Here is a 46,336-nt window from a genome sequence, read left to right as displayed (position 1 = left end):
AAATTACGGCAATTAGTGTTAGAAGGTAATTGGCATATGGACAGCCTAAAAGTGATAAGACGATTTGATCTAAAAAAAGCTGGAATTTGTTCCGCAGTGGCGCGGACTGCTAATATCATCGTTCATCATGCCTAATTTTTCCTATCTCCTAATTCGACAATGTGAGTGATATGGAGAACCGTATCATTGATAATGGCGAAAAAAGAATAATCCCTGTCAATTTTGGTTAATTTGACAGGGATTATTGTGGTGCGCCCGGCATGGGCGCAGTCTAACGGGTGAAAGTCCCGAGCGCGGGTTAATAGTGCCAAGCGTACAGCTTAAAGCAAGGGTGTCCATCGCGAGGTGGAATCTGAAGGAAGCCAGCGGCAAATCTCCGGTCCGACGAACAGAAATCACATACAAGGCAGGAAGAAGCCGGGTAAGGTTGCCTCACAAACTGAAGCCCTAAACTATTCGAGGCTAATCCTGTAGATGTAGCGGATAGATGGAGAGAAAGACTGCGTTCTTACCCGGGGAGGTCTCGCGGACATGCGGAAATAATTAAATTGAAGCATGGTTGAAACAAGATTTACCGTGAGAAGTCAGCCGAGGTCATAGTACCGGGGAAATTCCCGGGAAAGACCGAACAATAATCGAGTTTCTGAGCAAAGGAAGGTGAAGACATGTTAAGAGAGCAGAAAACCAGTAAAATGGGCTGCCCCTGTGAGGGTATGCTGGAAGCAAAGAGCAGCAAGGGAGCGCGGAGCATGGTGACACCGGAATCGGCAAGAAGGAACCGCGTAAACTTGTTAGAGCAAATTTTAAGCCGTGACAATCTGAATAAAGCCTATTTTCGAGTAATGCGTAAGAAAGGTGCTGCAGGAATAGACGGAATGCAGGTTGGTGAGATGAAAGCGTGGCTGAAAGAGCACAAAGGAGAATTTCTTGAAGCCCTGAAAAGCGAAAGATACAAGCCACAGCCGGTACGACGGGTAGAAATTCCGAAACCGGACGGCGGCAAAAGAAAGCTGGGAATACCAACGGTATTGGACAGGCTGATACAGCAGGCCATAGCGCAGGTACTCCAGCCAATCTTCGAAGAGACATTTTCCGATAGTAGCTATGGCTTCCGACCGGGAAGAAATGCGCATCAGGCCATAAAGCAGGCAGAAGCCTACTATGAAGAGGGATATACGAGAATAGTAGAGCTCGACCTGGCGCAGTACTTCGACACAGTGAACCATGACATTCTCATCAACATGCTCCGCGAGAAAATAAAAGATGAGCGGGTAATAGGGCTTATCCGGAAATATCTGAAAAGCGGAGTCATGGAAGGCGGTATAATGAGCCCGACCCTAGCGGGAACACCGCAGGGAGGGAATCTGTCACCGCTCCTATCCAATATTTATCTCACGAAATTCGACAAACTGCTGGAAAGCAGAGGACATAAATTTGTGAGATATGCAGACGACTGTAATGTCTACGTGAAAAGTCCCAGAGCTGCAAAACGCGTAATGGAAAGCTGTATAAGCTATCTTGAAGAGAAACTGAAACTAAAAGTAAACCGTAAGAAAAGTAAGGTAGGCAGTCCGTTACGCGAGAAGTTTCTTGGATTCTCACTGCATAAAGCAGTAGGAAAAGTAGGAATCCGGCCCCATGGCAAAGTATTAAAACGATACAAGCAAAAGGTCAAAGAAATAACCGGCCGCAACAGAGGCCGATCAATCGGTGCCATTTTGCTGGAACTAAGAAGATACACAACCGGATGGCTGGGCTATTTTTCCATCGCTGACATGCGGGGCAAAATGCAGGAAATGAATCAGTGGATAAGACGCAGGTTGAGAATGTATCTATGGAAACAATGGAAGAAAATCTCGGCACGGTTTGAAAATCTGAAAAGATTAGGACTGGATAAAAGGAAAGCATGGGAATACGCCAATACAAGATTGGGATATTGGCGTGTAGCAAATAGTCCAATACTGAAAAGAACGCTAACAGACAAATACCTCGAATCCCTAGGCTATATGAACATAACGAAGAAATACGAGGCATTTCATTTACGTTAAATTATTGAACCGCCGTGTACCGAACGGTACGCACTGTGGTGGGAGAGGTCGGCTACTCAATTAATGGGTAGCCTCCTACTCGATTTTTATCAAGATAAATAGGTAATTGATTACTTGCGAGTTTGGGGTCCTACATTTAGTTATTTACGGCTTGTTCAATTTGTTTAAGCGCTGTTTTCAACGTTGAACGGCTGCATGCGATATTCATGCGCATAAATCCTTCCCCTCCGGGGCCGAACAGATATCCATCGTCCATAGCGACTCTGGCTTTCTCAAGCATAAAATCTCTGAGAAATTGATTATTTAGATGAAGTTCCCGGCAATCCATCCATATGAGATAAGTACCTTCGGGCTGGATTACTTTAATTTTCCCGTTTTTTTCATTAACAAAATGTAGTAGATATTCTAAATTTCCCTGCAAATATTCTTTTACTTGCTCCAGCCATTCTTCCCCGTAATTGTAAGCAGCCTCTGCCGCCACTTGCCCGAAAACATTAGGTTTAAGCAAATTGAGTTTCTTCATATGGTTATCAAATATTTCGCCTAGTGCTGAATTAGGAATAATTATGTTGGATGTTTGCAAACCTGCTAAATTAAAGGTTTTACTTGGAGCTGTACATACAATCGCATTTTGGGAAAATTCTTCGGAAATAGTAGCAAAGGCGGTGGTCGTAAATCCCTTATACGTTAAATCAGCGTGAATTTCGTCGGAAATAATGAGCACATCATGCTTAATACATATCTTTCCTAAAGTAATCAACTCATCTTTTGTCCAAACCCTTCCCACTGGATTGTGGGGATTACACAAAATTAACATTTTTACGTTGCTGGCGGCAAGTTTTTCATCTAGGTCTTTATAGTCCATGGTATAACGATCATTTTCAAATTTAAGACAATTCAGAACTACCTGGCGATTATTATTGACAATGCAATTCGTAAAAGGGTAGTAGACCGGAGATTGAATCGCAATACAATCATTCTCTTTAGTAAACGCTTGTACAAGAAAATTCAGAGCTGAAACGACGCCGGGAGAGAAATGAATCCATTCCTGTTTGATCGGCCATTTATATCGCCGGTCCATCCAGCCTATAACAGCATCATAATATGAAGTAGTAAGTATGGGATATCCAAAAATACCATGTTCGACTCTGTTCTTTAAGGCCTCGATAACCTTTCGCGGAACTTGGAAATCCATATCGGCTACCCACATAGGAATGGCATCTTTGGCTTTTTCTCCCAGTAAGAGATGTGCACCGTCCCATTTGCTGGATGCAGTACTTCTCCGGTTAATCAACTGGTCAAAATTATATTTTATCATTGAAACTCCCCCTTAATAATTTGAAAGGCGTTGACGAAGCCACTCAGTCAATGCGCCAGCAGATATATTGCGTTTTTTAGTATTCAACGCAAACAAATCATAAATGGTACGGAATAGATATAAAGCATGGAACTTCAGGATCCAAGTTAATTATAATTAATTAAGTTATGAGAAACTACATAATTGTAAACGGTAAGAACGATGTTTCTATTAAACGCTGCTTCTGGACTATTACCGTAATAAGCACCACCTGGTATAAGACCGTGTGATTCATACAAACATTTCTCGGGAGAATAGCCCCAAAATTCATCGCTGTTTAGCCAAATTGAACCGTCTGGAATCCATTGATTATTGCTTTTGTAAAAGGAACATTTGAAAGTAAATGTCTGCTTTTCAAAAGCTAATTTATTATCAAAAGTTTGGGTTCTAATTTTATCTAAAGTAGCTTTGTCAGGTATGCAAATTAGGCTATATGTCATTTCATAGAGTGATTCAAGGTCTGTTTTAGGTACCACGGTTGCACTTAATGTTTCTGTTCGAAGGTACTTTGTAAATCCATTTTCGGTAACGACATAAATATCTTCGGCAAAGCATACGTTTGTTATTAATGTAAAAATAATTGCAAATAAAAGCTTTTTCATTTCGCATGCCCTCTTTTCGATTTTATAGGCTTGATTATCGGAGCCGAGGTACTAAAGAGTAAACAACGTTATAATAACGATTACGACAAGCGTTATTCCATTACCTTCATTTTTATGCCGTTTGTTATTGGATATATGACAATAAAATTTTTACGGTTTATATTGAATTGAGGGACATACATAGACTGGGCTCAAATAAGGTAAGCCATTTTAAGGTTAACAATTTTATTATTTCCATTCATTCTCCATAATTTCTATTCAAACCTCATTTTAGTCCATTCAGATAGATTGCATTTATTAATTAAAAAATTTACTGTATAGTTTAATTGTAATAAATTCTTAAAATTCAATAAATCTAAGGAGGTAAGAGTCTATGAATGGTATTTATCTTGTTATTATTGCGGCTTTGGTGCTGACCCTTTGCTATCGTTACTACGGCGCCTTCATTGCAGCAAAAGTGTTAGCGCTTGATCCCAACCGTCCGACTCCGGCCGTTGTCCACGAAGACGGCCACGATTATGTGCCCACGAATAAATGGGTAGTTTTCGGACATCATTTTGCCGCAATTGCGGGAGCCGGTCCACTTGTCGGTCCGGTACTTGCCGCACAGTTCGGTTATTTGCCGGGTGCAATCTGGCTGCTGGTGGGTGCCTGCATCGGCGGGGCTGTCCATGATATGATTATTCTTTTTGCATCCGTTCGGCATGATGGTTTGTCCATTGCCGAAATTGCCAAGGCTGAGATCGGTAAATCAGCTGGTCTGGCTGCTGCCATTGCTGTTATCTTCATTCTGATTATCACCATGGCTGGTATGGGGATTGCCGTGGCAAATGCATTATTTAACAGCCCTTGGGGTGCGTTTACCGTTGGCGCAACAATTCCAATAGCACTCTTTATCGGTATCTACATGCGCTATCTGCGACCCGGTCATATCGGCGAGGCATCCTTTGTCGGTGTTGTTATGATTATCGCGGCTGTGTTTGGCGGCGCGCTGATTCAGGATTCTTCCTGGGCGTCTTTCTTTACCCTTACCCGTACCCAACTGGATGTTATTCTTCCTGTATATGGTTTTATCGCAGCGGCACTGCCGGTTTGGCTGCTGCTGGCTCCCCGTGATTATTTGAGTACGTACATGAAAATTGGTACTATCGGTGCTTTGGCTTTGGGGATTATTATTGTTCAGCCGCAGATTCATATGCCGGCTATCACCCAGTTCATCAGCGGCGGCGGTCCGGTTGTTCCCGGTCCGGTTTGGCCTTTCGTTTGTATCACTGTTGCCTGCGGTGCGATTTCCGGTTTTCATTCCGTTATTGCAACCGGTACAACACCTAAAATGCTTGCCAATGAACGGGAGATTCTGCCAATTGGTTTTGGCGCTATGCTGGCTGAATCCTTTGTTGGTGTCATGGCGCTGATTGCAGCGACCAGCCTGATTCCTGCCGACTACTTTGCCATCAACAGCGCTCCGGCAGTATTTGCAAAACTTGGTTTGGATGTACAGGAACTTCCGGTCTTGTCACAAATGGTGGGTGAAAATGTTGCCGGCCGGCCAGGCGGTGCAGTATCCCTTGCCGTAGGCATGGCACATATCTTCGCACAAATTCCGGGACTGGAAAGCTTTATGTCCTTCCTGTATCATTTTGCCATTATGTTTGAAGCCTTGTTTATTCTGACGATTATTGATGCCGGTACTCGTGTTGGTCGTTATCTGCTGCAGGAAGTCGGCGGCATGATATACAAACCCCTTTCCGACGCTCATTGGACACCCGGTATCGTCTTCACCAGCGCTTTAATTTCTTTTGCCTGGGGCTACTTGCTGTTTGGTGGTTCCATCGCATCGATTTGGCCGCTGTTCGGCCTTTCCAACCAACTGCTTGCCAGCATGGCGTTAACTATTGGTACGACAATGCTGCTGCGCATGGGTAAAGGAAAGTATGTGTGGGTTACCCTGGCTCCGCTCTGCTTTATGATTGTAACTGCAATGACTGCAGGTTTCTACAACATCTTTCAATTCTATCTGCCGAAAGGTCAGATGTTATTGGCCGGTGCCAGTGCAGTCATGATGATTCTGATTGCTTTTGTTATCGTTGATGCCGTAAAAGTATGGCTCAGCATAGGAAATGGCAAGACTTTAAAAGAAACAGCATAAGAAAATGCAGAAAAACGGCACTTTGCGCAAAGCGTAAAGTGCCGTTTGAATTTTAAAGAGAGGGGGACGTTCTTTTTGCTTCCGCTGGTTGAATTGAAAGAAGGAATATTACATGGAGTCAATTATTAATTCGAACGCAGGAGTATTTTTTTTTGGTGTGGGCACTATATTTTATAAGTACTCAAGCAGGAGGAATGAGAATGGATTTGGATAAATTTATAAAGGAAGAATTTGTACCGTTTCGGGAAAGGGTAGTCGAAGGAGTCCAAGCAAGGCATCCTCACATGTTTACGGCGATCAATACGATGCTTTCTGGCAAAGAAAATAAAATGGGTCTGCAAGTTGTTGAAGCTGAAAAAGTTGCCGGTGAATATACATTTCACTTAAATGGTATTTATATCACAAGTGTTGACAGCGGGCAACTCCTGTCGGAAATTCATCACCCAATGCTGGGAGTCATTAGACCTTATGCAATTGTTGAACGAAAGCAGCTTGAACGGATGATTCAGGATAAAGGATTTTTTGATGACCTGGCGGCAACAATTCCGCAGTACTTACCAGGCGTAACAATCAAATTTATGCAATAAGGATAGAAGAGGAATTAAATTGGCCCCAAAATAAGAAAGTTAAAAGGAGTTGTCTGAGAATTGACAACTCCTTTTTCTGGTTGCGCCCGGCACGGGCGCTGTCTAACGGTGAAAGTTCTGAACATGCTCGGCGGGAAGTGTATAGCTAATGTTAGGGGTGTTCATCACGAGGTGGAGTGTAACGGAAGACTGTAAATTTCTGTATAATTCAACAGTTGAAACTATCTAAGGCAATTGAAGACGATTAAGCCGGAATTACCTGGGGGAAATGCCGCAGGCCCTTATAAAATCTGGATTACGGGCTGTTTTAGACAGGATTATCAAACGGAGTGTCGAACCTAATTATTATAAATTGCGATGAAAGGCGAAGAGAAATTAGTTACCATATTCCTATAACTTTCATCCATGGGACGCCAATTCCCAGCCATATTACCAAATGAAGGGCAGAGAGCATAAAACCAAGACGCCACCACTCGCTTTGGGTGATATAGCCTGAACCAAAGAAAATAGGCGAAACGCCGCAGGCGTAATGAGTCAAAGTCGAGCAGGTATTGGCAAGTACGCCTAACAAGATAGCGATTAAGAGTACCGGTGCGCCGGCAGCGATCGCCACAGTAGCAAATGCGCCAAAAAGGGCCATTACGTGAGCCGTATTGCTGGCAAATCCGTAATGCACAAAGGTATAAATAATGCAGAGAATAATCATCACGCTGAGCCAGGAAATTCCCGCCAGGTGAACTTCCACCAGTTTAGCAAACCAGGTAATCAAGCCGAGTTTAGCCAGATAGGCGGCCATATTTACTAAAACGCCCATCCAAATCAGTACATCCCAGGCTCCTTTTTGTCCCAGCACGTCCTCCCAAGTAAGAATTCCGGTAATAAGCATGAAGGATAAGCCCAATAAAGCGACAAAGGCTGAGTCAAGACCGGTAATACTGCTGGTAGCCCAAAGGATAAGGGCACCGAGAAAGATAATTAGCAATATTTTTTCCGACTTACTCATCTCGCCCATTTGGGCTAATTCTTTTCGGGCGAGTTTAGGAGCTTCCGGAGTCTTTTTCAGTTCCGGTGGATAAATTTTATACAAAATATACGGAATCAGGATCGTACAGATTATGCCTGGTACGATACAAGCCAAAAACCATTGAGACCAGCTAATCGGTTGGCCAAACAAATCCTGGGTTAATTTTACAACTACAACATTGTTTGATGCGCCCGTCAAAAATACCGATGCGGAAATGATTACGCTGTTATATGCGCTAAAAATTAAAAATTTTCCGACTCTGCCGGCTGTCGCTCCCGGTTCAGAGCCAAAAGCCGTGCATAAACTTCGAACAATCGGGTAGATAATTCCTCCGCCCCGGGCAGTATTCGACGGGGTAAAGGGTGCAACAATGAAATCCGTCGCCGCTATGGTATACGCCAGCTTTAGCGTGCTATCACCGAATTTGCTCATTAAAACAAAAGCAATCCGTCGGCCTAACCCGGTTTTAATGAAGCCCTCAGCAAACATAAACGCCGATACAATAAGCCAAATGACTGTATTGCTAAATCCTTCAAGCGCTTGTCCCGGACTAAGAATTCCGGCGATGACAACTGTCGTTAGTCCAACGATTGCTGCCGTACCAATGGCCACTGGCTGCAGAATAAACGCCGCTATTGTGGCTGCAAAAACAGCCAGCAGATGCCATGCTGCCGGTTTTATTCCCTGAGGGATAGGAATAAACCAAATGACGATACCAATGAGTATACAAACAAGACCTTTTCCCAACTTATTATTCAATGCTGCCGCCTCCTATAATTTGAATAATTGTTACAATTCAAATTTATCATGCAAACTATAGGATCCGACATAAAATTAGATTTTTTTTAAATAGGCTGAAAGCAGCTAAAGCTTCTGCTGTTATGTACAATGTATGCAAAGAAGAGATTGTTTGTATTTTTATAAAACAGACTGTATATGCCGCCTAAGCCTTATGTAAAGAAGTGTATAGCAATGAGAAAAAATCGGCTTGCCATTTTGTTAATGATTCTGATTATTCCTTTAGCCGGAGAACTTAAATTCTATCCTTTTACCGGTGAATTCGGCTCCTTTCGCGTTAGTTTCGGCTCTCCCATGTTTTTGTTTTTTTTATTGTGGCTGCGCAATATCCCGTTTGTTTTATCCGGCTTATTAGCTGGTTTTTCCGTTCTCGTATTTCGGATAGCATTGGACTGGCAGATAGGGACGGGCTCTTTTGCTGCTATTTTTGCACTCCGGTTTCCGGCTTTTTTTTATTACATCACATATGCCACGGTCTTCTATTTGTTAAAAGCTAAAACATTGTATAATCAGCCGCTGCGAATTGGTATAGTGGCTATCATTGCCGAACTGGCCGCTAGTATTGTGGAACTCATGCTTACACTGACTTATTCCAGTGTCGCTGTCTTGTTTGCTTTCCCCATTATTTGTAAAATTTTAATTATTGCCATCATCCGCAACTTTTTTATTTTGAGTTTCTTTTATATTACTAATTTACGTCATGCTGAAATCGCGATAGAACAACAAAGAGAAGAAAATCACCATCTTCTGCTGCTCATTTCCAGCCTGTATGAGGAAGGCGTTCATCTTGAAAATTCTTTGCAGCATGCGGAAAATATTACACGAAATTGTTATAATTTATATGAAAGATTACACAGCGGCCAAGAGTCCTTTGATAAGAATGAGTTGGCGCAAATCATACTGAGAATTGCAGGTCAAGTTCATGAAATAAAAAAAAATAATCAACGAATCTATGCCAGTCTTAGCCAATTAATAGCAGGCGGAAAATTTCGGGACTACATGCCTGCTGCAGAATTAGCGGATATTATCGTTCAATCCCATCAGAAATATGCCCGCTCCTTGAATAAAACGATTACTTTCGATGTACAGATTGCAGCGATGCTGCCCCTGCTGCATGTCTATACCGTTTTATCCCTTGTCAACAATCTAGTATCCAATGCAGTAGAATCCATCCAGGATTCCGGTTCAATTCAAATATCTTTTTATAGTATTGGCAATAATATTGCCTTTCGTGTAGCCGATAACGGTTCAGGTATCCCGCCTAAAAAAAGAAATTTGATTTTTAAGCCCGGCTATACAACTAAATTTGATGCGGCAGGTAATCCCTCCACTGGCATGGGGTTGTCTTATATCAAGAATCTAGCCAACAGTTTGCATGGCAGCATTGCAATAGAGGGTACTCCTCCTGAGAATAAAACAGTATTTATCATTCAACTGCCCTTGAAAAGTCTAGCGAAAGAAGGATAAACAGCATGCGCTTTTTTATTGTTGATGATGATGAAGCGATTTGTTCCATGTTAGCTGAAATAATCGAAGATAATGATCTGGGCGAAGTAGTCGGGGAAGCAGACAATGGCGCTGCCGTTAATGCCCGCCTATTAAATATAAAAGCGATTGATATCCTGATTATTGATTTATTAATGCCAATAAGGGATGGAATTCAAACTGTCCGCGAACTCACTCCCGCTTTTCATGGGAGAATTATTATGCTGTCGCAAGTGGAAGATAAAGAAATGATTGGCAATGCCTATTTATTAGGCGTACACCATTATATTACCAAACCGATCAACCGGATTGAAGTAATCAGCGTCATTCAAAAAGTGACGGAATATATCCGACTTCAAACAGTAATAAACAACATTGGGGAAAACCTGAATATGCTAAATTCCGGCAGACCTTCCGACTCAGACCCTGCTGCTATCAACGAAAATACTATTATTGCTTCAGGACAATTCCTCCTTGCCGAATTGGGGATGATTGGTGAAAGCGGCAGTAAAGATTTGCTGGATGTTTTGGATTATTTATCCACCCATGAAAAGGGACAATCTCTGGTGCATGAGTTTCCTTCATTAAAAGATGTTTTTACGAATGTGGCAATCAAACGGGCAGGACTGCTGCCTTCTAATTCGGATACTATAAGAAAAGAAGCCAAAGCTCTGGAACAACGAGTACGCCGAGCCATTTTTCAAGGCTTAAACTATTTAGCCGCTCTTGGCATTACAGATTATACCAATCCGAAATTTGAAGAATATGCGCCGAAATTCTTCGATTTTACCGAAATCAGAAAAATAATGCGTACCTTGCAAAGCAATACCGAACCCTCTATTTTTCACGCACACATTAATATTAAAAAGTTCGTAAAAATTTTTTTCCTCGAAGCAAAAAGAAGAAGCAGATCCAGGGACGGCTCAGGACTGGCATAACGTAAATGATATTGGCGGTTTCACGCTAAAGAACTAAGTCAGCTTCTTTCCGATGTTTATTATTTCACAGTCATAAACTTGGCAAAATGCACTTTTAATGATAAATTTATAGTATGGAAAATATATGAAGACGATGAAAGCTTATAAGGAAGGCAGATGGCTTATGAAAATAGTTGTATTAGATGGGTATACTCTAAATCCAGGGGATCTAAGCTGGGACGGTCTTAGGGCTTTGGGCGATACTGTTATTTATGATAGGACACTTCCTGACAAAACTATTGAAAGAATTGGGGATGCCGAGGTAGTTTTTACGAATAAAACCGTTCTTAATAAAGCGGTACTTGCCGCTTGTTCGCAAATAAAATTTATTGGGGTATTGGCAACCGGTTATAATATCGTTGACATCGATACGGCAAGCCAAAAAGGTATTCTTGTCACCAATATTCCGACGTATGGAACAGATGCCGTATCACAATTTGCCATAGCATTGCTGCTGGAAATATGTCATCATATTGGCGAACACAGTCAAAGTGTAGCAAAAGGGGACTGGACAAATTGTCCGGATTGGTGCTACTGGAATAATTCGCTGATCGAACTTGCCGGTAAAACAATAGGTATTATTGGATTTGGCAGAATCGGACAGCGCACAGGAGCCATTGCCCAGGCGTTAGGCATGAAAGTTGTAGCATATGACAGCTATCCAGATAAATCCCGGGAAAACAATGGTTTACAATATGTAACTCTGGAGGGCTTATTTGCAAACTCTGATATTATCTCATTGCATTGTCCATTATTTGAGAGTACCAAGGGTATCATTAACAAAGACAACATTGCTAAAATGAAAGACGGGGTTATCATTATAAATACTTCTCGCGGCCCGCTTGTAGTGGAAGAAGATTTAGCTGAAGCACTCAATAGCGGTAAGGTTTATGCGGCCGGACTTGATGTTGTTTCGACCGAGCCTATCAAAGCTGATAATCCGCTGCTAAGTGCTAAAAACTGTATTATAACACCACACATTGCCTGGGCGCCCCGGGAATCCAGGTCTCGTCTTATGAATATTGCCATTGATAACCTTAAAAAGTTTTTGGCAGGCACCCCGGTTCATGTTGTAAATAAACACGTGGGCTGATTAATCGGTTATACAATCAAGATAGAAGAGCAATTAAATTGGCTCCAAAACAAAGAAAGTGAAAAGGAGTTGTCTGAGAGAATTGACAACTCCTTTCTATAAAATGTTTACGGCCTGCCGGCCCCGCTATACATGTCATCCATGCCGGGGCCGGGCTGACTATCAGGACCGTGCATCCCCGGCCCAGGCATAAGGCTGTGATTTTTAGCCAGGCTTTGCCTGAAAGTCTCCTGATCTACCCCTAACGATTGCGCGACATCTGACCAGCTATTGTTGATTTTCTTCAGGGACAAAATGTCGGGTATTGGTTTTTGGGTGTTTTTAGCCAGTATAGCGGCTATTTCAATATCCGGCGGTATATAGCCCGATTTTAGTAAAGCGAGAACGGTTCCTTTGGGAACGGACAGATCGCCGGCCATTTTAGCTGCCAGCATCTCTTCGTGTAACGCGCGGATTTGCTGCGTTGTAATACCCAGTGACTGCTCGACATCGCCCCAGGTGTTGGCAAGGGTTTTCAGCGAAAGAATTTCCGGCAGCGATTTATTGGCGGCTTTTGCTACTAATGCCGCATGCATGAGGTCGTGGGGATTGACACCCTGCTGCAGATATTTTTCCAAAGCGGTTTTTTCCAGCCCCCAATCGTCGGCCATTCGCTGCAGCATCATGTTAGGCCCGCATGCCGCCGGCTCGCCAGTGGCCGGGGATGCTTGCGTAACAGGCAGAATTGCCAAACTGGCCAGAACGAAGCCGCTCAGCAAAACAGCGATAACTATTTTTTTCTTTATCATAATGGATCCCCCCTTCTTTTTTACAATTTTTATTATACGGTTCAATTTTTACGGTTTGTTGTTTGATTGATTACAATTCTGTTACAAATTTTTAAAGATAAGAAGCAGGCTTTGCCGGAGAATTTAGGAGTCAAGATGATTGACATGACAGATAATAGGTGATATCATAATCTCAATTATAATATGATAGTTACTTTGGCAAAGGCGCCGGGATTATTTCCTTGCGCTTTTTTATTTTGTTATAATTTAGCAGCAGGATATTTACTGAAGAATGCCTGAAAGAATAAGATTGTATAGCATTGGCAGACTATAACAGGAAAAGGGAATAGAGAAAATCGGTGGGAGTGTTTTTTATGGACACTGGGTTTGAAAAACACGCTGAGAATTTAATGCCGGAAGCTATGCCGTGCAGGTTAAAATGGCAGGCTGACGGCAGGCCGGAAAGGCGGAACTCATGGCTGGGACAGCAAATTATATCGCCATACCAGCTTAAAATTATGCTTCTGGGGATGACGAAGGACGAACTGGACGAAGTTCGCAAAAATCTTTCCGTAAGAAATGCCAGTTCTTTAAAAAAGCAGAAGCTTGTCGAAAGGTTGCTGGTTGCTATTCCGCTGCAGGCTTCTGAGGTATTCGCCTGTTTTGACGAAGAACGGTACCAGTTGGCGCAGAAGCTGGTCAAAAGCGGTGGAATTATTTATCAACCGCATATTTCCCCTGCTTTGGCCAATTATTTACGGAAACATGGATTGATTTTTTTCGGTAACCATAACGGCAGGAAAGCAATTATTATGCCGGAGGAAGTGGCGGTTGTATTCAGGCGAGCCGCAGGTCCGGAATTAGCCCGAAAAGTAAAGCGCAACAGTCAGTGGATTCGCTTGACCCAGGGCATGTTATTTTATTACGGGGTACTTGATTTTACCCAGGCGAAAGCTCAATTAGAACAACTGACAGGCGAGGGAATCAATATATTGGAATATGTAAATGTTATTTCAGGTGCAATCCGCTGTTATGATCAGATGGAAGACACTTTGTCAGGGGTTGCCGACAGCCGGGTTTTAAATCCCAATGCGATTAAAAGAAAACAGCAGGCGATAGCGGCGATTGATTATTATCCCTTTGATAAACAACAATTGCTTCAGGCCAGTCAGCCGGATTATAAGGAGCAAACCCCGGCATTGCATGACATTACTTCTTTTCTTTACAGAAAATGCAATATACCGCCGGAAGTCGTGGCTGAAATCATTAGGAACAGTCTGGATATAATCAGTGAAGATGGTACAATGGAAGAACTGCTGGAATATTTACAGGAATGTCTGGATGTCAACTCTGCTAAAATGATTAAGTCGTTAAACAATAAGCTGCTTGACCTGTTCAACCATACACGCCGCTGGACTTTAAAGGGTCATACGAAGGATGAAGTATTCCCGGGCGAAGCTAGATTTCCACAGGCGGAGCCTCTAGCTTCGAGTCAGCCGGAATCCTATGTATTTGACTTTTGTACCCGGCGCAAAATGCGGAGAAATGATCTGTCCCCGCAGCAGCGGCAAAAAGTTTAGCCGTGCTGCGGGAAGTGAAATTGATAGAGAAAGTGCGGAATAGCCGAAAAAAATAAATATAAATCCTAAAACAATAATCCTGCCAAAAATTGTAATGTTGGCAGGATTATTGTTTTTTTATGGTAAATATGATATACGGATGTCAAATCACTTATAAAAATAGAGCGGAAAGATGAACAAAAGTGGCCTCATCCCTTGTAAGATACGGGTTGAGGCCACTGTGTTATTTTAGGAAAATGCGATGCTTTTTTGCTCAAATCACCTGGCTGATGTGCATAACCTTGAATTTTCCGCCGCTGTTGGCGGCGGCTTTGTTCAGCTGGACGAGGCAGGTGGGACATTCCGTTACTACGATTTGGGCACCGGAATTTTCAATGTTGATCCGCTTTTTGTCGAGAATAGCGGCGGCTACTTCAGGATAATCCATATGAAAGGAACCGGCACCGCCGCAGCAGACATTGGCGTCTTTCATTTCGATATAGTCGCCGGCTGCTTTTAATAGCTCCCGGGGCTGCTTTTTTACGCCCTGGCCCCGGCCTAGATGGCAGGGTTCATGGAAGGTCAGTTTGGCAGCAACCCGGTGGCGGGGCGTGTAGCCGATATGGGTCAGGTATTCGCTGAAGTCCATTACTTTCTGGCTGAAGGCGGCCGCCCGGTCTTTCCATTCCGGGTCGTCGGCAAAATAAGCTCCGATGTGTTTCAGCGTGCCGCTGCAGCTGGCACAATCGCTGACAATTACGTCGGCTTTTTCAAATAAAGCGATATTCTTTTTTGCCATTGCCAAAAAATCGCCGCGCAGTCCGTGGGCCAGGTGAGGCAAACCGCAGCATACGTTGTCCACAAGCTGCAGGTCGGTTACGCTGCGCAAAATGGCAATGGATTCTTTTTCGGCATCGGGGAACATCATATGCATGCCGCAGCCCCGAAAATAGGCGGCTTTGGCTTTTTTCGCCAGTTGAACCGGCGACGACGGTACGGAGCCGCTTAGAGCGGCAGGCCCGGCAAAGGAGGCCAGATATTCTTTGCGGGTAAATTCGCCGGGAGCCATGCCGTGGGGAACCAGACTGTTTAAGCCGGTTTTGCGCAGCACTTTAAGCGCGCCGGCGGAGAATTTCACCAGTGTCCGGTTTTTCATTAAATTCCCCAGAGCTTTGTATTTGGCACCGGGGGTGCCGTTTTTTTCAGCAAAGTACTGCCGGAGTGCAATCATCGCTTCATCGGTTTGCACTTTGCTGGGACAGTTGTCCACACAGGTTCGGCAGAGAAGACAGAAATTGAGCACAGCCATTGCCGCGGGAGTCGGCTGGATGACTCCCTGCAGGATTCCCCGGGCTACGTTGTTTTTACCCCGGGCGCTGGAAAACTCGATATCCTTTGCACCAAACAGCGGACATACCGGCAGACAGGCGCCGCAGCGGTCGCATTGGCTGACAATTTCGCCTGCTTTTTTTAGATATTGTTCTTGCTTATCAGTGTTTTTCATCGTAAACTCCCTCGGTTACCAGATTTTCCCGGGGTTTAAAATCCCCTTAGGGTCAAGCGACTGCTTAATTAGTTTTAGTGTATTGACTCCGGCTTCACCCAGTGCTTTGGTGATATACGGCCGTTTGGTGATGCCGATGCCATGTTCGCCTGACAATGTGCCGCCAACGGATAAGGCGGCAGCAAAAATTTCATCCACGGCGTGATGGGCCCGTTCGGCCTCTTCCGGCTTGGCAAGGTCGCACAGTACGGAAGGATGAAGGTTGCCGTCGCCGGCATGACCGTAAACGGCAATGGTCAGTTTATATTTTTCCGATATCTTACGGATCAGACGCACCGTCTCCGGAAATGCGTCCCGTGGTACGGAGATATCTTCTCCCAGCCGGGTAGGCGCCATGGCGCCGATGGCGGAGCTTAGTCCCCGGCGGATGGCCCAGATTTCGTCCGATTCCTGCTGAGAAGCGGCAACCTGTACTTCCAGGACGCTGTTTTTATGGGCAATGGTTTCAATCCGATCCGCCTGTTTTTTTAAATCTTCTTTCGTGTCACCGTCAACTTCCATAATGACACAGGCATCCACCTTGGGGTCCACATCCAGCTTGCGGTATCGGGCCACGGCTTCCAGGCTGACCCGGTCCATTAATTCCGCCGTCGCCGGCACAACTCCCGTCAGCAGCATATCCCGGATGGTGTGGCAGGCGTCGTCCAATTGAGGGAACATCATCTGCAGGGTATTTCGCATTTTCGGCATAGGAATCAGACGGAGCAAAATCCTGGTAATGATTCCCAAAGTGCCTTCCGAACCGGTAAACAGCTGGGTCAAATTATAGCCGGTAACATTTTTGATTGCTTTGCCGCCGGTGTGAATAATCGTACCGTCGGCTAGGACAACTTCGAGGCCCATGACATAATTGCTGGTCACGCCATACTTAACGGCCCGCATGCCGCCGGCATTTTCCGCCACATTGCCGCCGATGGTGGAGTACTTCCAGCTGCCGGGGTCAGGGGGGTAGAAGAGTCCTTTTGCCGCCGCATAGTTATACACATCAATGGTGCGCATACCGGGTTCGACGGTAATCATCATGTTTTGTTCGTCAAATTCAATGACTTTTGTCATGCGATCCAGGGAAAGAGATATGCCGCCTTCCAGGGGAATGCTGCCGCCGGTACGGCCGCTGGCCGCTCCCCGGGGGGTCACCGGGATGCCCTGTTCGTTTGCAAGGACCATGACTTGGGATACTTCTTCGGCAGCAGCCGGACGTACCACCAGCTGGGGGATGTTTTTTGTCTCCATGGGAACGAAAGACGAGTCATAAGAGTAGCCAAAACATTCAATGGTTGAGTCAAGCGCGTTTTCCGCACCGACAATCGCACGGATTTTTGCTTTGATTTCATTGGTTATCATAATTGTGTACCCTCCTTAAAATATGGCGCAAGGATAAATCCGGTTAGTAATAATTAGCTAAAAAAAACATCATAAACCAGTATGACATTTAAAACAGCTACAATTATGCCTACTGTCCATAAAATGATCTGCTGGAATTTGCTGTTTGCGTATTTGCCCATTACTGTCTTCGAGGAAGTAAGACGAATCTGGAGGAAAATCGTCCAGGGCAGCTGAATGCTAAGGGCGATTTGGGAATACAGGAGTCCTTGAAAGGGATCATTAATGCACAAGATTGTAATGACTGCCAGCCCATAAGTCAGAAGAACGCCCCACCAGGAGTGGCGGTCTTTAATGTCATAAGGTTCTTTAAACAAGCCGGCGACGATGCTGCCGCCGGCCATTCCGGCTGTAGTGGTGGAGCAAATGCCGGAAAACAGCAGGGCGACGGCGAAAACAACGGCGGCACTGCTTCCCAGTACCGGTTTCAGCATTTCCTGAGCCTGCTGTAGTTCAGTGACATGAATATGATTGGTAAAAAATACGGCTGCTGCTACCAGGATCATGGCGCTGTTGATGGCCCAGCCCAGTAGCATGGAAAATAAAGTGTCCAGGAATTCAAAATCCAGCTGTTTTTTGATTGCCGACTCATTTTCTAAATGCCATTGTCGGCTTTGAATCACTTCCGAGTGTAAAAATAAATTATGGGGCATTACCATAGAACCCATAACGCCCATGATTACGCCGATGGAACCTTCCGGAACGGATGGCAATAACCAGCTTGTAAGCGCCTGGGGCCAATCAATATTCACAAGACTGATTTCATATAAGAAGGAGAGCCCGATCATCGAAACAAAGCCGATAATGATTTTCTCCATTTTTTTATAGGAATTGGACCATAACAGCCAGCCGCAAAAGAACCCGGTGATAGTGGCGCCGATTTTTACCGGAAGATGGAACAGCAACTGAAGGGCAATGGCACCGCCGATAATTTCCGCCATAGCAGTTGCCGCTGCGGCAGCTACCGCGGAAAATAGCAGAGAGCGGGAAAAAAGCGGCCGTAAATAAATGGTGGCTGCTTCCGATAAACAAAGTCCGGTTACGATGCCCAGATGGGCCGCGTTGTGCTGCAGCCAGATCAACATAACGGTTGACAGGGTAATCATCCACAGCAGTTTGTAACCGTAATCGGCGCCGGCCGCCATATTAGTCGCCCAGTTTCCCGGATCAATAAAACCAACGGTGACTAAAATTCCCGGCCCGATGTAGCGTAAAACCTGAAAGGCTTCTAAATTTTTCCGGTGGCCTTTGCTGTTAAAATAATTGGCGATAAAATGCAGCGTTTCGGTCACTTCCTCCTGTGTTTTAGCAACATAGCCAAGTGATTGCAGCCTGCCGGGCTCAATCTCTTTTGACATCCCGGCCTAAGTCAATAATATCTTTAATTTCTTTCGTCTGATGACCATCCGGATGCCATACGATAGGGGAGCGGTTGGTAAAATAGAATTTAAAGCTTAAAGACAATTGGCTGTTTTTAATTTTATCAATTAAATCGTCAGACAGATCGTATACGGCAAAAGATTGATTCCTTAACAGAGCCCGGTTGTATTTATTGATAAAATCCAGGTTGTTGTCAATTTTATAAACGATCCCATCGATAGTAATTTCCGCCTTATCATCAATATTCAGGGCTCTGTCCACGGTAATCGACAGCCAGTAGGACTCCGTGCCGTCCTTGTCAATATGCTTCACAAAAGCATATTGATCGACAGAGGACCATTTGGAAACTGTTTTCAAGCTTTGGTGGACGACGCTTTCATCATAGCTGTCAAAGCTGGTGGCGAGCGCAGCGGCGGAGCCGGTGCAACTGAAAAGGAAGAAGGCGGTGAGTACGAGAACCAATGGCAAATGACGTACGTTTTTTATCGTTTCCATCTTTCTCACTCCTTTTATAGTTTACAAGCGCGAAGCATCGATATGCAGTTCCATTAACGCTCTTTCTAAGGCATCATAGTAGGCGCTGTCGTTGACGGTGGTGGTACCGGTGAGAGTGCTGTCGCCACTCTCTTTGGTAATTTGGTCGGTAGTTATGTATTTCCCCGTTTGAATATGTAATAACCGGATGTCGCAGGTAATAGAAGTTTTATAAGTTGCTGAACTAAAATCAGTGCTTATACTGGGCAAACCTTTGTGCAAGGTAATAAAGAGGGCGTAATCGCACTTCAATTCTTTTGCCAGTGATTGAACGTCTTCACGGGTCAACGGCTGAGCAGAATAGAGACTTAGCGGACGGTTGGCGGGGCGATATGATTTTATCGCCGCACTCGTTGCTTCCAGGGGGAGAAGAACAAACTGCTTCGCCGGGAAAAGAGAATTTGCTTTTTTGACGACCAGATCCTGAATGGTTTCGTTATTAGCATAGGTGTCAGGCGTTTCCAGAAAAATGCCGATGGTTCTTTGATTTGAAACGGCGGCAGGATTGCCGGTGGAGTGAGAATTTGTCTCAGCCCAGCAGACACTGGAAATCGCAAAAATAGCACAGATTAGGAGAAATAACAGGTGGTTTTTTTTTATCATTGCGAGGCCTCCTTGTAATGAGCGGCTATCTTGAATATTACGATAAGTGAAGCCCAAAATCCTGCATTCAACCTTTCTGGCAGATAAGAAACGGAAGCTTTCGGCAAGGCTGTGAAAAAATGCTGATATTCTGCATTCCGAAGTATTGACTGAAAGAGAGATAAATAATAAGCAAGCTGGTTCCAAATATGGTATTCTAATAGGGAAGTTAAATAAAACCAAAGGAGGGAGAACAATGAATCAGGAAATCTTTGCTGACGGCATCAGCGCCATACACGTTACTGGAAATTTAGTACGTATCGATCTAATGTCTCTTCAGCCCCATCTCAAGAGCGATAACGGTCAGCCAGTGGTGGATGTAAGCAAGCGAATTATCATGCCGCTGGACGGGTTCGTTCAATCCTTGGGCACCCATCAAAATATTGTAAACCAGTTAATTGAAGCCGGAGTTTTGAAAAGAAACGATCAGCCGGTGAGTCCGGTGCCTGCAGTTGAAAATAATCCGGCTGAAGCAGCCGGAAAGTCATGAAAGAATATGCCAGTGAGGCAGGAAAGAGGTAAACAGATATAATGAAGAGCAAGAACAGAATATTTTTGGTGTTCCTGGCGATGGCTTTGCTGCTGGGGGCAATGGGGACAGCCCAGGCATCTCCGACGGCTTCGCCGGTAGGTTTTGTTGATTACCTTTACCTGATCAATCATCACCCGGATACGCCGAAGGCCAACGAGGCACTTAAAGCGGAGCAAGATCAAGATAAGCAGCAGTTCACCGAAAAATCAGCGAACCTTAGCGACCAGGACAAGCAGGCCCTTGACCGGCAGCTGGGGCAGCAGATTGAACAGAAACGTCTGGAATTGTTAAAGCCGATTACGGAAAACATTAATGCTGCGATCAAAGAAGTGGCTGACGCCAAAGGCTTGTCGGTCGTGGTGGGAAAGAATACCGTTATTTATGGCGGCACGGACATCACACAAGATGTTCTGCAGAAGATCGGCGGGAAATAACAAGCCGGCTCAAGCTGTGACTTTCAACCTTCTTTTTTGTCAGGATGGTGCGGGGCTGCGTCTTTACGCAGCCCCGTGAATTTTTTTTAACAGCCAGGCCATATTCTGCCCCAGATTTTTCATATTGGCCATGCCTTCCAGGTCTTGTTTCACTTCGTCGATATCATTCCCGTAACCCATATTCCAATACGTTGAACCTACGAGAAACATTTCCTTACTGTGCAGAAAATGGGTTAGGGTATCAAAGGCGCTAATGGCGCCGCCTCGCCGGGCGGCTGTCACTGCTGCGCCTACTTTGTGTTTTAACAGGCCTTTATTGGCAGCCAGTACGATACTGGCCCGATCGATGAATGCCTTAATCTGTGACGTTACACCGGCAGAATGTACGGGAGAGCCGAGGATGATTCCATCGGCGGTGATCATTTTTGCCAAGCAATCGTTAAAAAAATCGTCCGTTATGACACATTGCTTATTTTTATTTGTGATACAAGCCCGGCAGGCCGTACAGCCTTTGATGGTTTGCCCGGACAATTGAATCAGTTCCGTCTCAATTCCCTGTTGATTCAGTTCGTCAAATACCGCCTGCAGTAAGATGGCTGTATTGCCGCGTTTGCGGGGGCTTCCATTAATGCCTACGACTTTCATGAATTTATGTCTCCTTTATTATAGCTGACAGCGGTTTTTCTTTTTATTGAGCGTATTCTGCCTGAGCGGTTAATATCCTTCTAACTAAGTAATATTATGAACAACTATATAATTATTCATAATATTACAAAATAATAATTGCAGGCACAGGGGATATATGGTATAGTTAAATCAATAGCAGGGGCTGTTCGGAAGATGCCGGAAAGGTATCAAAACCCATAGGGGAAAGTTCGGATGGCTCCTCTGCAAGAGCTGTCACGGTCACACCTTTATTAGCGCAAAGGGCTAAGACGTTAGTGGCGACAGTTCAGCTCCGGCACATAGCGTACTGACTGGGACAGAAGAGAGGTATGCCTCTCGCGAAGTTAAGTGATTGTCTCCAGAAAAAGCTTAACAAAGAGTAGCCAGGTCAAAAAGGAAAGTGCCGGAGATAACCTGCAAGAGAATGCTCTTGCGGGTTATCTATTTTTTCGTGGCTCAAAATCCCACGGCGTTCTCTATGGCTAAAAATCTCTGAATTTTCATATCAAATGTCTCGGGCTTTTTTAATTAGACAGTACCGATAAGAATAAGTTCAAAAGGTAAATAAATCCCGGATTTCAGACTCGTTCATTTTGGTCAGGAAAGTTTCACCCGGTTGGATAAGGCTATTAATGAGTTCTTTCTTTTTTTGCTGCAAGCTGTAAATTTTTTCTTCAATGGTATTTTTGGTAATCAGCTTATATACTTGAACCGAATTTTTCTGACCGATCCGGTAGGCCCGGTCGGTTGCCTGATCTTCTACGGCCGGATTCCACCAGGGGTCATAGTGAATCACCATATCGGCGCCGGTAAGATTTAGGCCGGTTCCGCCGGCTTTCAGGGAGATCAGAAAAATGTTTTTTTCGCCGGCGTTGAAGGCGTGTACAAGTTTGACGCGGTCTTCGGCCTTAGTTGATCCGTCCAGGTAGTGATAGGTCATTTTCATGGCGGCCAGTTGCGGTTGAATCAAGGACAGCATACCGGTATACTGGGAAAATAAGAGAATCCGATGGCCGCCGCTGACGGCGTCCTTTAACAGTTCCAGCAGCATGTCCAGTTTGCCGCAGCCGCCATGATAGTTTTCGATAAATAAAGAGGGATGGCAGCAGATTTGCCGCAGCCGGGTGAGCAGGGACAGTATTTTTATCCGGCTTTTTTCAAAGCCATGGGCTTGTACTTCGGTTTCAAATTCCGTTCGGGCTTGCAACAGCCAGGCGGCATAGAGCTTGGATTGCTCAGCCGTCATCTCGTTAACCATTTTGCTTTCCACTTTTTCCGGCAGTTCCTTCAGAACTGCTTTTTTCATGCGCCGCAAAATAAAAGGGCTGATATGCCGCCCTAATTCCCGCAGGGCGGTCTGATCGCCATTTTTGATGATCGGCGCTTCAAAGCGGCTGATAAAGGCTTTATGGGTTCGTAAATAGCCGGGCATTAAAAAATCAAAGATCGACCATAGTTCGGTTAAGGTGTTTTCAATTGGGGTTCCGGTCAGGGCAAAGTAGTTTTTGGCTTTGATTTTCTTGACGGATTTGGCATTTAGTGTATTGGGGTTTTTGACATGCTGGGCTTCATCCAGGAAACAGGCGTGAAAACTTTTGGTTTCATAAAAGGCGATATCCCGTTTGAGCAGTCCGTAGGACGTTACCACCAGATCCGTTTGATCAATGTGCCGCAATTGTTCCAACCGGTCACTTTGTTGGCCGGTGATCACAGTTACGTTTAGTTCGGGAGTAAATTTCAGCACTTCTTCCTGCCAGTTATAGAGCAGAGAAGTCGGGGCAATCACCAGACAAGGGCGGGAAGATGTTGCCTTTTCCGACAAAATAAAGGTTAGGACCTGCAAGGTTTTCCCTAATCCCATGTCGTCGGCCAGAATGCCGCCCAAGCCATAACTGGCAAGTGTCTTTAGCCATTTGAAGCCTGTTTTCTGGTAATCGCGAAGCCTTCCCCGGATGCCAGGGGGAAGGGGATATTCAGCATCCTGTGGTTCATGAATGTCCTGCACCATCCGTTTAAAGGCACTGCTGCGCTCCATATGAAAATCGGCTGTTTCCCGGGCCAGACTATCCAGATACAGGGCTCGGTATTTAGGCAGTTCAATGACCTGTTTTTCAATATCGGAGGAGCGCAGGCCAAGCTGCTCCACAAGACCGGCAGCGGCTTGAAAGTCGGGGGAATCAAGGGGAATGAAACCGCCGTTCTGCAAGCGGTGATAGCGCTTTTTTAGCTTGCAGGCCGCCAATAATTCCCGCAGTTCCCGGGGAGAGAACTGGTCATAGTGCAGCGATAATTCCAGCATATCGGTTTCCGTATTCAGCCGTACGCCGGCCATCATTGTACTGGTAGATTTTATGCTGACGGGTTTGAAATCATCGGAGTAGAAAATTTCGGCTATGTCGTGAAGTTCCGGCAGGGATTGCTGGAGGAAGCAATAGGTTGCCTCCTCATCGGCTTGTACAAATTTTCCCGCTGATTCGGTAAAGCCATGCTGCCGGAAAAGCCGGAGTACCCGATTTTCTTCGGCTGTAGACCGGAGCAGCCATTTTCCCTGTAATGTGGACTCTGCCGGAGGTGAAGGTTCCGCCGGATTGATCGACAGAGCTCCGTAGCGAAACTCAATTCGGGCGCTCATGCCATCGCCGAGTTTATCAAAATACACGTATTTCTCCAGAGGCTCTTTGTAGAATCGGTCGTATACGGCATTGTCTACAGTTACTGAGGAAATAGTTTCCAGGGCCGGCAGTGTGGCCGAAAAAAAATCGGATACTGCTGCTGACGGAATAAAGGTTTCCGGTTTGCGATTTTCCCGAAAACACCGGAGCAGCGGTTTAATATAGCTGGCAAACTGGTCATCCACTTTGTAAATGCCGCGCTTATAGTACAGATAGCGAAAATCCGTATCCAAGCCGTAGAGTTCGGCGCTTTTTTCTTTCATGGCAAGCTTAAGGCCGCCGTCGGTTGCTTTTGCCGCCAGTTGCAGCGGCGGTCTTCCTTCCTGCAGTCTGACGTCGGTAATCTTTTCGCCATGCAATATAACGGTAAAAGGTTGTCCGCCGACGGCAGCAAAAAAACGGGCTAAATTGGAATTCGTCAGACGAAAGCGTTTGGGCTCGGCAAACGCCGAACCGGCGGAAGAATAATAAGAATAACTCCAGGCGACGCGCTGCTTTTCTTCGGCATAGGCCTGACGCAGCAGATTCAGCAGTGCCTTGGATAAGTCGTCAAACACCATGTTCCGAGGCGTTAGCGTAAAGCTTTTGCCGTAAGAAATTTCCTGGTTGCTGTCTAAAACCGCTAATAGCTGGGGAATATCTTTCAAAACATACATCCGCTCCCGGCCGATGAGAAACTCCAGCCAGTTGGTGGTAACGCCGGAACTGTTAGCGAAGGAATAAGTAGGGATGAGCTTAATTTTCCCTTTATTCACCGGTTCTGCTGCCGGGACTGTCTCGTTTTGAAAAAAGGCCAGCAATTCCTGAGTTGCCCGGGTAGGGGGCAAAGCCTTTCCCACGCCAAAGTAGGTGTCCCATTCTTTTTGAATCTTTTTTAATACGGCAATGATATGCTTGCAGGCTCCATTGTAGCTATAAAAAGCCGGACAGTCGCAATCATAGTAATCGATTGCCTGCCGACGGTTAATTTGGACGGTTACCGTATAGAGCTCGCGTCCCTGGACACGTGCTTCAAATATATTATTTTGCGAGAAATAGTGCAGCTCTCGCACCGCGTCGTTTTGGAAATATCGGCAGCCTTTCGTATAAGAAGTGCCTAAAGCAGCTTCGAATTTTATTGCTTTCTCGGTTAGCATGAACAGTCATTCCTTTTCTGTCGGACTTAGCTTATAGCATCAATCATAACATATTTTGCAAAATGTGCCACGATCAGCGGGGATTTCTCTGCTGCGCTTTCCTTTCACTTTATTCAGGTTTAATGATTTGTAAATTCCTGTATAAGTAAGAAAAATCGTGCCCTAATTGATAGTATGTGATTTTTAGTAGAATCGGGCAGCAGTCAGTTAAAAATAGCTTGACAAAGCGGATTACTCCATTTATAATTCACTCTATAACAGATGATTGTTACGGCAAAGAAGCCTCGGGGTTATTATCCCGGGGCTTTTTATGTTAAGGAGGCAAAGAAGCCTTTGCGGTTATTTTTGACGCAAAGGCTTCTTTACTTTTTATGAGCAGGGGAATGACAGTCAACTGGTATACCACATACCGTATGCTGAATGATGCGGCTAAAAAGGGTGAGAGCAATGGAAATCACACAAGTGGCAAAGGCAGTTTCTTATAAGGAAAAGATTTATGAAGAGATTAAAACGGCTATTATTAACCGAGTGCTGAAACCGGGCGAGCAATTAAACGAAAGAATTCTTGCCGACAAGCTGGGGATTAGCCGTACGCCGCTGAGAGAGGCATTCAAGCGGCTGGAAACGGAAGGCTGGGTCGTGACGGAGGCATGGAAGGGGACTTACGTGACTGAGATCACTGCGGAGGATATTGAAGAAGTGTCTCAGTTGCGGATGACCTTGGAGGTCATGGTCATAGAACTCATTATTCAAAAGATCACTCCCGGCCAATTGCTTAAAATTAAGGAGCTGCACCAGAATCAGGCCCAGCTGGGGGATGAATTTAAAGCCGGTGATTTCATTGAACTGGACCGGAATTTTCATATGTACCTGGCGGAGCTGACCGGGAATAAACGGTTGATTCAGATTTTGGCCAATCTCAGCGATATGATGCGGCGGCTGGGGATTACGGCGATTCAAACAGCAAAACGCTATCGGGAAACATTGCAGGAGCATGCCGGTATCATCACTGCGTTGGAAGCAAAAGATCTCGTCAAGGCAAAGCAGGCGGTTCTATTTCATGTGCTAAATACGCAAAAAAATATTTATAAACACTGGGAAAATCGGGAATCACAAACAGAGATTCAGAGTTGACCGGTGGGTTTTTGAGTAAAGCGGGGGAGGGATGAACGAAAAAATAAATTCTTTGGAGAATAAAAAGAAGGGTGGAGAATTTGCATGGAATTTGCTCAGATTATTATGGTTGTAACGCTAATCCTTATGATTAGCGGGCGGGTTCCGATTTATTTAACAGCCGTCATCGGTTCCAGTATTGCCGCAATGGTTGCAGGCTTTCCTTTCGGCGGCAAAGGGGAAATCACCATCGTGAAGCTGATCAATTCCGGCTTGCACCCGGTGATTGCGGATATGGTGGGCGTACTGGTCTTTATCGGGATCATGGAAAAGGCCGGGTTTCTCAATGCCATTATTGTGAAGATCATGGAGGCTGGCAGAAAGCTTGGCGGCGGCCCCGGTGTATGTACTGCCGGCGGTATTGCCGCCGGTATCATCGGTGCTTTGACCGGATTTACCCAACCGGCGATTACAGCGGTAATTACCGGTCCGGCAGCGGTTGAATTAGGCGTTGATCCCAGCAAGGCGGCCGGAGTGCAGGCTCACGCCGGTAATTTCGGCAACTTTGCCGGATTTACTCATCCGACGATGGTGGCGATTATTGCGACTGCCGGCATTGGCTTTGGCATGCTGAACGTGATTGGCGCTGTTTGTACCTTAGCAATTTTTGCTGTTAGTTTTTATCGGCTGCGGCAGGAAGATAAAAATCGGGTAATTCCGGCGGCTTCGTCTTTTGATGAATTGGCGGCCGCTTATAATGGCGAAAATCAAGTTTCGTTCAGCAAGGCGATATTTCCTTTTGTTATCCTGGTTATCGGTTTTGCTTTTGGTTATCCGATTTTACTTGTCGGCGTGTTATCTTCCCTGATAGTTGCTCTTTTAGCAGGAATGCCCCTGGCAAAAGGGGAAAATGCTATGATGGAAGGGGTTAATCGGATTGCCATTCCCCTGTTTGCTACCATTGCTTTTCTTTACATGTCATCGGTAATCAATAAAGTCGGTCTGGTCAGTCTTCTTGCCGATTGGTTTGCGCCATATTTGAAGCTGGCGCCCATCCAGATTATGCTGTTGGTTTCAGCGCTTACCGGCTTGGTCACTCAGTCCAATGCGGCTTCTGCCGCCATTGTAGTTCCTTTTTTGCAGATTGTTTTAAAAATAGGAGCCGATTCCTTTGCGGCTGCGGTAGCGGCTGTAGGCGGCTGTGCGATTATGCAGTATTTTCTCACCGGCGGTCCGGTTTCGGCTTTGGCTACTGTTATTCCGGTGATTCCTGATTCGGAACTGAAAGCTGCCAACCGGTTTCAGCGACCTTCTATTTTGGTTGGTTTATTGATTACTTTTATTTTCACATTTTTTATTTAGAAGGGGAATGGTATGAAAAAAGTTGTTGTCATTGCTACCGGCGGGACCATTGCCATGCGCTATGATCCCGTTCGGAATGGCGTTTTTCCGGCAGTTACCGGAGCCCAGCTTATTGAGGCCGTGCCGCCATTATCTGCGCTATGTCCAGTGGAGGTATTGGAGTTCTCCAATATACCCAGTCCCCATATGACTCCCCGGCAGATGTTCCGGCTGGCTCACTATGTGGATGATGTGCTGGAGCAGGAAGAAGTTGCCGGGGTTGTCGTGACTCACGGTACCGATACACTGGAAGAAACGGCGTATCTGCTGGATCTGACAGTGAAGTCCGGCAAGCCGGTCTGTCTTACGGCCGCCATGCGGGATTCGGCTCAGATCAGTCCCGACGGGCCGAAGAATATCCTCTGCGCCGTGAAAACTGCCTGGAGCGGCCAAGCTGCAGGGAAGGGGGTATTGGTAGTTATGAACGAAGAAATTCATGCTGCCCGGGAAGTGACGAAAACTCACTCGGCCAATCCAAAAACGTTTGCCTCTCCCTTTTGGGGACCCATCGGCTATGTGGATGAAGACAGAGTGATTTTTCGCCGTGAACCCCTTCAACTGCAAAAGATTCAACCGGTTATGCTGGTGGAAGAGGTGTATTTAATCAAACTGGCGGCAGGTGCCGATGACTTTTTAATCCGCTGCTTGGTGGAAAAGAAAGTGAAAGGCATTGTCGTCGAAGGCTTTGGACGGGGCAATGTGCCCCCTGCCGTCGTTCCCGGCATTCAAGCAGCGCTGGACAAGGGAATACCGGTCGTTTTGACGACACGGGTTTTAGGAGGGCGGGTTTTGGATATCTATGGCTACGAAGGTTCCGCCACAGCATTAAAATCAATGGGGGTTATTTTGGCCGGCGAGAGCAGTGGTCCTAAAGCTCGGATCAAATTGATGCTGGCTCTTGGTGTTACAGAAGACCGGGAAAAAATCGCCGCTTATTATGATGTACCATAATTGATTGTCATTTAGAAGGGAAGAGAAGCTATGGAACTAACGGTATGCACAGCCCAGAAAAAAGAAAAAACTGAATTTGCTGTCCGCCATGTATTTTGCGCCGGTTATGCCGGACGAAATCAGGCCAAAGTAAAAGAACATATTGATGAATTGGCAAAGATCGGCGTTCCGGCGCCTTTACGGACTCCTACCGTATATCCGGTTAGTCCTTATTTATTTACGAATGAAAGGACTGTCACGGTTCAGGGAAAGCAAACGTCAGGGGAAGTGGAATTTGTTTTGTTTCTCCAGGAAGATAAGATATGGGTTTCTATTGGCAGCGACCAGACCGACCGTGAGCTGGAAACTTCTAATATTGGGAAATCGAAGCAAATGTGTATCAAGCCGGTAGGAAATGTTGTCTGGAATTATGCAGAAGTCAAAGATCATTGGGATTCTTTAATTCTCCGTTCCTGGATAACCGATGAGAAAGGCAAGCGACTGTATCAGGAGGGAGCGGTTACCGCTTTGCTGCCGGTAGCGGAATTAATTGCGGTAATCCGCCGGGAAACCAAGGCTTCGCTGGATGGTGCTGTAATCTATTCCGGAACGGTGCCGATCCAGGAAGGGTTTGTCTATGCTAAAAAATGGGAGCTTGAATTGGAAGATCCCGTGTTGGATCGAAAGATCACCCATAGTTACGAAGTGGCTGTGCTGGCGGAGGAGATGGTTGATGCATGAAAGTCGCACTCATTCAAATGGATATCGCCTTGGGCGATGTGGAAGCCAACCGGCGTAAGGCGATGACACTGATCCAGGCAGGCTTGCAGCAGCAGGCGAAGCTGTTTGTGCTGCCGGAACTGTGGACGACCGGCTATATTCTCGATCAGTTAACAACGCTGGGTGAGCCGGATAACGGGCCGACGGTTCAAATGCTGCAAACAGTGGCCAAAGAGAATCATGTGGAGATTATTACTGGCTCTATTGCCGAAATTCGGGATGGGAAGATTTATAATACGGCTTATGCTATTAACGGCAAGGGAAATATTATAAATAAATACAGCAAGATCCATCTGGTGCCGATGATGGACGAAGACAAGTTTTTGACGCCGGGAGATCACCGAAGTTTATTTGATTTAAGCTTCGGTAAGGCGGGGGCTATCATCTGCTATGATCTCCGTTTTACCGAACTGTCCCGGGCTTTAGCTGTAGACGGCTGTCAAGCGTTGTTTATCCCGGCGGAATGGCCGGATATTCGCGGTAAGCATTGGCGGATATTGAATATGGCCCGGGCAATTGAAAACCAAATGTTCATCATTGCCGTCAACCGGGTGGGGAAAGATCCCAATAATACTTTTTTCGGTCACTCCCTGCTTATCGATCCCTGGGGTGACATTCTGGCGGAAGGTTCGGAAACGGAAGAACAAGTTATTGTAGCCGATGTGGATTTTAGCATTGTCGATACCATTCGGCAACAGATACCGGTCTTCGCCGACCGGCGTCCCCAATACTATTAAACCTTGTTAGAATTTACGAAAAACTCCAGCAGCGCCAATTAAATGGCACGCTGGAGTTTTTTGCTATGGACTATGAGCTAAGCACAAGCGACGATATATAGGGAATTATTGCGGGCCAAGCATAGCCTTTCTAGCGGGAATAGAGCTATGAATCCCTTCTCTGCGGTATCACAGCAATGAAGCCGAGAATTTCCCGGTCGGTGGTTGTGAAGGACAACAGGCGGCGGTTGACCAAGTCAATCAGGCACAGGTCGGCAAACATGTTGCTGGCGGCCACGGCGAACCGGCTGTCCGGTAAAAGATGCAGACTGGAAATGGAGCGGCCCACCGGGATATAGTCAATCGCGCTGCGAGTGTTCATATCTACAATGGAAACAGAGCCGCTGTCCTCGTTGACAACATAAGCGGTACAACCATCCGGCGAAAGCGCCACCTGACAGGGGTAGGCCCGCAGTCCCCTGGTACGCTGGGGACACTGAATGGTTACGGTTGTCGGCTGAGCCGCAGTTTCTTTAAGAATGTCAAAAATCATGATTCCTTCGCCGCTGGTTTCATTAGCGGTAAAGGGCACAATAACCTGGCTGCGATTGTCAAACAGGATATTGGTAGGGATGCCCGGCACCGGATATTCGGCTATCATTTTCCCTTGCAGGTTAAATACGCCCATTACGCCGCCGTCAGCCAGTTCCCAGGCCGTATAGAGACATTCGCCGCCAATAGCTAGGCCTACACAGGCCATACTTTCCGACTGTCCCCAGCAGGATAGGTTCAGGGTCACTGTATCCAGGCAATATAAACCGCCGCTGGGATCGGCCAGGTAGGCAGACCTACCATCTGCCTGCAGTGCAAACTGCAGGGGATGGGGCAGAATCAGGGGCAGGCGGTACAGGGAATGGCCGGCAAGGTTAGCGACATACAGCCGGCCGGAGCCATTATCGCCGACCACCGGCAGAAAGGCTTTGCTGCAGTCGGCAGTGAGTGCCAGGCCGGCAGGGGTGCAGCCAACCGGGTAGGCCAGTTCCAGCAGTATTTTCCCTTGAAGTCCGTCGGCTATGAGTAAAGAGTGAGTGGCGGCATCAAGCAGCAGAAGATGATAAGACGCCGATTCCATACGATCACCTCAATTTTGCAACTGTCCGTGTTTTTCCCTATATCTTATTCCCAGACGATAATTTGGCTATTGGGGATTGTTATTTATTTCTGGTATAATAAAAGGACAGCATGCTGCAGAAGTAATGGAGGCCGGAAGATGAGCAAAGTGTCAAGATTTTGGCTCAATAATAATGAAGCGGTATTATATATTACTTTAATTCTATTTTTAATTGGTGCGGTAAATGTCTTTAGCGCCAGTTTTGTACTAGCCGGACAACTTCTCCATGACAGTTATTTTTTTCTCAAACACCATTTGGTGGCTTTTGCTATTGGATTTATTGCGCTGCTGGTGGTCAGCCGCATGGATTATCATCATGTTCGGCGGCTGTTGCTGTTTTTGATCTTAGCGACAACCGGGCTGCTGATTGCAGTGCATTTAGGCGGTGTGGATGCCAATGGCGCCCGGCGCTGGCTCAATCTGGCAGGACTTAAGTTTCAGCCTTCGGAGATTGCCAAGCTGGTAACCATTATCATGAGTTCCAGTTATCTGGGCGGGCTGTTGGATCGGCGGCGTCTGGCCAGTCTTCACTCCGTTCCCTTTTATTTTAGCGGGATTTGCGCGGCCATTGTATTAAAACAGCCAGATATGGGAACGGCTCTTATTATTATCGGCGTGCCTATGGCGATGTATCTTGTTGTAGGGCTGCCGCGAATTCAACTGTTTCTGCTATGCGGCGGCGGGGCGGCTCTGATGGCTCTTGGCACCTATGGGGCGGCGTATCGGGCAGAACGGGTTGCCGCCTGGCTCAATCCCTGGGCGTATCAGCAGACTATCGGCTATCAGACGGTACAATCCTTGCTGGCGATTGGTTCAGGGGGATTTTTTGGTACCGGATTGGGAATGGGAGCCAGCAAATTTTATTATCTGCCGGAAGCCCATACCGATTTTGCTTTTGCCGTATTATGCCAGGAAATGGGATTCGCTGGAGCCGTCGTGGTGTTGCTGTTGTTTGCCATTTTGGGCTGTTATGGTGGAATCATTGCCCGCAAAGCACCAGATGGATTCGGTAAAATGCTGGCTTTAGGGTCAACCGGGTTAGTAGTCGGCCAGGCAATTGTCAATATTGCCATGGTGTCCGGGGTGATTCCTGTAATCGGGGTACCACTGCCCTTTATTAGCTTTGGCGGGACATCCCTGATTGTGAATCTGATCGCTATCGGCCTTCTCATCAGCGTCGGCCGGCGGGCGGTCAGCCGCGTTCCCGGTCAATCGGAAGAAATACCGGTAGAGACCAGGCCGCCCCGGAGGCGGCTCACCTTGCTCCACAACCGGGATTGATCATGGGGCTGTAAGCTATGAGCTATAGGCCAAGTGCTAGCTGCTAAAGCCAATCGCTAACCGCCAAGTGCCAAGTACCAAGTACCAATCACCATGCGCCAATCTCCAACCGTTCCAATGTTTAAATCGCCTTTTTTCTGGCAATAATGATAACAAAGGCGGCAGGGGGCGATTGTGTGCTGGGGATTATTCGCATCGGAGCCTATTTGATTAGCGGGTTAACCATATGGCAGTTTTTTCAGAGTGGCGGCAGCGGGATGGAGATACTCCCACTGGCAAAACATCTGGCCTTGGATCCGTCCCATGGCATGATTTTCGGCGTATGCGCCGGTGTGAGCAATTATACCGGGATCGATGTTTCCCTGATCCGCCTGCTATGGGCGCTTTCCGCTATCTATCGTGGTATCGGGGTGGGACTCTATATTTTGGCATTTCTTATTATGCCGGCCTATTGATGATATCTTTTAGTTTATGGTTAGCATTTCGTATCTGATTCCCAAGTTGATGAATCAGATTTTTTTTGTTGCCTAAGTAGCACCGACAGAAACATTGACATAAGATATAGTAAGATTCATTGAGAGGAGGCAGCTTTGGTGAAAAAGAAGCCCGATTACGAGTGGTGTGAGGAATGCGAATCCATGGATCAAATGATGGAAATGGATGAGATGCCGATGATGAAGAAAAATATGTGTATGGAAACCATGGAAGAATACTGTGAACCGAAAACGGGGATGGTGGACATGGTTTTAGCTCATGCCTATGTGCCATGGCAGTTTTACGATAAAGCCTTTTCTCCCCGGGAGGCGCTGAGAAAAGGTACATTATTCCCCGCGCTGTGGGGCGTTTATCCGATTCCGGAATAAAAGAGGCGGAGGTGGAAAAAATGGACCGGGATAAACAATGCGCCATGCTGAGAAAGGTTCAGCAGATGGAGTTCGTAGCTTTGGAACTCAATCTCTACTTAGATACACATCCCTGTGATAGGGAAGCCATTCACGATTATAATTGTGCAGCCGACCTGCTGAAGAAATATCAGGAAGAATATATCTGTCAGTTTGGCCCGCTGCTGAACTTCGGTGAACAACCCCTTACCGCCGATCAGTGGCAGTGGGTGGAAGGTCCGTGGCCGTGGGAAATGTAAGAATGCCGAAGGAAAGGAGTGTAGATTATGTGGCTTTATGAGAAAAAAATGGAACATCCGGTGAGGGTGACCTGTCCAGATGTGAGTTTTGCTAAGCTGGTCATTACTCAGTACGGCGGCCCGGACGGTGAACTGGGGGCATCTCTCCGCTACCTGAATCAACGGTACTCCATGCCGACAAATCAGGCCAAAGCGTTATGTACATACTGATATAAATCAGTGGGAAAATTGGCATGGTGAAGATGATCCGTGCCTCGGAAAATCTATCCATTAACAAAAGAAGATTCCGTCGTGGGAACGGAACCTTCTTTTGTTACGCTGCCTTCTTCAGTTTTCTCCTGCTACACGCGAAATTTGGCAACCGCCGCCTGGAGCTCCTGGGCTAACTTAGACAGTGCTTCGCTGGAAGACGCAATTTCTTCCATTGAGGCCAGTTGCTCCTCAGTAGCCGCCGAGACGGATTGGGCTTCACCCGCCGAGGTCTTGCTGAGAGAGTCGATCTCCCTCACCGATTCCACGATCTGTTTGCTGCCAGAGGCCATTTGCTGAATAGCCGTCGACGTTTCACTAACCTGGCTCGAAACTTGCGAAACCAGTTCCACGATTTCCCCGAATGCTGTTCCGATCGCATTTACCACTTCCGCTCCGGTTTTCACTTCACGGGTGCCATTATTCATGGCTATAACCGCCTTATCGGTGTCCTCCTGGATTTCACCAATCAGTTCGGCGATCTTCTTAGCCGCTTCCTGGGATTGCTCGGCCAGTTTCCGTACTTCCTCGGCAACCACCGCGAAGCCCCGCCCTTGTTCTCCCGCTCGTGCCGCCTCAATAGCCGCATTGAGGGCTAAAAGATTTGTCTGCCCGGCAATGCCAGAGATTGTATCGACAATTTGCCCGATTTCTTTGGAGCGCTCGCCCAACTTGGCCACGACATCAGCTGACGTATTGACAGTAGACTCAATGTGGCCCATTTGTTCTACCGCTTTTTCGACTGAGTTGCCGCCCTCTTTTGCTTTGTCGGCTGTTTGGATTGATTGTTCCGCCACCTGGCTGCTGTTGGCTGCCACATGCTGGATACCAGCGGACATCTGTTCTACCACAGCCGAAGCCTCATTCGCGGCTGCAAGCTGCTTGTTGGCGCCATTGGCAACATCGTTAATCGAAGTCGCGACTTGGTTCGACGCCTGGGCAGACTGCTCTGCGCTGGCAGTTAGTTCTTCCGACGAGGCGGAGAGCTGCTCGGTCGCCTGTGTGATATTGCGGATGACGTTGCGCATATTCTTTGTCAGCACATCAAATGCCTTGGCTACATCACCGATTTCGTCGTTGCGTTTCATTAACGACTGTTCGATGTCATGCGAGTAGTCGCCGTCGGCCATCGTCTTAATCCGACCAACCATCACAAGAAACGGCTTCGCCAAGCTGCTCCCCATCTTATAGGCGAGACCCGCCGCTAGTAGGAGGGCAACGAGACAGAAGAGAATTTCTAGCATGATCTGGGTTTTAAGCTGGGCAGAATGTTCCTGAGCCTTCTTTTCGACAAAAATGTCGATATCATCCGTCCAATTGCCTGTACCAATAACCCAGTTATACGGCTTAAACAGCATAGTGTAGGCCCGTTTCGGCAGTTGTTCGGTCTGATTGGGCTTGGCGAACCAGTAATCTGTATAGCCGCCTTCCGGGTTAATGCCGTTGGCGATAAAGCCGTCCTTCACGAAGGTAAAACCTTTCGCGTCCTTGGCATCATAACGGGTCTTTCCTTCCTGGTCCCGTCCCAGCAGGACCACGTTGATACCTTCCGCCGTATCGATCCAAAAATAATTGCCGTTATCGAAGCGCATGTTCCTGATAACGTCGGCGGCCTGTTTCTTGGCCTCCGCCTCGGGAATCAGCCCCTGCTGCTGCTTGTCGTAGATGGTTTGCACGATGCTTACAGCTGATTCGACCTGCAGTTTAATACTGCGGTCAAACTGTTCGTAGAGAATGGTGCGATATTGTGTTACCGCTTCGTCATTAGCTTTGACAGTGGCGTAGACATTGTACACGCCAACTATCAATGAACCTAATAATCCTGTCAACATCATAGCAATAATGATGTTGTGTTTAATTGACCTCGCTAACATTCCATAACCCTCCCGCAATTGTTTTAAAAGCTCATTTGCGGCCTATTCCTACTCCCCCTTTACGGGTGCTTTAAATCATTATGGCGCTCCTCATGGTTGGTGCACCATGACTATTTTTGCATCCCGGCGTCGCTGCGTTTCAGGGTGAGCCGCCCTGAATTCCTTTTGGTTATATTTTCTATTACTACATAAAATGGCAGTCCCCTTTAAGCGAATAGAAAAAATCTATATATTTTTAATAACTATTAGTTTTGTCATTGAAAATTGTCGAAGCGCATGCTATAATGACGTTGAAAAGAAGAGGTAGGACCAGGTAGATAAATGTCAGAAATATCTAATTTTTGTGTTGATGTAAAAATTATATCAACGCAAAAAAATTTTTACCCAACAGGTAGTACCGGTACTACCTAAAGCACGGCTTAGGAATTAGCGAGTATAGGAGATGCTCTCTATGTATACGTTGGAAGAGCGGGTATACCGACCGCCTTTGGAAGCGAATAGCGCATTGTTGGAGGTTTCCCTTGGCTGCAGCTATGGAAAGTGTACTTTTTGCCGGTACGCCAACGGAGAAACGCCGTTGCAGCTTCTTCCGGCAGAAATACTCGGAGATAATTTAGCGGAAATGGCTGATGAGGACATCAGAGGAAATCGAATGTATCTCCTCGGCGGCAATGTACTGGCATTTAAAGCCAAATATCTCATTGATGTTTTTCAATACGTGCAGAGTTACCTGCCGCAAATTACTCAGTTTTCCATGTATGGCCGGGCCGATGATGTGCTGCACAAGACGGATAGTCAGTTGGAATCCCTGCGCCAAGCCGGTCTCCATATGGTGTACATAGGTGTGGAATCGGGAAATCGGGAAATTTTAAAGAACAGCCGGAAGGGAGAAACACCGGATCAAATCGTAACGGCTCTTCATAAACTTGATAAGATGCAGATCCATTATGGACTCAGCTCGATATTGGGGCTGGGGGGACAGGAAATGTGGCGTCGGCATGCACTGGATACTGCCGATTTATACAATCGGGTAAGACCCGATTCAATCCGGGTTATGACGCTTACAGCTATGCCGGGGACTCCGTTGGAACGGAATGTTCAGAATGGTCGCTTTAAGCCAGCCTCACCGCATACGATTTTGCAAGAAGAAGCATTGCTTTTACAGAATATTCGCTATGCAGATCATGATTGCTGGTTTGCAGGAACACATGTTTCTAACTCTGTACCCATTGAAGGCAGCTTACTGACTGATAAACAAAAGATGCTTGTTATACTCAAAAAGGCCATCAAGGCAGAAAGTGATCAAAGTCTTCAGCAATCAGATTTGAAGGAATGGTAATCCATTATGAAACTGCAAGCGGAAGGAGGAAGGTATTATTTTCATAAAAGAAAGGAAGTGAGCGGGCTGGTGTCCGGCTGAAGATTCTATTACTGATATTAAATTGTGAAAAGGGGGAAGAACAATGGCAATAGCAATCAAATGTGGTAAATTGTTTGATGCGGTAGAGGGAAAGGTGACAAAAAATAAGGTTATTCGTGTAAAAGAAAATAAAATCCAGGAAATATTGGACTTAGCAGCTTACAAGCCTGCGCCGGGTGAAGAAGTTCTGGATATGTCCGATAAATTTGTTATGCCGGGTTTGATTGACGGACATGTGCATATCGCTTTTGGCGGCGGACCTTCGATCAGCGAAGTCAATGACCCGGCCGGGTTAGTTGCTATGAAAGCCTTACGGAATGTTCAGGCAGACCTGATGGCAGGTTTTACTACTGTTCGTGATCTCGGATATCCGACAGTAAGAGGCAGTCAATGCATCCGTGATGCCATCAACCAAGGTATTGTCTGGGGCCCTCGTATTTTTACAAGCGGCATGTATATTACACAGACGGGTGGCCATATGTCGATGGGCTATCCGCAGGAGACCTTTGGTCAGCAATGCTTTAAGCCGGTCAATTCGGCTGATAGTCCTTATGAAGTACGGACCGCCTGCCGTACGATGCTGAAATACGGCATCGACTTTCTGAAAATCATGGTAACGGGCGGCGTATATAGCAATAGCGGCGACGTGGGCGGACAAAATATGGATTATGATGAAATCAAAGCAGCCGTTGATGTTGCAAAGATGCATCATGTTAAAATTTCCTGCCATGCTCATGGCACTGCCGGTATCAAAGATGCAGCCAAGGCGGGTATTTCGTCGATTGAACATTGCACTCTTGCCGATGACGAATGCATCGATTATATGCTGAAGAATAACGTTTTGGCGGTTCCTACGCTCCTTACATTCCGCGGCGTGATGCTTCATGGCAAAGAAAGAGGCATTTCCGATTCTATCATAGCCAAGGCTTCGTTTTTGGTACCAAAACATGCAACCAATATTAAAAAGATATATGATCGCGGCGTACGTTGTTTGTTTGGTACCGATACGGGGACTCCGCTTATGGTTCATGGCCAGCAGCACGGTGAGTTCAAATGCATGTCTGATGCAGGGATTACACCGGAAGATACACTTTTAGGCGCAACTCGCTATTGTGCGGAATTCATGGATTGGAACGATCGTCTCGGCACTATCGAAGCCGGCAAGCTGGCCGATATTGTTGCTATTGATGGGGATCCCATTGCCGATATGAGCGTCATGGCACCGCAGAACATCAACTTTGTCATGAAAGACGGCACTATTTACAAGAAAGACGGTAAATCTTGCAAAGGCTAATTCAGCATATATTCCGGCCTACGGGCCGGGTTATAGCTGAAAATAAAAAAATTAAAAGAAAGGAAGGAGTTATGTATGAGCAAACGTCTCCAGATCGATTATATTCGCGTCCATGATGTTAAGTTTGGCGATCAGACCTCGTTGGTTAACGGCGTTTTGACTGTAAACAAGGAAGAACTGATCAAAGTTGCTGCCAGTGATCTGTTTGGCACGATCGACATTAAAATTGCAAGTCCCGGAGAAGATTGCCGTATTCTCGGCATCCATGATGTCATGCAGCCCCGCTGCAAGGCAGATCATCCGGAAGAATCTTATCCCGGCATCTGGGGGAAACTGGCCCCGGCAGGAGATGGCAGGACTGTAGCCTTGAAAGGCGTTGTCGTTTCCGATATTTACTACGCTAAATGCAATGTAAAATATTATCTGGACATGGGAGGCCCCTGCGCAAAATACAGCAATTTCTCCAGACATTATCATATCTGTCTGGATGCAACGCCAGGCGAAGGAGTATCCGCTCTAAGTTATGCCGAAGCATTGAAGCATTCCTCATTGTCCCTGAACGTATTTTTGGCTAAAATGGCCATTAATATGAAGCCGGATGAAACAGAAACGTTCGAGCTCGGTCCAGTAGGTCCCGGACCGGACGGTAAACCACTGCCGAAGGTGGCATATTTACTTACACAGATCGCTTCCCATGATACCTGGAATTTCCTGTATTACGGCCAGAGTGCCTTGAATTATCTGCCCATTGTTGTACAGCCGACGGAAATACTCGACGGCGCTATCGTCGAGCGGTATTGGGAGCCGAACTATTTTCTGCAAAATGAAGTTTATATCAAAGAATTGATGAAGCGGCACGGCAAAGATCTTGAATTTGTTGGCATCGTCTATGCCAACAATGTTATGAAGATCGATGGCAAAGATACAATGGGTATGATCGCCGCAACGTTATGCAAAGAAACATTGCATGCGGATTGCGTCATGTTAAATAAGTCCGGTATGGGCCACTGCCAGTTAGATTCGGCTTTAGCGTTCAATTGGTGCCAAAAAATGGGTATGCCGGCTGCTTTGAATTTTTCGGCAGTATCGAATGACGAACCCGGTGACATGCTGGTTATTGCCGACCCGAAGGTCGATGCTGTCATCAACAGCGGCAGAAACTGGACGCTTGACCATCCAAAAGTTTCTCGACTCATCGGTGAAAAGGCGAATGTACCGTGCTTGCTCGGCCTGAATCCGTGGGGACCGTTTACACATGAAACGAATTTCTGCTATCAAGGTATCTGGTCACAACTCGGTGATTTCTATGAAACGACTGATGCCGATATTCCAAGAAAGGAGTGCTGCTAAATATGGCTAAAAAGAAAGTTGTTCATTACATCAATCAGTTTTATGCCGGCATGGGCGGCGAAGATACGGCCAGTGTAGGCCTGTCCACTAAAACGGGTCCCGTAGGTCCCGGCGTAGGTCTTGCTCATGATTTGGGTGAAGGCTATGAAATTGTTGAGACCATCATATGCGGTGATAACACGATCGCCGAAAAAACTGCAGAAATTATTCCGCAAATTGTACAAATAGTAAAAAAGGCAAAGGCGGATCTATTTGTTGCCGGTCCTGGCTTTAACGCAGGTCGGTATGGGTTAGGGTGCGGCGCCACTACAGCTGCCATTACGGAGCAGCTTAAGATTCCTGCTGTGACGGCATTATTCGCCGAAAACCCTGGTACCGATCTCTATAAGAATCGCTGCTATATTCTTCAGAGTGATAACAACGCGAGAAATATGCGTAAAGTTCTGGGCGAAGTCGCAGTATTTGCAAAGCGTCTTATTGTCGGCGATAACATTGGCGATGGCAAGGCGGAACATTATCATGGCAGCGGCCCGGCGGTTCCCATTGATTATTCCATCCCGGGAGCGACCCGCGGCATCAATATGCTGCTTGATAAGTATTACGGCAAGCCATTCAAGACGGAAGTCATCATGCCGAACCATGAAGAAATACCGATTCCTGTTTTGAAAAAACCCTTGGCCGAATGTAAGATTGGTCTTGTTACCGACGGTGGTCTGGTTCCCTTTGGCAATCCGGATAATCAGGTCCCAACTAATTCTAAGGCTTTTAAACGGTATTCCATTGAAGGTATGGATGCGTTGAATCCGAAAGATTGGGAAGTTAGTCATCAAGGCTATAACAATGCATTTGTATTACAGGATCCGAACCGTCTCGTTCCGGTGGACGCCATGCGTAAGCTTGTTAAAGAAGGCGTTGTAGGAGCATTAGATGATGTCATCTATTCCACGGCGGGTGTTATGACGCCGATGGATAAATGTAAGAAATTTGGCGAGGGGATAGCACAGGCATTACTGTCCGATGAATGCGACGCGGCTATCGAAACATCCACGTGAGGCACCAGCAGTCGTGGAGGTTCCATGATTACAAAAGAAATTCAACGTGCCGGTATCCCGGTAATTCAAGTAACTAACTTAACGAAGATTGCGGAGGGCATCGGTTCCAACCGTATTTTAAGAGGTAATAGCGTACTGCATGTATTTGGTGATCCAACATTACCGCTTCCAAGCGAACAAGCCTATAGAGAACGCAGAGTCAAACAGGCTCTCAACATGCTCGAAAAAGTACCGCCGGAAGGTCAACAGGCTATAATCGAAGAATAATCTGGCTATCTGGCAGCATTGTATTAGAGGAGAGAACATGAGCAAGTTATATGATGTAATTATCTTGGGTTCTGGACCGGCAGGTCTTGCAGCTGGAATATATTCGGGCAGAAGCCGTCTGTCCACGTTGATCGTGGAAAAGGGACAGGACGGCGGTCAGATAGCAATCACTGATTTAATTGAGAACTATCCTGGACAACTGCTCGAGGGAGAATCAGGCCCAACACTGATTGCCCGGATGACACAACAAGCAAAAAAATTTGGCGTAGATCGGGTTTCCGATACGATCAAAGAAGTGCATCTGTTAGGCAATGAAAAGGAAGTCGTTGGCGCAAAAGGCACATATAAAGCAAAGTCTATTATTTTGGCAACCGGTGCTTCTCATAGACCTATCGGCTGCAAGGGTGAGCAGAAATTCCAAGGACGCGGCGTGTCCTATTGCGCGACCTGCGATGCATCATTCTTTGAAGATTTGGATGTATATGTCGTAGGCGGCGGTGACAGCGCTGTACAGGAAGCTCTGTATCTGACAAAGTTTGCGCGGAATGTTACGGTCATTCATCGAAGAGATGAACTGCGGGCAGCTAAATCGTTGCAGGAAAAGGCTTTTGCCAACCCGAAAATTCATTTTTTCTGGGATTCGCTTGTCGACGAGGTCGGCGGTGATGATATTGTACAATGGATGATCGTACGAAACAAAAAGACCGGCGAAACCCGCAAGGTTGAAGCGAGTGAAGAAGATGGCCTGTTTGGCGTATTCGGATTCATTGGCCTGGTTCCTACAACGGAGCTGTTTGAAGGACAAGTGGAAATGGAAAACGGCTACATTCTTACAGACGACGACATGCACACGAATATTGAAGGCGTGTTTGCAGCCGGCGATCTGCGTAAGAAGAGCCTTCGCCAGGTCATTACGGCAGCAGCCGACGGCGCTATTGCGGCTATGCAGGCTGAGAAGTATTTATCGGAAAAAAAATAAAGCTATGCTATTCCATGGAATAGTCGGAGGAGAGATAATATGCTGGAAGTTACAAAACAAACGTTTGAAAACGAAGTACTGAAAGCGGAAGGTACTGTATTCGTTGATTTCTACGGAGATGGATGTGTACCATGCCAGGCGCTCATGCCGACTGTCCATGGATATGCCGATCAGTACGGCGATAAAATTAAATTCTGCGCACTGAATACGACAAAAGCCCGCCGCCTGGCTATTGGCCAGAAGGTATTGGGACTTCCCGTTATGGCTATCTACCAGAACGGACAAAAGGTCGATGAATGCGTAAAAGATGACGCTACGCGGGAAAACATCGAAGCAATGATCAAAAAATACCTATAATTTATAGGCGCACAAAGGCTTTACGATAGCAATAGTTAGACATAAAGCAGAATTTAGCACAAGGAGGAATCTTTATGAGCATCCTAAAAGGGAAAAAAGCCGTTATCATCGGCGACCGTGATGGTATCCCTGGCCCTGCCATGGCCGAATGCGCAAAGACAGCAGGCGCGGAAATAGTATTTGCATCTACTGAATGCTTTGTTTGAACAAGTGCCGGGGCAATGGATCTGGAAAACCAAAAACGGGTAAAAGAGTTTGCTGAACAATATGGACCGGAAAATCTGGTCGTATTGCTGGGCGCAGCTGAAGGTGAAGCTGCCGGTTTGGCCGCTGAAACTGTAACAGCAGGTGATCCTACGTTTGCAGGTCCATTGTCGGGAGTCCAGTTGGGACTCACAGTATACCATCTATGTGAACCGGAGATTAAGGCAGAAATTGATCCGGACGTATATGAAGAGCAGATCAGCATGATGGAAATGGTACTTGATATTGACGATATTGTCAGCGAGATGTCCGCAATCCGTGATCAATATTGCAAATATCTGTAATGCCTTTTTTGGCTAACGGCTGAAAGAGATGGCTTGGCAGGGTGGTATGGTGGTGCATAATGCGCCGTAGTATCACCCTGTTGCTATATTTAAAAGGAAAAATAAATAGTACATATTTATCTGTATACTAGATGGAGGGTTCAACATGAATAGTGTAATCCAAGGGACCGGATATGTTTTGGTCCATACACCGGATATGGTTATGCAGAACGGCACGACCCAGACGACGGAAAAGATCGTCAATCCCGATTCGGAATATTTGAAAGCTCTGCCGGGACATTTGCGCACTTACGAAGAAGCGGTCTCGTACTGGCCCAATCAGGTGTATATCGGCAACGCTCATCCGGAAGAATTGCGCAATGTTTCTTTTCCCTATTTCAAGGGAAAAAAGGAAAACGCAAAGCGCTACGGAAAATTTGGCGAAATCATGCCGGAAAATGAATTTCTGCTGTTAGTACAGGCCTGTGATGTTTTTGATGTCGTCAAGCTGGATAAGGAATTTGTTGCTGCAACGAAGGATACTCTTACCGGCGATCCTATTATTACGGAAGAAATCGTAGGCCGTATTACCGAAGGCGTCGAGTTGCCGGAAATTGAAGGCTATGTAAAAGACGAAGCAGCGGAACCGCTCTATGTACAGGACAAACTCGTCGGCTGCGTAAAACGAGCTCATGCTATCGACGTAAATTTGTCAGCTCACATCATGCACGAAAATCTCATGAGCAAGGCTTCGAGCGTACTGGCTTTGCTTTATGCTGTCAAGGACGCTGGCGTTGACAAAAACGACATCGAATATGTTATTGATTGCGCCGAAGAAGCTTGTGGTGATATGAATCAGCGCGGCGGGGGTAACTTTGCTAAATCAGCAGCTGAAATCGCGGGACTTAAAGGTGCATCAGGTTCAGACGTACGTGGTTTTTGTGCCGCTCCGACCCATGCGATGATCACGGCGGCATCGCTGGTAAAGGCCGGCACCTTCAAAATGGTTGCTGTAACTGCCGGCGGATGCACGGCCAAACTGGGTATGAACGGTAAAGATCATGTGAAGAAGGGCTGCCCCATTCTGGAAGATTGTCTGGGCGGCTTTGCCATCATTATCGCTGCCAATGACGGCGTCAATCCGGAAATTAATCTGGATATTTTGGGACGCCATACGGTTGGCACGGGTTCCTCGCCGCAGGCGGTTATGACGAGCCTCGTCAGCGAGCCCTTGGAGCGGAACGGGCTTCATATATTGGATGTTGATAAATTTTCGCCGGAAATGCAGAATGCCGATATTACGAAGCCGGCCGGAGCCGGCGATGTGCCTCTGGCTAACTACAAGATGATTGGTGCCTTGGCGGCCAAGCATGGCGAAATAAAGCCTAAGGAATTGACGGATTTCGTAACGAAGCACGGCCTGATTGGCTGGGCTCCGACGCAGGGGCATATTCCGTCAGGCGTTCCAGCCGTTGGCTTTGCCCGTCAGGATATCCTTGACGGAAAAATAAAGAGAATTATGATTATCGGCAAAGGCAGCTTGTTCCTGGGACGTATGACCGATTTGTTTGACGGTGTATCTTTCGTGATCCAGCCTAACTGCGGCAGGGATGAAGAGGACTCTGTATCGGAAGAGCAGGTTCGCAGCCTGATTGCTAAAGCGATGAAGGACTTTGCCCATTCCCTGATGCCAGATGAATCGGCAGAATAGAGGTGCAACGATGAGGAAAAGTATAGAGAAAACGATTGCCAAGACATTCCTGATGATGGCGGAAGGACTGGAAACAGGATCCTTTGGACCAAAGCCGAAGATCGCGCTGACGGGCATGGGCAGCGAGCACGGTGAAGAAAACTCCATGGCCGGCGCCATTATGGCGGCAAGATCAGGCATAGATGTATACTATATCGGAACATTGGAGCACGACGGTATTACGACCATCCCTGTAGACGACGATGAAGCAGGCCATAAGAAAATGGAAGAAATGCTCGACGCTCATGAAATAGACGGGGCTGTCACCATGCATTTCCCATTCCCGATCGGTGTCTCCACTGTTGGCCGGGTCATTACCCCAGGCAAAGGCCGGGAAATGTTTATTGCCACGACGACGGGTACGTCCAGTACGGACCGCATCGAAGGGATGATCAAAAACGCCGTGTACGGCATGATTACGGCGAAAGCCTGCGGTATTGCTGAACCGACTATCGGCATTCTGAACGTAGACGGCGCCCGCCAGACGGAAAAGGCCTTGAAAGAGCTGGCCGCTCAAGGGTATCCTATTCACTTTGCCGAATCGTCCCGGGCTGATGGCGGTTGCGTTATGCGGGGTAACGACGTATTAGAAGGCACACCGGATGTCCTAGTTACCGATCCGCTTACGGGGAATATCCTCTTAAAAATGCTTTCCTCGTATACGACAGGCGGAAGCTATGAGTCTATGGGCTATGGCTATGGACCCGGCATTGGCAAGGATTATGAAAAGCTTGTTATGATTGTATCCCGTGCTTCCGGTGCACCTCTTATTGCAGGCGCTATACGCTATGCCGCCGAGCTCGTAAGAAATGGCATATTTGCAAAGGCCAAAGCAGAATTTGCTGCAGCCAGGCAGGCGGGTATTCAGGATATCCTGGCAGCCTATAAAGCATCAGCTAAACCGGCTGAAACAACAGCTAAAGTCAAAGCACCGGAAAAAGAAATTGTTACGGCGCAGATTTTCGGTATCGAAATCATGGACCTGGAAGACGGCGTAACGGCCTTATGGAAGAACGGCATCTATGCGGAAAGCGGCATGGGATGTACGGGACCGGTAATCCGCATAGCGGAAGCGAAATATGATAAGGCGGTTGCTATTTTGAAAAAAGAGGGGTATATCTGTTAAGTAGGGAGGTCATTATGTATAAAATTCTTGTAAAACAAGAGTTGGCGCCCAATGTCAAACTGTTTGAAATGGCTGCGCCCTTGATTGCTCATAAAGCTCAGCCGGGACAATTTGTCATTTTAAGGGTTGACGAAGCAGGGGAACGAATTCCTTTGACCATCGCCGATTT

42 protein-coding genes are annotated in these 46,336 nt (G+C 46.5%); 29 read left to right on the top strand and 13 right to left on the bottom strand.

What is annotated here, in order from left to right:
• The first annotated feature begins 665 nt into the window (after nt 1–665).
• Nucleotides 666–2,048, top strand: a complete 1,383-nt coding sequence (gene ltrA, locus ABFC84_01115; protein ID MEN6411344.1) for a group II intron reverse transcriptase/maturase — start codon at nt 666–668, stop codon at nt 2,046–2,048.
• A 136-nt stretch (nt 2,049–2,184) separates the two neighbouring features.
• On the opposite strand, the gene ABFC84_01110 is transcribed toward ltrA, so the two are convergent.
• Nucleotides 2,185–3,366: a MalY/PatB family protein gene (locus ABFC84_01110; protein ID MEN6411343.1), complete on the bottom strand. Its 1,182-nt coding sequence runs from the start codon at nt 3,364–3,366 to the stop codon at nt 2,185–2,187.
• A gap of 146 nt (nt 3,367–3,512) precedes the next feature.
• The gene (locus tag ABFC84_01105) at nt 3,513–4,007 is read right to left on the bottom strand and encodes a hypothetical protein (protein ID MEN6411342.1); all 495 of its coding nucleotides are present in this window, start codon (nt 4,005–4,007) and stop codon (nt 3,513–3,515) included.
• A 373-nt stretch (nt 4,008–4,380) separates the two neighbouring features.
• Between ABFC84_01105 and ABFC84_01100 the strand changes: the two genes are divergently transcribed.
• Nucleotides 4,381–6,156: a carbon starvation protein A gene (locus ABFC84_01100; GenBank protein MEN6411341.1), complete on the top strand. Its 1,776-nt coding sequence runs from the start codon at nt 4,381–4,383 to the stop codon at nt 6,154–6,156.
• A 200-nt stretch (nt 6,157–6,356) separates the two neighbouring features.
• Nucleotides 6,357–6,743 carry a hypothetical protein gene (locus ABFC84_01095; protein MEN6411340.1) on the top strand — a complete coding sequence of 129 codons (387 nt, stop codon included), beginning with the start codon at nt 6,357–6,359 and terminating at the stop codon, nt 6,741–6,743.
• 379 nt (nt 6,744–7,122) lie between these two features.
• Here ABFC84_01095 and ABFC84_01090 read toward each other — a convergent pair whose 3' ends face one another.
• Nucleotides 7,123–8,526 (bottom strand): DASS family sodium-coupled anion symporter, encoded by a 1,404-nt coding sequence (locus tag ABFC84_01090; protein ID MEN6411339.1) that lies wholly within the window; start codon nt 8,524–8,526, stop codon nt 7,123–7,125.
• A gap of 213 nt (nt 8,527–8,739) precedes the next feature.
• Between ABFC84_01090 and ABFC84_01085 the strand changes: the two genes are divergently transcribed.
• From ABFC84_01085 to ABFC84_01075, 3 genes are all read left to right on the top strand, one after another.
• Complete coding sequence (locus tag ABFC84_01085) at nt 8,740–10,032, top strand: ATP-binding protein (protein MEN6411338.1); 1,293 nt, start codon at nt 8,740–8,742, stop codon at nt 10,030–10,032.
• A gap of 5 nt (nt 10,033–10,037) precedes the next feature.
• Nucleotides 10,038–10,988 (top strand): response regulator, encoded by a 951-nt coding sequence (locus tag ABFC84_01080; GenBank protein ID MEN6411337.1) that lies wholly within the window; start codon nt 10,038–10,040, stop codon nt 10,986–10,988.
• A 163-nt stretch (nt 10,989–11,151) separates the two neighbouring features.
• On the top strand, nt 11,152–12,120 hold the full coding sequence (locus ABFC84_01075; GenBank protein MEN6411336.1) for a D-2-hydroxyacid dehydrogenase: 969 nt from the start codon (nt 11,152–11,154) through the stop codon (nt 12,118–12,120).
• Nucleotides 12,121–12,227: 107 nt separating this feature from the next.
• Here ABFC84_01075 and ABFC84_01070 read toward each other — a convergent pair whose 3' ends face one another.
• The gene (locus ABFC84_01070) at nt 12,228–12,908 is read right to left on the bottom strand and encodes a hypothetical protein (GenBank protein MEN6411335.1); all 681 of its coding nucleotides are present in this window, start codon (nt 12,906–12,908) and stop codon (nt 12,228–12,230) included.
• Between the two features lie 353 nt (nt 12,909–13,261).
• Between ABFC84_01070 and ABFC84_01065 the strand changes: the two genes are divergently transcribed.
• Nucleotides 13,262–14,467, top strand: a complete 1,206-nt coding sequence (locus ABFC84_01065; protein MEN6411334.1) for a hypothetical protein — start codon at nt 13,262–13,264, stop codon at nt 14,465–14,467.
• 253 nt (nt 14,468–14,720) lie between these two features.
• On the opposite strand, the gene ABFC84_01060 is transcribed toward ABFC84_01065, so the two are convergent.
• Genes ABFC84_01060 through ABFC84_01040 form a run of 5 tightly spaced genes read right to left on the bottom strand, consistent with a single transcriptional unit; the run spans nt 14,721 to nt 19,910 of the window.
• Nucleotides 14,721–15,950 (bottom strand): (Fe-S)-binding protein, encoded by a 1,230-nt coding sequence (locus ABFC84_01060; protein ID MEN6411333.1) that lies wholly within the window; start codon nt 15,948–15,950, stop codon nt 14,721–14,723.
• A 15-nt stretch (nt 15,951–15,965) separates the two neighbouring features.
• The gene (locus tag ABFC84_01055) at nt 15,966–17,354 is read right to left on the bottom strand and encodes an FAD-linked oxidase C-terminal domain-containing protein (GenBank protein MEN6411332.1); all 1,389 of its coding nucleotides are present in this window, start codon (nt 17,352–17,354) and stop codon (nt 15,966–15,968) included.
• A 53-nt stretch (nt 17,355–17,407) separates the two neighbouring features.
• The gene (locus ABFC84_01050; protein ID MEN6411331.1) at nt 17,408–18,751 is read right to left on the bottom strand and encodes an Nramp family divalent metal transporter; all 1,344 of its coding nucleotides are present in this window, start codon (nt 18,749–18,751) and stop codon (nt 17,408–17,410) included.
• Nucleotides 18,735–19,268 carry a hypothetical protein gene (locus ABFC84_01045; protein MEN6411330.1) on the bottom strand — a complete coding sequence of 178 codons (534 nt, stop codon included), beginning with the start codon at nt 19,266–19,268 and terminating at the stop codon, nt 18,735–18,737. Before ABFC84_01045 ends, ABFC84_01050 begins: the two co-directional genes overlap by 17 nt.
• A 21-nt stretch (nt 19,269–19,289) precedes the next feature.
• The gene (locus ABFC84_01040) at nt 19,290–19,910 is read right to left on the bottom strand and encodes a hypothetical protein (GenBank protein MEN6411329.1); all 621 of its coding nucleotides are present in this window, start codon (nt 19,908–19,910) and stop codon (nt 19,290–19,292) included.
• Between the two features lie 235 nt (nt 19,911–20,145).
• Here ABFC84_01040 and ABFC84_01035 point away from each other — a divergent pair, with 235 nt between their 5' ends.
• Nucleotides 20,146–20,439, top strand: coding sequence for a hypothetical protein (locus ABFC84_01035; protein ID MEN6411328.1), 294 nt, complete (start codon nt 20,146–20,148; stop codon nt 20,437–20,439).
• Between the two features lie 41 nt (nt 20,440–20,480).
• Nucleotides 20,481–20,915 carry an OmpH family outer membrane protein gene (locus ABFC84_01030; protein MEN6411327.1) on the top strand — a complete coding sequence of 145 codons (435 nt, stop codon included), beginning with the start codon at nt 20,481–20,483 and terminating at the stop codon, nt 20,913–20,915.
• A 63-nt stretch (nt 20,916–20,978) separates the two neighbouring features.
• On the opposite strand, the gene ABFC84_01025 is transcribed toward ABFC84_01030, so the two are convergent.
• Nucleotides 20,979–21,560, bottom strand: a complete 582-nt coding sequence (locus tag ABFC84_01025; protein ID MEN6411326.1) for a flavodoxin family protein — start codon at nt 21,558–21,560, stop codon at nt 20,979–20,981.
• Nucleotides 21,561–22,134: 574 nt separating this feature from the next.
• Nucleotides 22,135–25,389 carry a DEAD/DEAH box helicase gene (locus ABFC84_01020; protein MEN6411325.1) on the bottom strand — a complete coding sequence of 1,085 codons (3,255 nt, stop codon included), beginning with the start codon at nt 25,387–25,389 and terminating at the stop codon, nt 22,135–22,137.
• A gap of 447 nt (nt 25,390–25,836) precedes the next feature.
• Between ABFC84_01020 and ABFC84_01015 the strand changes: the two genes are divergently transcribed.
• The 5 genes from ABFC84_01015 to ABFC84_00995 all read left to right on the top strand — a co-directional run bounded on the left by ABFC84_01015 (nt 25,837) and on the right by ABFC84_00995 (nt 30,350).
• The gene (locus ABFC84_01015; protein ID MEN6411324.1) at nt 25,837–26,523 is read left to right on the top strand and encodes a GntR family transcriptional regulator; all 687 of its coding nucleotides are present in this window, start codon (nt 25,837–25,839) and stop codon (nt 26,521–26,523) included.
• Between the two features lie 84 nt (nt 26,524–26,607).
• Nucleotides 26,608–27,864, top strand: coding sequence for a hypothetical protein (locus ABFC84_01010; protein MEN6411323.1), 1,257 nt, complete (start codon nt 26,608–26,610; stop codon nt 27,862–27,864).
• A gap of 12 nt (nt 27,865–27,876) precedes the next feature.
• Nucleotides 27,877–28,854, top strand: coding sequence for an asparaginase (locus ABFC84_01005; protein MEN6411322.1), 978 nt, complete (start codon nt 27,877–27,879; stop codon nt 28,852–28,854).
• A 30-nt stretch (nt 28,855–28,884) separates the two neighbouring features.
• Entirely contained in the window at nt 28,885–29,574 is a 690-nt protein-coding gene (locus ABFC84_01000; GenBank protein ID MEN6411321.1) for a DUF2848 domain-containing protein, read from the top strand.
• On the top strand, nt 29,571–30,350 hold the full coding sequence (locus ABFC84_00995; protein MEN6411320.1) for a carbon-nitrogen family hydrolase: 780 nt from the start codon (nt 29,571–29,573) through the stop codon (nt 30,348–30,350). Before ABFC84_01000 ends, ABFC84_00995 begins: the two co-directional genes overlap by 4 nt.
• A gap of 145 nt (nt 30,351–30,495) precedes the next feature.
• Here ABFC84_00995 and ABFC84_00990 read toward each other — a convergent pair whose 3' ends face one another.
• A complete protein-coding gene (locus tag ABFC84_00990) occupies nt 30,496–31,461 on the bottom strand; it encodes a hypothetical protein (GenBank protein ID MEN6411319.1) in 966 nt (321 codons plus the stop codon).
• Between the two features lie 138 nt (nt 31,462–31,599).
• On the opposite strand from ABFC84_00990, the gene ABFC84_00985 reads away from it, so the two are divergent.
• From ABFC84_00985 to ABFC84_00965, 5 genes are all read left to right on the top strand, one after another.
• Nucleotides 31,600–32,781 carry a putative peptidoglycan glycosyltransferase FtsW gene (locus ABFC84_00985; GenBank protein MEN6411318.1) on the top strand — a complete coding sequence of 394 codons (1,182 nt, stop codon included), beginning with the start codon at nt 31,600–31,602 and terminating at the stop codon, nt 32,779–32,781.
• Nucleotides 32,782–32,957: 176 nt separating this feature from the next.
• A complete protein-coding gene (locus ABFC84_00980; GenBank protein MEN6411317.1) occupies nt 32,958–33,236 on the top strand; it encodes a PspC domain-containing protein in 279 nt (92 codons plus the stop codon).
• A 138-nt stretch (nt 33,237–33,374) separates the two neighbouring features.
• On the top strand, nt 33,375–33,644 hold the full coding sequence (locus ABFC84_00975; protein MEN6411316.1) for a spore coat associated protein CotJA: 270 nt from the start codon (nt 33,375–33,377) through the stop codon (nt 33,642–33,644).
• Between the two features lie 20 nt (nt 33,645–33,664).
• Nucleotides 33,665–33,922 carry a spore coat protein CotJB gene (locus tag ABFC84_00970; protein MEN6411315.1) on the top strand — a complete coding sequence of 86 codons (258 nt, stop codon included), beginning with the start codon at nt 33,665–33,667 and terminating at the stop codon, nt 33,920–33,922.
• 27 nt (nt 33,923–33,949) lie between these two features.
• On the top strand, nt 33,950–34,132 hold the full coding sequence (locus ABFC84_00965) for a manganese catalase family protein (protein MEN6411314.1): 183 nt from the start codon (nt 33,950–33,952) through the stop codon (nt 34,130–34,132).
• 131 nt (nt 34,133–34,263) lie between these two features.
• On the opposite strand, the gene ABFC84_00960 is transcribed toward ABFC84_00965, so the two are convergent.
• The gene (locus ABFC84_00960) at nt 34,264–36,045 is read right to left on the bottom strand and encodes a methyl-accepting chemotaxis protein (protein MEN6411313.1); all 1,782 of its coding nucleotides are present in this window, start codon (nt 36,043–36,045) and stop codon (nt 34,264–34,266) included.
• Nucleotides 36,046–36,496: 451 nt separating this feature from the next.
• Here ABFC84_00960 and ABFC84_00955 point away from each other — a divergent pair, with 451 nt between their 5' ends.
• The 10 genes from ABFC84_00955 (at nt 36,497) to grdD (ending at nt 46,167) form a co-directional block, all read left to right on the top strand.
• Nucleotides 36,497–37,384 carry a radical SAM protein gene (locus tag ABFC84_00955; GenBank protein ID MEN6411312.1) on the top strand — a complete coding sequence of 296 codons (888 nt, stop codon included), beginning with the start codon at nt 36,497–36,499 and terminating at the stop codon, nt 37,382–37,384.
• A gap of 124 nt (nt 37,385–37,508) precedes the next feature.
• Nucleotides 37,509–38,759, top strand: a complete 1,251-nt coding sequence (locus tag ABFC84_00950) for an amidohydrolase family protein (protein MEN6411311.1) — start codon at nt 37,509–37,511, stop codon at nt 38,757–38,759.
• Nucleotides 38,760–38,834: 75 nt separating this feature from the next.
• The gene (locus ABFC84_00945; protein ID MEN6411310.1) at nt 38,835–40,109 is read left to right on the top strand and encodes a glycine/sarcosine/betaine reductase component B subunit; all 1,275 of its coding nucleotides are present in this window, start codon (nt 38,835–38,837) and stop codon (nt 40,107–40,109) included.
• Between the two features lie 2 nt (nt 40,110–40,111).
• Nucleotides 40,112–41,161: a glycine/betaine/sarcosine/D-proline family reductase selenoprotein B gene (locus ABFC84_00940; protein MEN6411309.1), complete on the top strand. Its 1,050-nt coding sequence runs from the start codon at nt 40,112–40,114 to the stop codon at nt 41,159–41,161.
• Nucleotides 41,162–41,185: 24 nt separating this feature from the next.
• A complete protein-coding gene (locus ABFC84_00935) occupies nt 41,186–41,428 on the top strand; it encodes a hypothetical protein (GenBank protein ID MEN6411308.1) in 243 nt (80 codons plus the stop codon).
• A 37-nt stretch (nt 41,429–41,465) separates the two neighbouring features.
• Complete coding sequence (trxB, locus tag ABFC84_00930; GenBank protein ID MEN6411307.1) at nt 41,466–42,407, top strand: thioredoxin-disulfide reductase; 942 nt, start codon at nt 41,466–41,468, stop codon at nt 42,405–42,407.
• A gap of 39 nt (nt 42,408–42,446) precedes the next feature.
• Entirely contained in the window at nt 42,447–42,764 is a 318-nt protein-coding gene (locus tag ABFC84_00925; protein ID MEN6411306.1) for a thioredoxin domain-containing protein, read from the top strand.
• 74 nt (nt 42,765–42,838) lie between these two features.
• Complete coding sequence (gene grdA / locus ABFC84_00920) at nt 42,839–43,312, top strand: glycine/sarcosine/betaine reductase complex selenoprotein A (protein ID MEN6411305.1); 474 nt, start codon at nt 42,839–42,841, stop codon at nt 43,310–43,312.
• Between the two features lie 145 nt (nt 43,313–43,457).
• Nucleotides 43,458–45,002 (top strand): glycine/sarcosine/betaine reductase complex component C subunit beta, encoded by a 1,545-nt coding sequence (gene grdC, locus ABFC84_00915; protein MEN6411304.1) that lies wholly within the window; start codon nt 43,458–43,460, stop codon nt 45,000–45,002.
• Nucleotides 45,003–45,012: 10 nt separating this feature from the next.
• On the top strand, nt 45,013–46,167 hold the full coding sequence (gene grdD, locus ABFC84_00910) for a glycine/sarcosine/betaine reductase complex component C subunit alpha (GenBank protein MEN6411303.1): 1,155 nt from the start codon (nt 45,013–45,015) through the stop codon (nt 46,165–46,167).
• Nucleotides 46,168–46,336 lie beyond the last annotated feature (169 nt).

It is taken from the genome of Veillonellales bacterium, from assembly GCA_039680175.1.
Taxonomy (GTDB): domain Bacteria; phylum Bacillota; class Negativicutes; order JAAYSF01; family JAAYSF01; genus JBDKTO01.
This window is presented reverse-complemented; position numbering and strand designations above follow the sequence as displayed.

What these genes read in the sequence shown, in the direction of transcription:
- ltrA (MEN6411344.1), top strand. Translation starts at nt 666, where the DNA reads ATGTTAAGAGAGCAGAAAACCAGTAAAATGGGCTGCCCCTGTGAGGGT.
- ABFC84_01110 (MEN6411343.1), bottom strand. Translation starts at nt 3,366, where the DNA reads ATGATAAAATATAATTTTGACCAGTTGATTAACCGGAGAAGTACTGCA.
- ABFC84_01105 (MEN6411342.1), bottom strand. Translation starts at nt 4,007, where the DNA reads ATGAAAAAGCTTTTATTTGCAATTATTTTTACATTAATAACAAACGTA.
- ABFC84_01100 (MEN6411341.1), top strand. Translation starts at nt 4,381, where the DNA reads ATGAATGGTATTTATCTTGTTATTATTGCGGCTTTGGTGCTGACCCTT.
- ABFC84_01095 (MEN6411340.1), top strand. Translation starts at nt 6,357, where the DNA reads ATGGATTTGGATAAATTTATAAAGGAAGAATTTGTACCGTTTCGGGAA.
- ABFC84_01085 (MEN6411338.1), top strand. Translation starts at nt 8,740, where the DNA reads ATGAGAAAAAATCGGCTTGCCATTTTGTTAATGATTCTGATTATTCCT.
- ABFC84_01080 (MEN6411337.1), top strand. Translation starts at nt 10,038, where the DNA reads ATGCGCTTTTTTATTGTTGATGATGATGAAGCGATTTGTTCCATGTTA.
- ABFC84_01075 (MEN6411336.1), top strand. Translation starts at nt 11,152, where the DNA reads ATGAAAATAGTTGTATTAGATGGGTATACTCTAAATCCAGGGGATCTA.
- ABFC84_01070 (MEN6411335.1), bottom strand. Translation starts at nt 12,908, where the DNA reads ATGATAAAGAAAAAAATAGTTATCGCTGTTTTGCTGAGCGGCTTCGTT.
- ABFC84_01065 (MEN6411334.1), top strand. Translation starts at nt 13,262, where the DNA reads ATGGACACTGGGTTTGAAAAACACGCTGAGAATTTAATGCCGGAAGCT.
- ABFC84_01060 (MEN6411333.1), bottom strand. Translation starts at nt 15,950, where the DNA reads ATGAAAAACACTGATAAGCAAGAACAATATCTAAAAAAAGCAGGCGAA.
- ABFC84_01055 (MEN6411332.1), bottom strand. Translation starts at nt 17,354, where the DNA reads ATGATAACCAATGAAATCAAAGCAAAAATCCGTGCGATTGTCGGTGCG.
- ABFC84_01050 (MEN6411331.1), bottom strand. Translation starts at nt 18,751, where the DNA reads ATGTCAAAAGAGATTGAGCCCGGCAGGCTGCAATCACTTGGCTATGTT.
- ABFC84_01045 (MEN6411330.1), bottom strand. Translation starts at nt 19,268, where the DNA reads ATGGAAACGATAAAAAACGTACGTCATTTGCCATTGGTTCTCGTACTC.
- ABFC84_01040 (MEN6411329.1), bottom strand. Translation starts at nt 19,910, where the DNA reads ATGATAAAAAAAAACCACCTGTTATTTCTCCTAATCTGTGCTATTTTT.
- ABFC84_01035 (MEN6411328.1), top strand. Translation starts at nt 20,146, where the DNA reads ATGAATCAGGAAATCTTTGCTGACGGCATCAGCGCCATACACGTTACT.
- ABFC84_01030 (MEN6411327.1), top strand. Translation starts at nt 20,481, where the DNA reads ATGAAGAGCAAGAACAGAATATTTTTGGTGTTCCTGGCGATGGCTTTG.
- ABFC84_01025 (MEN6411326.1), bottom strand. Translation starts at nt 21,560, where the DNA reads ATGAAAGTCGTAGGCATTAATGGAAGCCCCCGCAAACGCGGCAATACA.
- ABFC84_01020 (MEN6411325.1), bottom strand. Translation starts at nt 25,389, where the DNA reads ATGCTAACCGAGAAAGCAATAAAATTCGAAGCTGCTTTAGGCACTTCT.
- ABFC84_01015 (MEN6411324.1), top strand. Translation starts at nt 25,837, where the DNA reads ATGGAAATCACACAAGTGGCAAAGGCAGTTTCTTATAAGGAAAAGATT.
- ABFC84_01010 (MEN6411323.1), top strand. Translation starts at nt 26,608, where the DNA reads ATGGAATTTGCTCAGATTATTATGGTTGTAACGCTAATCCTTATGATT.
- ABFC84_01005 (MEN6411322.1), top strand. Translation starts at nt 27,877, where the DNA reads ATGAAAAAAGTTGTTGTCATTGCTACCGGCGGGACCATTGCCATGCGC.
- ABFC84_01000 (MEN6411321.1), top strand. Translation starts at nt 28,885, where the DNA reads ATGGAACTAACGGTATGCACAGCCCAGAAAAAAGAAAAAACTGAATTT.
- ABFC84_00995 (MEN6411320.1), top strand. Translation starts at nt 29,571, where the DNA reads ATGAAAGTCGCACTCATTCAAATGGATATCGCCTTGGGCGATGTGGAA.
- ABFC84_00990 (MEN6411319.1), bottom strand. Translation starts at nt 31,461, where the DNA reads ATGGAATCGGCGTCTTATCATCTTCTGCTGCTTGATGCCGCCACTCAC.
- ABFC84_00985 (MEN6411318.1), top strand. Translation starts at nt 31,600, where the DNA reads ATGAGCAAAGTGTCAAGATTTTGGCTCAATAATAATGAAGCGGTATTA.
- ABFC84_00970 (MEN6411315.1), top strand. Translation starts at nt 33,665, where the DNA reads ATGGACCGGGATAAACAATGCGCCATGCTGAGAAAGGTTCAGCAGATG.
- ABFC84_00965 (MEN6411314.1), top strand. Translation starts at nt 33,950, where the DNA reads ATGTGGCTTTATGAGAAAAAAATGGAACATCCGGTGAGGGTGACCTGT.
- ABFC84_00960 (MEN6411313.1), bottom strand. Translation starts at nt 36,045, where the DNA reads ATGTTAGCGAGGTCAATTAAACACAACATCATTATTGCTATGATGTTG.
- ABFC84_00955 (MEN6411312.1), top strand. Translation starts at nt 36,497, where the DNA reads ATGTATACGTTGGAAGAGCGGGTATACCGACCGCCTTTGGAAGCGAAT.
- ABFC84_00950 (MEN6411311.1), top strand. Translation starts at nt 37,509, where the DNA reads ATGGCAATAGCAATCAAATGTGGTAAATTGTTTGATGCGGTAGAGGGA.
- ABFC84_00945 (MEN6411310.1), top strand. Translation starts at nt 38,835, where the DNA reads ATGAGCAAACGTCTCCAGATCGATTATATTCGCGTCCATGATGTTAAG.
- ABFC84_00940 (MEN6411309.1), top strand. Translation starts at nt 40,112, where the DNA reads ATGGCTAAAAAGAAAGTTGTTCATTACATCAATCAGTTTTATGCCGGC.
- ABFC84_00935 (MEN6411308.1), top strand. Translation starts at nt 41,186, where the DNA reads ATGATTACAAAAGAAATTCAACGTGCCGGTATCCCGGTAATTCAAGTA.
- trxB (MEN6411307.1), top strand. Translation starts at nt 41,466, where the DNA reads ATGAGCAAGTTATATGATGTAATTATCTTGGGTTCTGGACCGGCAGGT.
- ABFC84_00925 (MEN6411306.1), top strand. Translation starts at nt 42,447, where the DNA reads ATGCTGGAAGTTACAAAACAAACGTTTGAAAACGAAGTACTGAAAGCG.
- grdC (MEN6411304.1), top strand. Translation starts at nt 43,458, where the DNA reads ATGAATAGTGTAATCCAAGGGACCGGATATGTTTTGGTCCATACACCG.
- grdD (MEN6411303.1), top strand. Translation starts at nt 45,013, where the DNA reads ATGAGGAAAAGTATAGAGAAAACGATTGCCAAGACATTCCTGATGATG.